The organism is Rhodococcus sp. IEGM 1354, assembly GCF_030056855.1.
Taxonomy (GTDB): domain Bacteria; phylum Actinomycetota; class Actinomycetes; order Mycobacteriales; family Mycobacteriaceae; genus Rhodococcoides.
On sequence record NZ_JASHKT010000009.1, the window covers coordinates 170,260 to 213,338 of the forward strand.

Consider the following 43,079-nt stretch of genomic DNA (forward strand, 5'->3'; position numbering starts at 1 on the left):
GCACGGCACCGACACCATGGAGGAGTCGGCGCTCTACGTCGACCTGTTCCACGACGACGCCCGTGCAGTGGTGTTCACCGGGGCTCAACGTACTGCCGATCATCCGGACCCGGACGGTCCGCGCAACATCGCAGCAGCGGTAGCGGCCGCGTGGTCCGAGCGGGGGGTGCTGATTGCGTTCGGCGGACGAGTACTGCCGGCCCGCGGGGCGATCAAGAAGCACACCTCCGAGCTCGACGCGTTCCGATCGGCCGCGTTGCCGCGACCGAAACCGTTGCTGTGGAGGCCCATTGCGGGGATCCGAGTGGACATCGTCGCGCTGTATCCCGGCGCGGACGGGGTACAGATCGACGCCTGCCGCGAAGCAGGGGCGTCGGGCATCGTGCTCGAGGCGCTGGGCTCGGGTAACACCAACGCCCTGGTGGTGCACGCGGTGAAAGAGGCTGTCGCCGCCGGGGTGCACGTGGTCGTCACGACGCGGGTGCCGTTCGGCGAGACCTCGCCGACGTACGGCGGCGGAGGCGGTGGCCACGATCTGCTCGACGCCGGTGCGGTGTTCTCGCGGGAACTGCGAGCGGGGCAGGCGCGCATCCAGCTGGCGGCGCTCGTTGCCACCGGAGCGAGTGACGTGGTGGTCCACAATTCGTTCGCCTAGGCGGGATCCCGACTGCGGAGCCGAATAGTGGACACTCAGCGCACCACACCCGCGCTATGCCGTTACTCTAGGTAACAATGGGCACCGTCGAGATCGAGTTCGCTCCGCATTGGGTGAATGCGTCGTTGGTGCGCACGCTGGCGCGGCCGTTCGTCACGATCGACGGCGTGGAGCATCGCCAGTCGTGGGCAGAGCCGTCGACCTACGAGCTGGCACCTGGCCGCCACGAGCTGACGGCCTTCATTCGGTACCGCGGCACGAACGCTGCGCTGGGAACCGGCCGGCGAACGGTGACTGTGCAAGCAGGAGAGCAGGTTTCGCTGCGCGCGCGTAACGGGTGGGCGAATCACATGCCGTTCGAGCTAGAGCTCCGACACTCCCCAACTCTCGACGCGTAGTTCGTCCCCGATCGAGACGGTTCCTTCCTCGACCACCGAGAACTTCGAGCCGAAGGCGACGCCCTTCTGTCGGGCCCGGCGGTAGGTGCCGAGAGTGCGCAGGGGTTCCGGTCCGGTGCGAACACCGGTTGTCTGCTCGACGGTGGTGACGGCGCAGCGGATCGCCAGCTTCGTGTACGCCAATCGTGCGTCGCCGATCGAGATGTCGCGTACCTCGTCCTCGACATGAGCGTCCCGCGAGCCGTCGACGACGATGTTGGGCCGAAATCGGTCTATCGGCAGCGGGGTGTCGAGGCGGGAATTGAGCCCGGCCAGCGTGGCGGTCGAGAGGATGTGCACGGCGGCGCTGTCGGCGAAGTGGGCTGAGCCGGGGCGGATTCCGTCGGTGATGCGGCCGTGATCGCGGGGCGCGGCGACGAGGCGTGAGGGCTCGCCGATGACGTCGGTGAGCCAGGCGGCGATGTCGTCGCCCTGGTCGATGCCGCGCAGCGGCTTGCCGAACATGGTGACCTCGCGGTCCGCGGATTCACGATCGACGACGGCGGTGACGCTTCCTGCGTTCTCGTGGCGCAGTGTCAGTGAACCGTCTTCCACCGAGCAGCGAACGACGGCCAGTACGGGATCGGTGCGTTGGCTGCGGAACGAGCCGTCCGAGTCGACGATCATGAACGCTCGGTCGTGTTCGAGACCGGCTGTACTCACCCGGGCCGAGTCCAGTGCCGTACCGGCACATCCTTTGACGGGATAGGTCACCAGAGACGACACGCGCACCTGTCGAGGATACTGGGACACATGACTCGTGCTCTGTTGGTAGTCGATGTTCAGAACGATTTCACCGAGGGCGGTGCCCTGGCCGTGGTCGGCGGTGGGGAGGTGGCGCGCCGGATCAGTGCGTACCTCGCCCGGAGCGGCGACGACTACGACCTCGTGGTGTCCTCACGCGACTGGCACGACGGTGACAGCGACAACGGTGGACATTTCGCCACCGACGCCGCTCCGGACTTCGTCACCACGTGGCCGGTGCACTGCGTCGCGGGCACGGTCGGCGCGGAGTATCACCCGGATTACCGAACCGGCAGCGTCGACGTGCATGTCTACAAGGGGCAGGGAAGACCGTCGTACTCGGCGTTCGAAGGCGTCACCGAGGACGGAACACCCCTGTCCGAGATCCTGACCGCCAACGAGGTGACGGCCGTCGACGTCGTCGGTCTCGCCACCGATTACTGCGTCCTGGCGTCGGCGAAAGATGCAGTGGCACAGCACCTGGACGTTCGGGTTCTCACCGATCTGGTGGCCGGGGTCGCTCCCGAGACCGCCGCAGCAGCTCTCGAGGAACTCCGCGAAGTCGGAGCAGCAGTGGTGTGAGAGCAGTGATGTGAAACAGCAGTGGTCTAAGAGTCGATCGTGGTGGTGATGGAGGTGACCGACGGTGCCGCGGGGGTGCTGCCGAAACCGAATGTCACCGGGGGAGTGACGGGCGTCAGCGAGCCGAGGTCCTCTCCCCGCCAGGACGCGACGACGTCGACGACGCGGTGCTGGTGCCTGGCTCCGTAGTATTCGCGCCGGCCTCCGCCTGCGCTGCCGCGAGTGCGCACTCCGCGCAGTATCACTCGGGCGATGGGGTCGCTGATCGTACAGAACCAGGGTGCGGTGGACACTGCGTCGGGGACGAGGCTCAGGGCACGGCCGAGAACCGTCGGTCCGGCGACTCGAATGCGTACCGACAGATCCCCGGCGACGACGGATCGCCACCCGTCGGGCTGTTCCGAGAAGGCGACCGGTACCAGCTCGGTGGAATCGAACGAGTATGTGGCCGTGACGAATTCACGTACCGCCTCGCTCGGTGCCACGAGTAGGCGTCGACCGTCCGCGAACTGGATCATCACATCGGTGAATTCGCCGAGGGGCGAACGCGTCCAGTGTCCGACGACGATGCGCACTCCCGACGTCGTACCTACCCCGTAGATCTCTCCGTGAAACCGTGATCTGGTCATCTTCGTGCACTCTCACCTAGGTAGCGCTATGCGGTGCATAGTGGAGGTCATGGCGTCCTCGCAACCCACTGTATTCGTCCTGTTCGGCGCGACCGGAGACCTCGCGAAGCGAATGGTTCTGCCGTCGTTCTACCAACTCCACGTCGAAGGCCTGCTGCCGGAGAAATGGATCCTGATCGGTAACGGTCGTAAGGATTCGTCCGACGACGAGTTCCGCGACCACGTGAAAGATGTGCTCGACGAGTTCGCCGAGAACGTCGCCGACGACGATTGGTCGGCGTTCTCGAAGCGAATCCGATTCGCGGGCAACGGCTTCACCGTCGACGATCCCGGCACCCTTCCCGACGTCGTCGCCGATGCCAAGAAAGAGATCGGTGACGACGCCCAGCTGGTGCACTACATTGCGCTGCCGCCGAGCACGTTCGTCGATTACACCGAGGCGTTGGGAGCGCACGATCTTGCCGAGGGTTCCCGCGTGGTCTACGAGAAGCCCTTCGGCACCTCACAGAGCAACTTCGAAGAACTCGACAAAGCCGTGCACAAGGTCGTCGACGAAGAGCAGGTCTATCGCATCGACCACTTCCTGGGCAAGGAGGCGACGCAGAACCTGCACGTGTTGCGCTTCGCGAACGGCATGATCAGCGGCATCTGGAATCGCGAGCACGTGGCCCAGGTACAGATCGACGTCCCCGAGACGCTCGACATCGACGACCGTGCCGAGTTCTACGACGAGACCGGTGCCGTGCTGGACATGCTCGTCACCCACTTGTTCCAGGTTGCCGCGGAGGTGGCGATGGAGCCGCCTGCGTCGTTGAAGGCCGAAGACCTGCAGTCGGCTCGCGAAACGGTGATCGGGCAGTTCCGTCCACTCGACACCGACGAGGTGGTTCTGGGGCAGTACGACGGTTACCGTGACGTCGACGGGGTGGCCGAGGATTCGACGGTCGACACGTTCGTCGCGGCCAAGTTGTGGGTGGACACCGACCGCTGGCGCGGAGTTCCGTTCCTGCTCCGCACCGGAAAGATGTTGGGGGTGAGCAACCAGCGCGTCTCGCTGGTGTTCCGCAAGCCCGCCGATAGTCCACTGTCGACGCTGCCCGAAGACGGCGCGGTGCTCTCGTTCGACCTGTCCGGTGACGGCAGCATCGATATCGCCATGACGGTCAAGGAACCGGGACCGGATTTCGACCTGTCCGTCGGACATCTGTCGTTGCCGCTGAAATCGGTGCCCGATGCGGAGCCGCTGAGCCCGTACTCCCGCCTGATCCTCGACGTACTGAACGGAGACCGATCGCTGTTCACCAGACCCGACGGCTTGGCCCACGTGTGGGAGGTGGCGGCGCCGCTGTTGAACGATCCCCCTGCCGTGAAGAACTACGCGCCGGGCTCGATGGGGCCGGCGGAAGCCGACGATCTGGCTGCGCCCTGCGGTTGGTTGATCACTGGGAAAACCGAGGACTGATCACCGGAAAAGCGAAGAACTGGGTCGGCTTTCGAGCCCCGAAACAGCCGGTGGGTCCTTTTTGTCCGAAACGATGGAATGGATCGCGTCGAGAACGTTATGTTCCTGTGGCCTGGTCACCCTCCGACTCGGGCCACGACGCGTCTTTCGAAAGGTCTACCCATGCTCCTCGATCTCCTCACCGGCCTCCTGCCCATCCTCGGCGGCGGCGAAGACGGTGGCATCACCGGACCCATCACCGGTGGCCTCACCGATGGTCTCGGTGAACTTCTCGACGGACTGCTCGGTGGAAGCACCGGCAGCTTCGGCTCCAGCTAGACCCCGAGCCGGCAACGCCGACGGCAAGGCCCCGCTCCTCCCACCGGCGAGGATGCGGGGCCTTCCTGCGGTCTCGGGAGATCACGGGCGGCGCGGCATCAGCATCAGTGCCGCCAGGTAGATCAGCACGACTGTGCCACCGCTCAGCACCGCACCGGCGACGGTGGCGACGCGAACGAGGTTGACGTCCCAACCGAAGTAGTCGGCTATACCGCCGCAGACGCCTCCGATCATCTTCTGCGAGTTGGACAGGGTGAATTCTCTGGGGGAATTGCTCTCGAAGGTCATGTGAGAAGTCTGCGTCGTCGACGCCTGTCTTCACATCGGGGCTTTCACCCATATCGACCCGGAGAATCGAACGTTCGAGAAACCGAGTTCGGTGACGTTTACGACGCAGACGCTCGACCTGTTGTCGGCGCAAGGATTACGGTCGGACGTGTCGGTCGCTTCCGGTCCGTCCCCCTTGCAGACCGGAAGTGTGTCCGATGTGTCCGAACGCGCGCGGTGTTCACCGAATCGCCATGGACCGGTCACCGATGAGCACTAACTTTCGGCGCATGACCGACTTCGATCTCCGCAACGGCGTGGCTGCACGCAAGAATCTCAGCGACGTGCTGGACATCACGACCGCCGTGGATCTTGCCGACACTTCGGGGTTCGTCGTCGACGACTCCGACGACGACGACCCGGTGCTGCTGACGGTCCCGGGCGGTCACGTCGTCGACACGTGGCGTGAGAACTACCCCTACGACGAACGTATGACCCGCGCCGAGTACGAACTCGAGAAGCGACTGCTGCAAATCGAACTGCTCAAGCTGCAGATGTGGTCGAAGGACACCGGACGACGCCACGTCATCATCTTCGAGGGGCGCGACGCCGCCGGTAAGGGCGGCACGATCAAGCGGTTCATGGAGCACCTCAACCCCCGCGGCGCACGTGTCGTCGCGTTGGAGAAGCCGTCGGTACGGGAGTCGACGGAGTGGTATTTCCAGCGGTACATCGGGCATCTGCCTGCGGCCGGCGAGATCGTGATGTTCGACAGGTCCTGGTACAACCGTGCCGGAGTCGAACGGGTCATGGGATTCTGCACCGAGGAGCAGCACGCCCAGTTCGTCCGGCAGGCACCGTTGTTCGAGCAGATGTTGGTGGACGAGGGCATCAGCTTGACCAAGTTCTGGTTCTCGGTGTCACAGCACGAGCAGCGCACTCGCTTCGCGATCCGGCAGGTGGATCCGGTACGGCAGTGGAAACTGTCGCCGATGGACCTTGCGTCACTGGACAAGTGGGATGCGTACACCGCTGCGAAGGAAGAGAACTTCCGTGCCACCGATACCGACGTAGCACCGTGGACCGTGGTGAAGAGCAACGACAAGAAGCGCGCGCGGATCAACGCGATGCGGTTCGTGCTCAACAAGTTCGACTATGCCAACAAGGACTCCGAGATCGTGGGCGAAACAGACCCGTTGCTCGTGGGTCGCGCGAAAGACGTCCTCGGAGAATAATTCTGGGCTACGAACCGGGGCCTGCTCGGTGAACGTCTTGCGTCACTTCGGCATCCGAGCCGCGAGTTCGTGCCGCGTTGTGCACCGCGCCGGTAGTTGCGGTAGGAAAGTGGTAGGCCGTATTACCTACGGCTGTACGAAGAGACGAGCATCAGGAGTTCTCATGGGTTCAGCTGCGCAGTTCATCACCGACATTGCAACCGGAGTCTACGACGGCATCGTCGACGCGATCGTCGAGCAGATCGTCGGCGTGCTGACGTCGGGTAGCGCCGCGTAATTCGTCGGTGTTCGAGTCGCGGTCGCTGTCGGGGGCGGCCGCGACTTTCGGCTTCGTGACCGTTTTGTGACAGCTCACCAAGATTTCTGACTTTTCGATGCAAATGCGTGTACGAAACGTTATCCGTTCGGGTAGAAATCTTCATGCAGAGGTAATCGAGTGACGACCGTCACGTTCGATCTGCACATCCCTCGAACAACAAGGAGTCTGTCGCATGTCCGCTGAACTCGGTGACCTCTTGGCAATCTTCATCCAGCTCTTCTCGGGTATCAGTTCTTCCTCCGACTGACATCCCTGGCTCCGCGCCGTAGGCCTCGGCCTGGACGGCCGACCGGAGCCGAATCGATGAACCGTAAGGCTCGCGACGCCGCGTCGGCGGCCAATCCCCCTCTCTCGAAGGAGTTTTGATGGAATTTCTCTCGCTGTTGCTGCAGTTGCTCGCTGTCGGCAGCTCCGAAGGAACAGGTTCGGTCGTCAACATCCCCGGTACGCTTCCCAGCTGAGCCGGTATCCGAAAGCCGGGCCCGACATACCGTCGGGCCCGGCTTTCGTGATTCGAAGGGTCATTCGTTCGGCCGAAATATCCTCCAGCGGTCGATGATTCGCCGCCGATCGGGTAGACCTGAGCCTCATCGTCGATGCGCTCGGTATCGACGGTATGTCGAGGGGGCACCATGCTCGAGTCCATAGTCGGGTTCATCAACAGTCAACTGTTCTGGTTCAGCTGGTCGACCGGTAGCTACCACCCGATCATCCTGTGAGGTAGTGCGCTCGGGGAGGCGCGGCCGCACCCGTCATAGGGTGGGCCGATGCAGACGGTTCCGATTCAGATGCCCGACGGTTCGACGGTGCCGGTGACGCTGTTCCCGGGCGAGGGCCGGGACGATGCGCCCGTCATCGTCGTTCTCCCGGGTCTCGGCATCCCCGGTGGCTACTATCGGCTGTTTGCCGAAGCGCTCGTCGCACGCGGATTCCATGCTGCGATCGGCGATCTTCGGGGTCAGGGGGACAGTAAGCCGAAGCCGAGTTCGTCGAGCAGGTACGGATATCAGGAACTGGTCTCGGTCGACTTTCCGGCGATCTTCGAGGTGGTACGCGAGCAGTTCCCCGCCGCAACCCCGTATCTGCTGGGCCACAGTATGGGCGGACAGCTGGGCGCGATGTACGCCGCCCGAATTCGCGGCAGGCTCGGTGGCTTGATCCTGGTGGCATCCGGATCGCCGTACCACCGCGGTTTCGGCACCACTCGCGGGGTCCCGCTCTACTTCGGTGCGGCGGCGATGGCGATCACCAGCAACATCGCCGGTTTCTGGCCGGGGGACCGCATCGGGATCGGCGGATTCGGCCGTCAGTCACGAGTGTTGATCGACGACTGGTCGAGGTTCGCCCGAACAGGCTCGATCGAGCCGGCCGGTGCCGACATCGACTACGAGGAACGGATGGGCCGGCTGACCCTACCGGTGCTGGCCGTGACCATCGAGGGCGACGATCTGGCACCCAAGGGTTCGATGGAGAATCTGACGGCCAAGCTTGCCCACGCCGACATCACCACCGAGCACATCGACGAGCCGCTGGGCCACAACGGGTGGATTCGCAATCCCACGGCGGTAGCGGACGTGGTCGAGCGGTGGATGCACCGATGACACAACCCCGTGCCGAACGATACGGTCGTTTGGATTAATTCATGCGATAAGTTCCAACTCCGCGCCCGTTCTGGTGTACAACGCTATTGACTCAACTTCTGTTCTGCCGAAGATAGCGAGCACGTATATGAACGGCCTGGGGGCTACAGCTCGTCGGATCGGTAGGGGTGTGCTCGTGGCCGCGTGTATCGCTGCGTCGGCCTCGCAGGGCGCGGCCCTCGCCGCGCCCGCCGCGGACACCGCGTCGACGTCGTACGTGGTGCGTACGGAGGAGACCGACGCCGTCGCCATGACGGCGTTCGTGCATTCGGCCGCGATGGATCGAACCATCCCGCTGAAGATTCTTCGCTCTCCGGACCGCGTGCAGCCGAGCCCCACCGTGTACCTGCTCAACGGCGCGGGCGGTGGGGTGGACGGTATGGACTGGTACACCCAGACCGATGTCGTGTCGTTCTTCGCGGACAAGAACGTCAATGTCGTCACTCCCGTCGGCGGTGCCTACTCCTACTACACGGACTGGCAGCACGGTGATCGCGTGCTCGGTCGAAACAAGTGGGAGACCTTCCTGACCCGCGAGCTGCCTCCCCTCATCGATCGGCTGCTGAAGACCAACGGACGCAACGTCATTGCCGGGATCTCGATGGCCGCGACGTCGGTGCTCAATCTGGCGGCGCACAACCCCGGTCTCTTCCGGGCGGTCGGTTCCTACAGCGGCTGCGCCTCGACCACCGATCCGTTGGGCCGCGCGTACGTCAAGACCGTCGTGTCGTTGGCGCTCGGAGCCGACGTGAAGAACATGTGGGGCCCGGACGACGACCCCGACTGGGTGCGCAACGACGCCGTCGTCAACGCCGACAAGTTGCGCGGCACCGCGCTCTACATCTCCAACGGCAGTGGCCTGGCGGGGGCATCGGACACCTTCGACGGAACCAACCCCAACGGCCCCGGTTTCGTGCTGCTGAACCAGATGGTGGTGGGCGGTGCCATCGAGGTCGCCACCGGCGACTGCACCCGTCGACTGAAGAGCGCGCTCGAAAAGCTGGATATTCCAGCCCATTTCGAGCTACGAGAGCGTGGGACGCACTCGTGGGGATACTGGCAGGACGATCTCCACAATTCCTGGCCGATGTTCGAGCAGGCTCTGGCCGACTGACATCACCGGCTCTCGAGGTGCCGCCACAGAAACTCGTACGTCAGTGCGGTCTTGAAGGCCAGCTGAGCATTGTCCGACGCGCCGCCGTGGCCGCCCTCGATGTTCTCGTAGTAGCTCACGTCCTGGCCGAGCTCGGCCAGGAGAGCAGCCATCTTGCGGGCGTGTCCGGGATGGACTCGATCGTCTCGGGTGGACGTGGCGATGAGTATCGGTGGGTACTTCCGCTCGGACGCGGCCACGACGTTCTGGTACGGGGAGTACTGCGAGATGAACTCCCATTCGGCGGGGTCGTCGGGGTTGCCGTACTCGGCCACCCAGGACGCTCCCGCGAGCAACAGGTGGTACCGCTTCATGTCCAGTAGCGGGACCTGACATACCAACGCCCCGAACAGTTCCGGGTACTTCGTGACCATGATGCCCATCAGCAGGCCACCGTTGCTGCCGCCCTGGGCGGCCAAGCGATCGGCGGTGGTGATCCCTCGGGCCACCAGATCGCGGGCGACCGCGGCGAAGTCCTCGTGCACGAGATGCCGGCCCGCCCGCAACACCTGGGTGTGCCAGGACGGTCCGTACTCGCCGCCGCCACGGACGTTGGCGACGACGTAGGTGCCTCCTCGCTCGAGCCAGGTTCGACCCATCGCGCCGCTGTAGCCGGGCGTCATCGAGATCTCGAAGCCGCCGTAGCCGTACAACAGAGTCGGGCCGGGTCCTGCGTCGCCGCGTCGGACGACGAAGTAGGGGATCGCGGTGCCGTCGTCCGACCGCGCGAAGAACTGCTGCACTGTCATGCCGTCCGCGTCGAAGAAAGCGGGAGCCTGCTTGAGTACCTCGAGCGCGCCGCCGACCGTGCCGACCAGCAGCGTCGCCGGGGTGAGGTAACCCGAGGAGGTGAGGAAGAATTCGTCCCCGTTCTCTTCGGCGTCCGTGCCGATGATCTCGGTCGAGGCCAACTCCGACAGCCCGTCGACGGTGGTCGTGTCCCACTCCGTCGTGCGCGTTTTGCGCCCCTCCAGGTACGCAGAACGCGCACGAGGGGTGAGCACACGCAGGCGAGTGCGGACATCCTGCAGCGTCACCAGCAGCAGGTGGTTCTCGGTCCAGGCGTACTGATGCAGGGATGTGTGCTCGTCGGGAGTGAACAGAACCGTCAGAGATGCTGTGCCGCTCATGAATTCGTCGAAGTCGGCCGCGAGCAGAGCGCCCGCCGGATGGGTGACACCGTCGAAGGTCCACTCGGTCATCGTCCGAACCAGCAGCCAGTTCTCGTGGACCGAGGTCGATGCGTCCGTCGGCGTCGGAATGCGGGTCACCGCCGTACCGTCGAGCACGTAGGTCTCGGAGTTGTAGAAGTCGGTGGACCGCTGCACGAAGTCACGCTCGAACCCGGGCGTGCGGTCGTGCCATGCGGAGATCGAGATGTCCTGGGATTCGCCCTCGTAGACGGTCTCCGCGTCGGCGAGCGCGGTGCCGCGTCGCCACCGCTTGGTGATCCGCGGGTAGCCGGACTGGGTCAGTGAACCGTCCCCGAAATCGGTGCCGACGAACACGGTGTCGGCGTCGATCCAGCCGATGTCGGTCTTGGCCTCGGGCAGCGCGAAACCGCCGTCCTCCGCAGCGCGGAACGTGCGGGAGTCGAGATCGAATTCGCGTACCACCGTCGCGTCGGCACCGCCGCGGGACAGTGTGACCAAGGCGCGCAGCTGGTCGGGGCGCAGCACCTGGGCACCGCCCCACACCCAGTTCTCGCCCTCGTCGGCGGCCAGGGCATCGAGATCGAGCAGAACGTCCCACGCGGGTTCGTCCTTGCGGTACTCGTCCATCGTGGTGCGTCGCCACACCCCGCGGATGTGCTCGGCGTCGCGCCAGAAGTTGTAGAGGAACTGCCCGCGCCTGCGTGCGTACGGGATCCGCGCATCGGTGTCGAGAATTTCGCGTACACCCGCCACGGTGGCGTCGAAACGCTCTCCTGCCAGCGCCTCGATCGTCACCTCGTTCTTCTCGCGCACCCACGCGAGTGCGTCGTCGCCGGTGACGTCTTCGAGCCAGAGGTACGGGTCGTCCGAGAAAGCCATGGCACAGTTCTAGCAGCACACGTGCGGTCGAGTGCACGACGCGTGCGAGGCTACCCGCTGGTAACGAAGACCAGGTCGAGACAGTGTCGGAGGGCACGACTACGCTGGGGACTCGTGACCTCACACTATGACGTCGTTGTCCTCGGAGCCGGTCCCGGTGGGTACGTCGCTGCTATCCGCGCGGCACAACTCGGACTCAGCACTGCCATCATCGAGAAGAAGTACTGGGGCGGTGTGTGCCTGAACGTCGGCTGCATCCCCTCCAAGGCCCTTCTCCGTAACGCCGAGCTGGCGCACCTCTTCACCAAAGAGGCGAAGCTGTTCGGTATCTCGGGTGAAGCGTCCTTCGACTTCGGCGCGGCGTTCGACCGCAGCCGCAAGGTTGCCGACGGACGCGTCAAGGGCATTCACTTCTTGATGAAGAAGAACAAGATCCCCGAGTACGACGGTCAGGGCACGTTCACCGATGCCAACACCATCGAGGTCGAACTGACCAAGGGTGGCACCGAGACGATCACGTTCGACAACGCGATCATTGCGACCGGCAGCACCACCAAGCTGCTCCCGGGAACCGAGCTCAGCGAGAACGTCGTCACGTACGAAGAGCAGATCATGACCAAGGATCTGCCGGGCTCGATCCTCATCGTCGGCGCGGGCGCCATCGGTATGGAATTCGGGTACGTCCTGAAGAACTACGGAGTCGACGTCACCATCGTCGAGTTCCTCGATCGCGCGCTCCCCAACGAGGACAAGGACGTCTCGAAGGAGATCGAGAAGCAGTACAAGAAGCTCGGCGTCAAGGTCATCACCGGCGCAGGTGTGCAGAGCATCGACGACGACGGCTCCAAGGTCACCGTCGAGATCAAGCACAACAAGTCCGGTGAGAGCGAGACCTTCACCGTCGACAAGGTGATGCAGTCCGTCGGATTCGCTCCCCGCGTCGAAGGATTCGGCCTCGAGAAGACCGGCGTCGAGCTCACCGATCGCGGTGCCATCGGCATCACGAACACGATGCAGACCAACGTTCCGCACATCTACGCCATCGGCGACGTCACCGCCAAGCTCCAGCTCGCCCACGTGGCGGAGGCGCAGGCAGTCGTCGCTGCCGAAACCATCGGCGGCGCAGAGACATTGCCGATCGACGATTACCGGATGATGCCGCGCGCGACGTTCTGCCAGCCGCAGGTCGCCAGCTTCGGTCTGACCGAGGACCAGGCCCGCGAAGAAGCGCAGGCCCGTGGATCCGACATCAAGGTCGCGAACTTCCCGTTCGCCGCCAATGGCAAGGCGCACGGCCTCGGCGACGCGACGGGCTTCGTCAAGCTCATCGCCGACACCGAGCACGGCGAGCTGCTCGGTGGCCACCTCATCGGACCGGATGTCTCGGAGCTGCTGCCGGAACTGACCCTGGCCCAGAAGTGGGACCTGACGGTCAACGAGCTGGCCCGCAACGTGCACACGCACCCGACACTGTCGGAGGCACTGCAGGAAGCGATCCACGGCCTCGCAGGCCACATGATCAACTTCTGATCTCAGCCGTAGAACGACGAACGGCGGCGACCACTTCGGTGGTCGCCGCCGTTCGTCGTCGTTGTGCAGGCTACGACTTCCGCCAGTGATCGAAGCGACCCTTGATATCCGACGCCACGTCGCCGATTCCGTTGCCGACGGCGTCCACAGCACCGGTGAAGCCGCTGCCGATGTCGCGGACCGTCTTGATCAGCGGGTCCTCCGACGTGTCGAAGTTGTTCTTGTACGTGCGGGCCGCGTTACGGAACTCCTCCGACACCTTGGCCTCGTGGTCGGTGGACCGGCGTGGGTAGTCGCCGCGAAGGACCGCCGCGTACTCGCCGGTGTCGACCCACTTCTTCAGCTCCGCAGCACGCAGCACCGAGAACGGGTGCGAGAGGAGTTCGAGATTGAGCAGCTTGAGCACGCCGTCGCGCAGATCTCCACTGGCCTCGTACTCGGCGGCCTGAGCGAGGAAGGCGTCGACGTCGATTTCGCTGATACGTGCGCCGCCCGCCAACTTGAGCTGCACGCTGATCGCGGTGTGTACGTCCTGTCCGCACAGCAAACCTGCTCTGTCGCCGGACAATTCGGATTTACGCTGCCACTCCATCAGTCCCGCGATGACCGCGCGCAAGGCCCAGCCGCCCACCGGAACCCAGCCGACCGTGCCGGCGAGGCGCATCAGGTGCATGAGAACGGTGCGGTACACCGCATGGCCGGACAGGGCGTGGCCCAGTTCGTGGCCGACGACGAATCGCTGTTCCTCGTAGGTCATGATGTCGAGCATGCCGGTGGTCAGGACGATGAACGGGCGATCCATTCCGATGGTGAACGCATTGACCATCGGCGACTGAACCACGAACAGCTCCGGAGTTTCCTCCGCGCCGAGAATCTGCACACAATCGGCTCGAAGATCGTTCAGATCCTTGAACTGGCGTTCGTCGACGCGCACCGCGGTGGCCAAGTACATCAGGCGATGCTGTCTCTCCCGCAACAGTCCGGACAGCGTTCGCAGCACCGTGTCGAAGCCCTTGAGGGTCCGAAGAGTGACCAAGGCTGCTCGGTCCGAAGGGTGTTCCCAAGTGCGAGAAGAGATATCGGGAAATTCGATACGAGTACGGTCCGGTGCGTGTGTCACTGTGTTGCTCCCAGTCTGATCGGTCTGTTTCTCAAAGTATCAGTAATGCTTTGCGCTGGTTCGATCTTCGTCACGGCGCGAGTTCGCCGATCTTGTGAAAACTCATATGCCCTCGACTGAGGAAAACGTCAACTCGGTTCGTTCGCAGCTGCTAATTTCCTCAGCGACGCACCGAGGGGTTCGGTGTGAGCGGCGAGTCAGCGGGGGCGTCTCGCATTCCAGGGGTGGGGGTGAGCGGCGTTGGCGACTCGTTCGGCTGTCCCCGGTGTACCGCGATCACGGGTGTCCACCGGGTTTCGCACGTTCGGACAGGCGCTCGAACTCGCGCTCGACGCGTTCACATATCTGTTCGGCGACATCGCGCGACTTCGTCATCCCTGGCGCGAGTCGATAGAACAAGCCTGGTTCGTCGTCACCGTCACGGCAGTTCCGGCGATTCTGGTGTCCGTTCCCTTCGGTGTGATCGTCTCCGTTCAGGTCGGCTCGCTCACCGACCAGGTCGGTGCAACCTCCATCGCCGGAGCCGCAGGCGGACTCGGCGTCATTCGGCAGGGCGCACCCATCGTTGCCGCGCTGCTCCTCGGCGGCGCAGCCGGTTCGGCCATCGCTGCTGACCTTGGAGCCCGCACCATTCGAGACGAGATCGACGCTCTGGAGACGATGGGCATAGATCCGGTGCGACGCCTGGTGGTGCCGCGACTGGCCGCGATTCTGTTCGTCGCACCGTTGCTGTGCATCCTCATCATCTTCATGGGAATCACCGCCGGCTATGTGATCGATGTCGGCTTCCAGGGTGGGACTCCGGGCAGTTACCTCTCGTCGTTCGGCTCCTTCGCGTCCGTCGGAGACCTCGTGGTGGCGCTGATCAAGGCCGAGATATTCGGGGTCATAGTCGTCGTGGTGGCCTGTCAGCGTGGCTTTTCCGCCGTCGACGGTCCGCGCGGAGTGGCAAACGCGGTCAACGCCACGGTCGTCATCGGCGTGATCGCGGCGTCGACGGTCAACGTGGTCATCACGCAGCTCGTCGTCATGTTCATGCCGCAGAGAATCGGATAGATCCGCCGATGACAACACCGTCCCGTCACAGTCCTCACGGCACCCGAACAGCGGTTCGCTACACACGACGTGTGGTTCGAGGTCCTGGTGTGTTGCTGCGCTCGCTCGGCCATCAACTGACCTTCTGCGTGCACGTGCTCGCCGCGATTCCGCACACCGTTCGCACCTACCGCCGGCAGATGCTGCTCATTCTCAGCGACATCACGTGGGGCAGTGGGGCTCTCGTTGTCGGCGGTGGCACTGTCTCGGTATTGATCGTGCTGGGCGTCGCGCTCGGTGCCTCGATCGGAATCGAAGGTTTCAACAGTCTCGGCATGGTCGGCATGGAGCCGCTCACCGGCTTCGTCTCCGCCTATGCCAGCACCAGGGAACTCGCTCCGATGGTGGCGGCCATCGGCTTTGCCGCGCAGGCCGGTTGCCGGATGACCGCCGAGATCGGGGCGATGCGGATCTCCGAGGAGATCGACGCTCTCGAGGCTCAGGGCATTCGGTCGATCCCGTTCGTCGTCACCACTCGCGTGATCGCCGGCATCGTCACCATCGTGCCGCTGTATCTGTTGACGTTGATTCTCAGTTATCTCTCGTGCCAAGTGATCGTCAACGTGTTCAACGGCCAGTCCGCCGGCACGTACGACCACTATTTCAGTGCGTTTCTCCAGCCGGTGGACGTGCTGTGGTCGCTGCTCAAGGCGACGATCTTCGTCATCACCGTCATCGTGATCCACGGCTACCAGGGCTACTACGCCTCCGGTGGCCCCGAAGGTGTCGGTCGTGCGTCGGGGCGGGCGATTCGGGCGAGTCTGATCGCGGTGGTGGTACTGGACATGATCCTGACGATCGTGCTGTGGGGATTCGATTCCGGCATAAGGATTTCGGGGTAGTGATGGCAGTTTTCGAGGACTTGTCGGGCAGGTCGGCCGGCCCTGCGACCCTGCGGGCGAGGGGAATTGCGGTGGTGGCGCTCATCGCCGTAGTCGCTGTGCTGCTCACTGCCTACGCCCGCGGCTACTTCGACTCCACCTTCGCTCTGACCGTCGATGCGGCCACCGTCGGTGACGGCCTCACCGCCGGTGCGGAAGTGAAATTCCGCGGATTGGCGATCGGCTCGGTGGAGCAGGTCGAGACTCTCGGCTTCGGCCGTCAGCGACTCGAACTGTCCATCGACACAGCGCAATCGACCGATTTGACAGACACCACCGAGGCGCGGTTCACGTCCTCGAACATCTTCGGCTCGACCGCCATCGAACTGCTGTCCGACGGCACCGGCTCGGCGCTGCCGGAGAACTCGACCCTCGTCATCGCTCCCGATTCTGCCAATGTGACTGTCACCAGCGTGTTCAGGCGCGTAGCAGCGCTCACCGAGGTGCTCGACTCCGATCAGGTCGACCGGTTGCGAGATCTCCTCGCCCGCGTGTCCTCGGACGTATCGGGAAACCTGAAGCCCTACTTCGATACTGCTCGACTGCTCGCCGAGAATCAGATCGATCCACTGTCACTGAAACTGCATCGCGGCGGTGAACTGGGCCAGGGACTCGACGACCTGATTCCTCCACTGCTGGATCTGGTGGTGGGCGTGGTGGACAACAGCGCCTACTACGAGCCCCTGGACAACCGTCGACGCACACTCGACGCGATCGACGGTCTGAGCAACGAACTCCTCTACCCGCTCGGAGCGATGCTCGAGACGAACAATCCGAATCTGACGACGCTGTTGTCCACCGTCCTGGACCTGCTGGTACCTGTCACCGCGTCACTGGGCACTCTGGCTCCGGCGTACGACCGCATTCCTGTTGTGCTCGACGGCATCTCCGATGCGTTTCCTCTGGTCGACGGAGCCCCACAGCTCCAGCTGGACGTCATCCTCTCGACCATGCCGAATCTCGCCGGCTCGGTGGCGGCCTATCGAAACGAGGCCGGACAGTGACGAAGGTCGGTGGAACCGCCGTCAAACTGCTGGCGTTCACGGTGGCGATCATGGTGTGCGGCTATGTCGTGGTGACGGCGCTCCGAACCCCGGTCTCCGGACCGATATCGACATACGCAGCCACGTTCGACGACGTGTCGGGCCTGTACGAGGGCGACGACGTCCGGATGTCCGGTGTGCAGATCGGCAAGGTGGATTCGGTCGAACTCGACGGCACCACAGCGAGGGTCACGTTCGGTGTCGAGAGCAATCGTGCTGTCTACGACACGACGCACGCAGCGGTCCGCTACCAGAACCTGCTCGGCCAGCGTTACGTCGAGTTGATGCAGGACGGTTCCGAACCAGGAGACGTCATGCCTGCAGGATCGACCATTCCCCTCGACAACACCGTGCCCTCCTTCGACATCACCGAATTGTTCGACGGGTTCCGGCCGATCTTCGACACCCTCGACACAGATCAGCTGAACCTGTTCGCGGAGAACATACTTCGTATGGTGCAGGGCGACGGCAGCGGTATCGCGCCCGTTCTGAGGGACATCGACTCGATCACCACCTTCGCCGAGCAGCGTGAGGCGATCATCGCGCTGCTCATCGACAACCTCGGCCGGATCTCGCAGACCATCGGCGGCAAGTCCGCGTCGGTGGCCGACCTCGTGGAGCAATTGACGTCGCTGGTCTCGCGGCTCAGCACCGAGATGGAGCACGTGTTGTCGTCCCTCGACCAGGCCAACTACGGCCTGACCCCACTCGTCGGTCTGGCCGAGCAACTTCGAGACGCCTACGACGGCGGTTACGCACCGGTCGACGGCGCACTTCGCCGGTTGATCCCCCAGACCGACCAGGTGACCGAGTTGCTGGCGCTCGCGCCGTCACTGCTCACATCGCTGAATCAACGAATACCGGGACCCGGTCAGAACTACACGTGTAGCCGAGGGCAACAGGACATTCCGGGGATCGGACAGATCGTTCTCGGCAATCAGAAGCTGGTGGTGTGCCGATGACGAGCAAACAGGTCCGGCGTCGTACTCCGGTACGCAAGGGCGTGCGCGACGAGCAATCGGAGAACCGCCGTCATCTGTTGTGGGGTGTGGTCGGCGTGGCCGTCACCGGAGCATCGTTGCTCACGGCCGGTGCCGTGTACGCGGTGCCGCTGGGCGAGAAGACGTACACGGCGCATTTCGGTACGTCCGGGGGCCTGACGTCCGGCGACGAGATCAGAGTCGCCGGAATAGGCGTCGGGAGCGTCCGGACGGTCGCTCTGGCCGGCGACCACGTGGATGTGACGTTCGGAGTCGACCGGGACGTCTTCGTCGGCGATACCTCCAGCGTCTCGGTGCACCTGCTGACGCCCATCGGCGGCAAGTATGTCGAGCTCGATCCCACCGGTGATCGGCCGTTGGGTGGGACGGCGATTCCGGTGGAGCGCACCGAGACTCCGTTCGATCTGTCCAACACTCTCGAACGAGCGACACCGTTGATCAGGGACGTCGACGGTGCCACGCTCCGCGCGACCGTCGCGGAGGTCGACAAGGCCCTCACGGTGCAACCCGAGTCGACGCGTCGAGTGGTCGACAACCTCACCCAGCTGACCGACCTGATCGCGCAACGCTCCGAACAACTCGAGCGCGGCCTGGCTGTGTCCGACGAGTACACCGCGGCACTCTCGTCCGATCAGCTGATGCTGGACGAGCTGGTACACCAGCTCGGAACGCTGACGAAAGGCTTCGGCGACAAGCGAACCGATGTGGTGAGCGCGTTCGATCTGTTGAAGCGGTTGTTCGAGCTGTTCCACCGTCCGTTGACGGCATACGAGGACGGAGTGGAACCGGCGGTGGTACAACTCGAGGAGATAGTGCAGAAGGCGTTTGCGCAGTTCGGCAACTTCGATTCCGCACTGACGCAGCTCGAGACGGCATCGGACCAGATTTCGACATTGGTGGCGAACGGAAACCAGGACGGTCCCGTGATCGATCGGTCGCAGAGCGTCGTGCGCGGTGCCGCCGTGTGTATTCCACTTCCGGGCACGGCATGCTGATGCGCAGAAAATTCTCGCGGTCGGTCGTCGTCGGTAGCTCGCTCGTAGCGATCGTCGCGCTGGCCGCCACGCTCGCATCGGCCAGTGGGGTCGTGGACGTTGCCACCCGAACCTCCGGTGTCTGTGCCGAATTCACCGACACTGTCGGCCTCTACGAGGGCAACTCGGTGAAGATGCTCGGCGTCGACGTGGGAACCGTGACGTCCATTTCCAGCGACAACAGCGTGCCCGACGGAGTGCTGGTGACGATGGACGTCGACGAGAACGTGGAGTTGCCTGCCGACATCGGGGCGGTGACGATGTCCTCGTCCATCGTCACCGATCGACACGTCGAGTTCACCGAGCCGTACGTCGACGGGCCGACCTTCGATCGGGGTGAGTGCATCCCCCTCGAACGCACCAGAACCCCGTTAGGGGTGAGCGAGACGTTCGATGCGGTGTCCGCGCTCGCAACCGATCTGCTCGGGCCGGCCGACGAGAACGGCAACCGCAAGGAGATCCTGGGTAACGCGCTACGTTCGATCGACGTTTCCGTGAACGGGTCCGGTCCACAGATCAATTCGGCAATCGCACAGTTGTCGGTTCTGGCCGGGGAGCCGAACGACCGCGACGCCACCGTGCGTCGACTGATCGACAACATCGACAAGCTCGTCGATGTGTTCGCCGTGAACTGGCCCGCTGTGGCGAAGCTGCTCGACAATCTGAAGGCGGGCATGATCACGCTGACGGAATTCACGACAGAATTCACGGGTGCCGTGGGATTGGCAGTCGAGCTCATACCCGTGCTCGCCCGCCAGCTCGACAAGTACGGCGACAAGATCTACGGATTCCTCGATCAGTTGATTCCCATCGTCGATGTCGGGCTCGGCCGCGTCGGGGACATCAAGGACATCCTGGAACAAGTTCCCGCCGTCAGCGACGCACTCGTCACGATGTACGACGAGGACTTGCGGGCCGGCCGATTGACCTACCACCCACCGCAATTCGAGATCGCGACAGCGTCACCGAACGAGATCTGCGCGTTGATCAACAAGTATCGGCCCACCTGCTCCGCGGATCAGCAGCGCGGCGACGTCATCGAAGTCGGCCTGGTGCAATTGATTCTGGGATCGGCGGGATGGCGATGAGCAGGACGACGAGAGCCGCGGCGTTGATGCTCGTATCGGTGGTGTCGATCGCCGGATGCAGTGCGGGATGCAGTGCGAACCCTGCCGATCTCCCCATCCCCGGCAGCTACGTCGAGGGGGACGAATACACCGTCGACATCGAATTCGCCAGCGTGCTGAATCTGCCCACGAAAGCGAAGGTCATCGTCGACGGTGTGCAAGCCGGAGTGCTCGACCACGTCACGCTCGTCGACGACAGAGCCATCGCCACAGTGGATCTCGCAGCCAACGTTTCGCTACCCCGAGACACCGTTGCAGAACTGCGACAGAGCACGATCCTGGGTGAGATCTACATTTCGCTGCAACCACCGACGGACCCGTCGAGCAACGCGGTGCTGAGCGACGGAGATGTCATTCCGCTCGACCACACCGTTCCCGCAGACAACGTCGAAGACGTCCTGCGCGGGTTGTCGAATGTGGTCACCGGTGGTCATGTCGTCGAACTGCAGGAGGCAGTGAACAACGTCAACGCCGCAGTGCCGCAGGATCCGCTGGTGTTCGACCGCGTCAACACTGCGGCACGGGCGGCCATCTCCGATCTCGGAGCCAACACCGCAGACATCGATCGCATTCTGGCTGCGGCAGAGGGGGTCTCGAACACCCTCGTCGCCCAGGAGTCGGGACTGACCCGCGTGCTCGATCTCGGTCCGTCGCGAGCGGAGGGATTGTCGGAGGTGTTGTTCTCCGTCGTGAACCTGATCTTCGCGTTGGGGTACATGTCTCAGCACGTGGGTGATGTGCTCGGCCCGCCTTACGAGGAACTCGGCGGAGCCATCGGCATCATCCTGCCGGCGATCATGACGGTGTCCCGAGCCGACACCACCGTGCCGATGAACGTCGCGAAAGTCGATGCGCTGTTGCGTGACCGACTCGTTCCGTTCTTCTCCGCAACTCCGAACATTCGGATCGCGTCGGTATCGGGACCGAACGATCCAGGTGCGCGTGCGGACGAGATGATCGGCGTGCTGCGATCGATAGGCATCGTGCGATGACCAGATCGACCGTGTTCTCACTCGTGGGTCTGCTGCTGTTGACCGTCACAGGAGTCGGATACATGACCATCGGTGTTCTCGACCTGGACCCACGACGCGAATACAACACCGTCACAGTGCGACTCGCCTCCTCGGGTGGGTTGATGGACACTTCGCAGGTGACCTCGCGCGGCATGCAGGTGGGCAAGGTCGAGAACATCGCTGTCACCTCCGACGGTCTGGACGTCACCGTGGCGCTCGACGCGGTCCACGACATCCCGGCCGACTCCGACGTCGTGGTGGCCAATCTCTCGGCGGCGGGGGAGCAGTACCTCGACATCCGTCCACGACACCCCGGCGGTCCGTACCTGCACGACGGTTCGGTGATCGACATCGATCGTACGAACGTGTCGGCGACGGTCAGTGACACTCTCGAGAAAGTCGATGCTCTTGTTGCACAGCTCGATACCGCCGCGCTCGGTGGTCTGGCCGATACTGCATCGCGCGCCGTCGAGGAGCGAGATCCCGACATCGACACTCTCGTCTCGACGTTCCGGCTCCTGGCGCTGACGCTGCACGACAAACGCGCCGAAATTCAGCACCTGTACGACAACGCTCAACAGCTCGGCCGGAAGGCCTACGGATACGGGCCGGTGCTCAGCGACGCGGGGCCGTGGGTCGGATCGACCGGTGAGGGCGTCTCGGGCCTGCTCCAGGCCTTCGAGCAGTACTCCTACGTCGCCTCGGACGTGTGGCAGGACCCGATCGGTCCGCTCATCACCAAGATCGACAGTTACCTCACTCCGACGTCTCCTGATCTCGCTCTGATCGCAACTCTGTTGAAGCCGTACACCGCTCCGATAAAGCCGCTTCGCGTGGATGCGGGAAAGATCATCGACTTGCTCGGTGGCACCTTCCCGCAGGGCGGGCCAGCACGCGTCGTCGTGACGATCCCCAATTGAGCTCTTCCCCTGACCATTTCTCCCGACCATTTCCGACCGACCCTTCCCGACCGACCCTTCCCGACCGACATTGGAGACACCCGATGACCGACACCGCACCCGCCCAAGTTTCGGAGGCCACTGCAGTTTCGGAGGCCACTGCAGTTTCGGAGGCCACTGCAGTTCCGGAGGTCGCCGACAGTCCTGCCCCGCCTGCATCCGGACGGTCGAGAGCCACGGTGGCGGCGGTCGTCGTGGCGGCACTCGCGGTCGTCGTCTCGGCGGTGTTCGGCTACCTCTGGTACTCCGCTGCCGCTGAGCTGAACTCCCAGCGTCAGCTCGAGACCGATCGTCGGATCGCATCGAACACGGCCATGGACTACACGAGCCGCTCGCTGACCTACGACTACAACGACCTCGACGCATTCTTCGCCGGTGTCAAGGACGGAGCGGCGCAACCTCTGCAGGACCGCTACGACGGGGTGAGGGACGCGTTGACCGCCATCATGAGCGAATCACAGGTGGTCGCCACCGGTGAAGCGCTGTCGGCTGCGGTCGATTCCGAGTCCGACGGGGTCTACAAGATCTCGGTGTATGCCGAGCAGCAGACCCGAAATGTGCAGACTCCCGACGGCGGTTCGGTGGCCAACATCCTGTCGGTGACCGTGTCGGAGCACGACGGGCGTTGGATCGTCGACGACTACGGTCCGAAGAGCTGATCGGTGCCTAAGTCTTGGTGGCGCTGACGAATTGGGCGAGACCGCGGACATCCTGCTCGATGTCGGTCATGCCCGCAGCAGCGAACATCTCGGTGAACTGGCCTTTCGGGAACATGCGTACACCGACGGCGGCAGATCCCAGGCCTACGACGGTACGCAGCGGTGCCAGGCCCAGTTCACAGCTGGTCATGATGGCGATGCGTCCACCCGGGCGAAGCACGCGGATGAGCTCGTCGACCACCTGCAGTGGGTGGGGCACGAGATACAGTGCGGCATAGCAGCATACGGCGTCGAATGTCTCGTCGGCGTACGGGAGTTCGGCCGCATCGCCGCGAACGTACGCCGCACGCGGTCCCCGATTGTCGCGGACTGCGCGAGCGATCATGGCCTCGGAGATGTCGAAGCCGACGGCGATACCGTCTCCGGTCAGCTGCTCGGACAGGAACTCGGTGAAGTTGCCAGGGCCGCAGGCCACGTCGAGAATCCGCTGTGGTCCGCGCAATCGCAGGTCGGCGACGGCCTTGGCTCGCTCGACCGACATGGGCAGGCCACCGATTCCCATCATCGACACTCCGAACGGACGCCAGATGTTCTCGTAGATCGCCGCGACACCGCGGTTGTTCATCGCTCGGCTGGCCATTGTGGGATTGGGTGCTTTGACGTCGCCCATGAGTTCGACGTAGCCGCCGTCGATCCGGGCGCTCGTGCGGACCGACTCCGGTTCGATCATCGCCAGAGCGCGGCGCAGTGCAGTCTCGGGTGTCTCGTTCATCGTCGTGGCGGCCGGTCGCCGTAGTCGCGTTCGACGCGGAGGGTGCCCAATGTGGTTGCCAAACCATCGTATTGGGTGACCAGCAAGACGAATTCGATGAGGCGGCGTTCGTCGAACTGGGTCGCGAGTTCGGACCACGTGGCGTCGGTGAGCGTCTTGGTCTCGATCAGCTCGTCGACTGCAGTGAGGATGGTGCGGTAGCGAGTCGACAGCCCAGGGGCGTCCGGGCCGGTCATGATCAGCTCGAGTAGGTCTCGGTCGATGCCGGCTCGACGGCCCAGCCGGATGTGGTGGTCCATCTCGTATGCCGATTCGCGCAGGTGCGCCACTCGGAGAATCACCATCTCCGATTCTTTGCGGGAGATCTTTCCGCCCGGCATCAGGTGGCCGCTGTAGAACAGCCACGCCCGGTACAGGCCACCGGTTCGACCGAGAGTGGTGAACAGGTGGGGATCGGGGACTCCCGCGCCCTTGGCGATGACCTTGCAGATGAGCCAGTTGACGGGGCCGAGCGTGCGGGCGGTACCGGACGGAATGCGTGGAGTGGTCACGATCACACCTTACCGGCCGGTAGCTCCACCGTCCCGGGACGCGGTGCGGGACCATCTGGAGGCTAGGCTAACCTGCCTTGTGTCCCGCATTGTTCTACCCGGAGGTTCGATCACGTGACGAAGTTCAGGCACCGCGTCACCGCGCTGGCCATCACCGCGCTCGCGGTGACTGCAGGAGCGACGGCATGTTCGTCGGGAGATACCTCCGACGGTTCCGCCGGCGAAGCGACCCGAACGGTCGAGACCGTTCGGGGCTCGATCGACGTTCCCGACAATCCTCTGCGCGTCGTCACCCTCGAACCGGTGGAACTCGACACCACGGTCGCGCTCGGCATCGTGCCCGTCGGCACGGCGGTGCTCAGCGAAACCGCTGGCGTACCGGCCTATCTCGGTACGGAAGCGGCCGACATCGCGACCGTGGGCACGGTCGCCGAGCCGACGATCGAGGACATCGCGGCCGCGCAACCCGACCTCATTCTCGGGACGGAGACTCGGCACGCGCAATACTACGACCAACTCTCCGCCATCGCGCCGACAGTGTTCATCGCCTCTCAGTCCGATCCGTGGCGCGAGAGTGTTCGGTTCGTCGGACGCGTTCTCGGCAAAGAAGCGAAGGCGGAGGAACTGCTCACCGCATACGACGACCGGTGCGCCGACATTGCCGAAAAGCACGACACCGCCGGGAAGACAGCGCAACTGATCAGGCCGCGCAGTGGTGAGCTGACCCTGTACGGGCCGTCGTCGTTCGCCGGAAGCACGCTCGAATGCGCGGGATTCACCACCCCGCCGCGGCCGGAATGGGCCGACGAGATCTCGGTCGACCTCTCGCCCGAGCTCGCGGCTCAGGCGGCAGCGGACCTGATCGTCGTCACCGCCGACAACCCGTCGGACCCCGCCGCAATCCCGGCGTCGATCACCGCCAACGCTGCGGCACTGCCCAACCCGCATGCGGTGGACCTGTCCTACTGGATCACCGGAGTGGGCCCGAAGGGCGGGCAGACCGTGCTCGACGACATCGATCGTATTCTGTCGGCTGGCTAGTTGGGTCGTTCCGCAGGCTCCACTCCTGTCGGACTAGTTTGGTCGTTCCGCAGGCTCCACTCCTGTCGGATGCCAACTGACGCGTCAGAGTCGGACGGCACCCGCCAGTGCTGTGGCCTGCCGTGCGCGATCGACCACTCGGTCGCGCGACGAATCGATATGAGCGACAAGTATTTCCAGCGCCGCGTTCAGTTGCCCGGCCAGCAGGTGCTCGACGATCGCGAGATGCTGATCGATTGCCGAGACCACGGCCGAGGCGTCGAGACCACCGAGAATGCGCACGGGGCGCACCTTGGCGTTGACGGCGCACAGGGCCTCGGTCAGAGCTGCATTGCCCGACGCGGCCGACAGTGCGACATGGAACTGCTCGTCCATGGCGACCATGTCGTCGGTGGTCTCCGGTGGATGTGCACGCAACCCGGCCCACGTCACCGCCAACGCCGACAAGGCAGCCCGATCGAAGGACTGCGGTGTCGAGCGAGTGATCCCGCGGGATTCGAGAGTCGACCGCAGCTCGTACAGATCCGGTAGGTCCCCGAGCCGGGGACGATAGGGATGCAGACCGGCCTCGTCGCGCACGACCAGACCGTCGGCTTGCAGACGTGCCAGCGCCTCCCGCACAGGAGTGCGCGAGACGCCGTACAGCTCGGCGAGACGCTCCTCGCCGAGCCGTTCCGTGGAGCCGATCGCACCGGAGATCAGATCCCGGCGCAGTGACGAATAGACCTTCTCTCGAAGGTCCTTGCGCGGCACGATGTATCCGTTCAGATCGCCATGGCTGCGCGCACGTCGGCCTCGGAATCGGATCCGCCCACACCGGTGGACGTGATCCGGCCGGCCTCGAGGATGTAATACCTCTGGGCAGATTCCAATGCGAAGCCGATGTGCTGTTCCACCAACAGCACTCCGAGACCGCCGCGGCGAGTGAGCTCGAGGATGGTGCGTTCGATCTCGGCGACGACCGACGGCTGAATGCCCTCGGTCGGCTCGTCGAGAATCAGCATCCGCGGTTCGGTTATCAAGGCTCTTGCGATGGCGAGCTGTTGGCGCTGGCCGCCGGACAGTAGCCCGGCTCTGCGATTCAGCAGTTCCTTCAGCGCCGGAAAGAGGTCGAGTGCCTCGTCGATCAGTGCCTTGCCGCGCTTGCGCCCGTCGGCCACCACCTGCAGGTTCTCCGCTGTCGTCAACTGACCGAACGACTGCTGGCCCTGTGGCACGTAGGCGAGGCCCCGGGCGACGCGGGCGCTGGGACGCAACGCGCTGACGTCCTCACCGTCGAACATGACCTTGCCCGAGTTCACTTTCAACAGCCCGACCGCCGCGCGCAGCAGCGTCGTCTTGCCCGCACCGTTGTGGCCCATCACCGCCGCGACACCGTCGACCGGAACCGTCAGCGACGCACCGTGAACGACCTCGCTGCGGCCGTAACCTGTTCTGACGTCGACCAGTTCAAGCATGATCGGCTCCCTCTTCTGCGATGTGCTCGAGTTCCTCGCCCGCCGCGGCGGTGCCGAGATAGACCTGCTGAACCTTCGGATCGGCCTGCACCTCGGCCACGGTGCCCTCGGCCAGAACGCGTCCGGCCGCCAGCACTGTCACCGAGGTCGCGAACATCCGCATGAAGTCCATGTCGTGCTCCACCACCACCACGGTCCGTTCACCGCCGATGCGTTGCAGCAGCTGGCCCGTCTCCTCACGTTCCTCGTGGCTCATGCCGGCGACCGGCTCGTCGAGCAGAAGCACATCGGCGTTCTGCACCAACAACATTCCGATCTCGAGCCACTGCTTCTGGCCGTGCGCCAGAATTCCTGCGGCCTTGTCTCTCTGGGCCGTCAGACCGATCGTCTCGAGGGCCTCCTCGATCTGCGGCAGAACCGATGCCCGACGGCGCAACATCGTCAGCACGGATCGTCCGGATCCGGCGGCGATGTCCAGGTTCTGCAGCACCGTCAGATTCTCGAAGATGCTGGCGGTCTGGAAGGTTCGACCGATCCCGAGCCTGGCGATCTGATGCACCTTCTTGCCCAGCAGTTCCACTCCCGACTTGGTGACCGAGCCGGTGGCCGGAACGAGGCCGGTGATGGCGTCGATCAGCGTGGTCTTGCCGGCTCCATTCGGGCCGATGAGGAAGCGAAGATCGCCCTGCATCAGCGTCAGATCGACGTTGGTGTTGGCCTTGAAGCCGTCGAAACTGACTGTCAGAGCACGGACTTCGAGGTACTGACTGGACATGCCGGCGTTGCCGCCGAACGTGGGTTGCGGGCCTTCGACGTGGATCATCGTGCGAGCTCTTTCTCTGGTTCCGCGCTGGCCTCCGGGACCGATTCGGGCTCTTTCTTTCGCTTGCGCAGTGCGAAGAGTCCGGCGATGCCGGCGGGGAAGAATCCGACGACCACGACGAACAGCAGACCCTGCGCGTACGTCCAACCGGACGGGAACTGCTCGGACAGCGTGGTCTGCGCCCACGCGACTCCGAGCGCGCCGAGAACCGGGCCGAGCAGAGTGGTGCGGCCGCCGATGGCGACCCCGATGAGAAACGCGATGGACGGAACGATGCCGACGTCGTTGGGGGAGATGATGCCGACGATCGGGACGAACAGCGCACCGGCGAGACCGGCGAAGAACGCTGCGGCGACGTACGCGACGATCTTCACATTCGCAGGGTCGTAGCCGAGGAAGCGCACTCGCTCTTCCTGATCGCGGACGGCCACCAGTAGTTCGCCGTAGCGCGAGTACATCAGCTGGCGCGTGATGGCGACGACGACGAGTAGTACGCCGGCAGCGATGAAGAACAGCATCTGCTTGTTGGCGGGGTCGTTGAGGTTGAACCCGAAGAACGTGCGGAACCTGTTGAGCCCGTTGGATCCACCGGTGGTCTGCTGTCCGATGAGCAGGATCGCGAAGGCGGCGGCCAGTGCCTGACTGAGGATCGCGAAGTACGCGCCCTTGACGCGACGCTTGAACACGCCGAGGCCGAGCACCAGCGCCACCAGCGCCGGCACGAACAGGATGCCCAGAATCGTCGTGATGGGCGAGGTGAACGGTAGCCAGTACGAGGGCAATTCACGGATTCCGGCGATGGACATGAAGTCCGGTACCGCGTCGCCCCGCAGATCGGCGTCGGAGATCTTCAGATGCATGGCCATGATGTAGGCACCGATGCCGAAGAAGACGCCCTGGCCGAGGGTGAGCATTCCGCCTCGGCCCCAGGCCAATCCGATACCGACAGCCACAATTGCGTAGCAGATGAACTTGCCCAGCAGATTCAACCGGAAGTCGCTGAGGACGGCGGGCGCCACAGCGAACAACAGGATTGCGGCGAGCGCGAAACCCAGCAGAGCGCCGCGCTTGGCGATGAACTCGCTCATACCAGGCTCCTTGTCTTGACGGCGAACAAGCCCTGCGGGCGGGCCTGCAGGAAGATCACGATGAGTACGAACACGATGACCTTGGCGATCGAGGCCGTGGTGCTGTATTCGATGAACGAGTTGAGGATTCCGAGGGCGAAGGCGGCGATCACCGCGCCCTTGATCTGGCCGAGTCCACCGACGACGACCACCAGGAAGGCGTCGATCAGATAGCTCTGTCCCACAGTGGAACTCGTGGATCCGATCAGAGTCAGTGCCACGCCCGCGACACCCGCCAAACCGGATCCGAGGAAGAACGTCGAGATGTCGGTCCTGCGGCTCGAGATGCCCGAGGTCTCCGCGAGATCGCGGTTCTGCACCACCGCGCGGATGCGTCGACCCATTGCGGTCTTCTTCAATGCGATCGACAGTGCGACAACGGCGACGACCGCCAGCACCAGGATGAAGATTCGGGTCTTCGGCACCACCGCACCGAGGATGTCGACGCCGCCGCTCAGCCATTCCGGGGAGACGACGTTGACCGCCGGGGCACCGAAGATGTCGCGAGCGAGCTGCTGCAGGATGAGCCCGACGCCGAACGTGACGAGCAGGGTGTCCAGTGGGCGGTGGTACATGCGCTGGATCAGCGTCACCTCGAGCAGCACACCCATTGCGCCGCCGACGAGGAATCCGACGATCAGCGAGATGAACAGTGAGGCACCGCCGGTCGAGACGATCTGTTGCACAACGTAGGCCGTGTACGAGCCGGCCATGATGAACTCGCCGTGTGCCATGTTGATGACGCCCATCTGACCGAACGTCAGTGAGAGCCCGAGGGCGGCGAGCAAGAGAATGGATCCGATCGACAGGCCGGTGAACAACTGTCCGATCACGACGTCCATGGGGGAGCTCCTTCGGAGCATGTGAGTGGAACTTCGTAGCAGGCTACGAAGTTCCACTCACATGGGTGGTGGTCAGTTGAGGTCGGAGGCCCAGTCGTAGGTCTCGAGGAACGGGTCGGGAGCAATGGCCTCGGGGGACTCCCACACCGTGTAGATCAGGCCGTCGGGCCGGATCTCACCGATGCGGGCGGTCTTGGAGATGTGGTGGTTGTCGCCGTCGATGACGACCTCGCCCTCGGGAGCGGCGAAGCTGACACCGTCGGCTGCGGCCTGAATGTCGGCCACCGCGAACGAATTTGCCTTCTCGACGGTGTTCTTCCACAGGTAGACCGAGGTGTACGCGGCTTCCATCGGGTCCGAGGTGGGCTTGTCTGCGCCGTACTTCGCCTTGTAGTCGGCGACGAACTTGGTGTTCTCCGGGCTGTCGACGGTCTGGTAGTAGTTCCAGGCAGTCAGCTGGCCCGCGATGTTCGCGGCTCCGATGCCCGCCACTTCTTCCTCGGCAATGGACACCGAGATGACCGGCATGTCAGCAGCTTTGAGGCCGGCGTTGGTGTACTCGCGGAAGAATGCGACGTTGGAATCACCGTTGAGCGTGTTGAACACGGCATCGGCGTCGGCGGAGCGCACCTTGTTGACGATGGTGGAGAAGTCCGTCGAACCGAGCGGGGTGTAATCCTCGCCTTTGATCTCGATACCGTTGGCGGCCGCATACGCCTTGATCTCGCGGTTGGCCGTCTGCGGGAACACGTAGTCGCTGCCCACCAGGTAGAGGGACTTGACGCCCTTCTCCTTCAGATAGTCCAGGGCCGGGATGATCTGCTGGTTGGTGGTGGCTCCGGTGTAGAAGATGTTCTTCGACGCCTCGAGGCCCTCGTACTGCACGGGGTAGTAGAGGAGCGCGTCGTTGTCCTCGAACACCGGCAGCATCGCCTTACGTGACGATGACGTCCAGCCACCGAAAACGGCTGCGACACAATCGCTGCTGATCAGCTTCTCGGCCTTCTCGGCGAACACGGTCGGCTCGGATGCGCCGTCCTCTGCGACGACCTCGATCTGCTTTCCGTTGACGCCGCCTGCCGCATTGATCTGCTCGACGGCCAGTGCGATCGAATCACGCACTGTCACTTCGCTGATCGCCATCGTGCCGGACAGGGAGTTGAGCGAGCCGACCTTGATGGTGTCACCGGAGGTGTCCACACACGAGGTGGACGAGCCTCCGCCGCCCTCGGCGGTGGTGGTGTCGCTCGCCTTGCTACCGCATGCAGTGGCAACCAGGCTCAATGCAGCCAGTGCTGCGGGAACGACCATGACGCGCTTGACGGACATGCGCTTCGAGACAGCAGGCATCTACGGCCCTTTCGGAAAGTGTGTATACGGAGATGTATTCGCGATTGCGAACAGTAAAGGCAACTTATTGCGTTGGTATTTTCTGCGGTGACGAGTCTGTTTCTCGCGTTACGAGTAGGTAAAGGCGAGCCGATGACAAGACTGCTTGACATTTTATGACAAGCAGAGTTGACTTTTTGCCATGCCCGGATCCAACAACGTTCGCGCGCATCGCAAGCAGGCACGCATCACGCAGGCCGAACTCGGCACCATCTGCGGAGTCAGCCGGCAGAGCATCGTCTCCGTCGAGGGCGGCGACTACGCACCGAGCGTGTACCTGGCACTGCGACTGGCCCGAGCACTCGACACGACAGTCGAAACACTGTTCGGCGACGACGAAGGGAAACGAACATGAGCGCATTCACCAAAGCTGCCCGCTTCGTGGGAGACCTGGACGACGACTTCTACGCCGACGAACTACAACGCGACATCTGGAACGAGGCCTCGGCCGTCGGATTTCAATCCCTGCTGTGGATCGGGATGATCGCCGGCGCGGTACTGCCCTTCGCGGCGGGGGTCACCGGGGCCTGGGTGGCATTGGGAATCTTCGTGGCTCTCCTCACGGTGGCCAACGTAGTTGTGGGGTACGCCCGAGCGCGGGGGATCGACATGTACACCTCGCAGAAGCTTCGCCGGTCGCGGATCGGGGTGTTGGTGGTTCTCTATCTCGTGGGCGCCGGTGGTGCCGGCCTGCGCCTGCTGCTCCATTACGGACACGGGAGGCTCGCACCGATCCTGTTCGGTGCCGGCATCGGCCTTGTCGGAGGTCTTGCCGGTGTCGTGGTGGGCATCAGGGGTAGGCGGCGGCAGGCCCGCCAGGCCGAGCATGCCGCCGAGCTGGCCGAGCAGCGGGCTTTCGATACGGACGAATGAATTGGGTCTCGAATATGTCGCACGATCTGTTACAGGGTGCAAGGATGCGTAAAGGCTTCGGTTGGACGGTCTCCGTTTCGCAGATTTGCAGGCCGGAGGGTATGTTCTGACCGATGACATCGCGATTTCCCGGTGTCGCGGCTGTACGGGTGCTGTTCTTCGGCGGTTTCGGTAACGCGGACGGATACGCGTTCGATGTAAAGGGAGGCTCGGGTGGACGCCGATGACGACGTGTAATACCAATCCGTCCTCCGTTGCGCCACGAAGTACCAACGAGACCGTGTCGGGCGTCCACCTTCCGGTGGAGCATGCAAACAGGGAAGTCGAGACCGTGCGCAGAGAAAAGAGCTACCTCAGACTCGTCGGGTCGAGCACTCCCACGATCGAGGTTCTGGGCGGCCCCAGAAACATCACCGTCGAAGTGGACAACGTTTTTCCGGGTCAGGTATGCGAGGTCCTGCACAACGGCATGCTGTCGCTGAGCCCGCGTGTCGTCGTGGAAGACAATGCGACGAGCATCACCATCACCACGTTCGCGCTCAAGCCGGGTGAATACAACGTCTCGCTGCGTCTGGACGGACGCCTGGATTGCGTCACCGAACCGCAGACCGCTGTCGTCGGCGAGCAGTTCGAGGTCCGACGTAGCTCTTAGGCCGGACGACGGACCGGTCATTCCAAGACAGCGAAGCGGCGCGTAGCTCAGGTGAGCTACGCGCCGCTTCGCTTCGTTGTCGGTCCTCGCTGCCGGCAGGCCGCGCCAGTCAATGGCAGGTGCTGCCGGGATCGGTGTGGCAATGCTTCGGCTCCGATGGTGCGACGTCGAGTGAGGGGTTGCGATCGAAGAAGCCGAAAGGCTTGAGCCAGAACGAGACGGTGTCGGATGGCATCACCGGCCAGTCCTCGGGCCTGGTGATGTGATGGATGCCGAAGGTGTACCAGACCACCACATCGGTGTTCTCGATCGACCGGTTCTTCTCGGTCCACTCGGGCAGGCCGTGGTCGACGCCGCTCTGGTTGACGAATTCGCCACTGGGCCAACGCTCGTCGGGTGAATTGGGGGTGACCCACACGGTGTGACCGATCACCTGGGAACGCTGGAAGATCGGCGAGGCCGGATCGAACATCGCCGGAATCGCCGAGCCGGGCACCAACTTGTACGCCGGCCGGGTGCCGAGACCATTGGTGACGTTGTCGTTGACCACCTTCCACGCCTTCTGCGTGTTCCAGTCGTAATCCTGCTTGCCCTCGGACTCGGTGGTGAGCGGGGTGTTCACTTGTGTCAGGGCAAGGCCGTACGGATTGTCGGGACCCATCGGCACCATCTGGGTCTGGCTGGAATAGACGGTGTTCTCGGTGCCGTCGATGTCCAGATCGAGCCGGGCGACCAGGAAGTGCTGGTGGTAGGGCGCATACGTGCGATTGTCGATCAGCGTGCCCGACGGATGGGCACCGCCCTCGTCGAAGTGGGTGACGACCATGATGCCCGTCGCGCGAACCTCGCACTCGATGTTGCCGTCCTGGTAGAACCGCCAGTAGACGAGGTACTCGTAGTTGGCGACCGTGGCGTGGAAGCTGACCGTGAGTCGCCGCATGCGCCGTACTTCGGCTCCGGCGTCGTGATCGACGTGCTTCCACAGCACGGCATTGTCTTCCTCGTGGATACAGATCGCATTGGTGATCGTGTACGGCTCACCCTTGCTGTTGTGCAGCACCGCGTCGAGGTAGCGGATCTCGCCCAGGCAGTCGCACCCGAGCTCGAGCGAGGTGGTCATGAAACCCAGGCCCCACTCGCCGATGTCGAATGCGGTGCGCCGATAGTGATCCTCGGTGTGGTCGCGATACGGAACGATCATCTCTGCGAACGACATTCGATTCGCGACGGACCGCACGTTCCCGTTGTCGTTGTAGCTGACGGCGTGCAGCGTCATACCCTCGCGGTAGTTGAATCCCACCCGCAGCGACCAGTTCTGCCACGTCAGCTTGTTTCCGTCCAGCTCGAACGACGGGCCGTCCGGCTGGGTGATCTCGAGCGGCTTCAGCGGCGGACGGCTGCTGGCGTTGCGGATACGCTCCGGAATGTGGCGAGGCACGTACTCGCCCATGATCTCCGGGCGCTCGACGCGGTACGTGTCCTCGATCTCGAGCAGTTCCATCGTGTTGGCGTCGATGACGCAGTGGAAGCCGCCCACCGGCCCCGCGTACGGATTGGCACCCTCTGCGGCTTTGACCCACGTGTCGGACCAGCCCAGGCGTCGACCCTTGTATTTCTCGGGCGTCACCGCCTCGCCGTACGTCCAGGTGTCCATGAACACCAGATCGAGATCGGTGATCCCGCGATCGGCAAGTGCGGCAATCACATCGGGGTGCGCGCGCAGCGCCGCGTCGGCCTCTTCCCACTCGTCGACAGTGAAGTTGGGCTGCACGTCGGGGATGTGGGTCCAGGATTCGGTGCTCCTGTTGTCCAGCGACACCACGGCTTTGAACGTGCTGTTCTCGGCTCGGTTCAACACCACCGAGACTGCGCGACGGGCAGGGGCGGTACCGTCCGCATCGAATGCGGCCACCTCGGACTTGGACGGTTCGATCATCTCGATCGAGGCGAATCGCCACCCGTCGCCGACGCCGTGTTCCCGGCCCAGAACCTCGGCGACGGTAGAGAACTCGTCGCTCGAGAGTGGGTCCAGGGGATGGAATGTCATCGAAGAGTCTCCGTCGAGCTCATCACGTGCTTGATACGGGTGTAATCGTCCACGCCGTAGGCCGAGAGGTCCTTGCCGTAACCGGAGTACTTGAAGCCGCCGTGCGGCATCTCGGCCACCAACGGGATGTGGCAGTTGACCCAGACTGCGCCGAAGTCCAGAGCCGCCGAAATGCGAAGCGTGCGAGCATGATCGGACGTCCAGACGCTCGACGCGAGACCGAAGTCCACGTCGTTGGCCAGCTCGATCGCCTCTGCCTCGTCGGAGAACTTCTGCACCGTCAGCACCGGGCCGAACGTCTCCTCCTGCACGATGGGATCGGACTGCTGCACGCCCGTGATGATCGTGGGCTCGTAGAAGAATCCCCTGTCGCCCATGCGCTTTCCGCCGGTGACGATGGTGGCGTGCGCGCCGATGCCGTCGACCTTGGAGCTGACCTGACCGAAGTGGTTGACGTTGTTCAGCGGGCCGAGGAAGGTGTCGGGGTCGTCGGGCAATCCGACCTTCAGTGTCTTCGCCTTGGCGACGAGTGCGTCGACGAGCGAGTCGTGTACCGACTCGTGAACCAACACGCGAGTGACCGCCGTGCAGTCCTGGCCGGCGTTGAAGAACGCGGCCTCGGCGATGCCGTCGGCGGCCTTGGCGATGTCGACGTCGTCGAACACGATGGCCGGTGCCTTGCCGCCCAGTTCGAGGTGTGCGCGCTTGAGTTGCTTGGCAGCGGCGACGGCGACGGCGATTCCTGCCCGCACCGAACCGGTGATCGAGACCAGGCCGGGCGTTTTGTGTTCGACGATGGCTGCGCCGGTGCCGCCGTTGCCGAGAACGATGTTCAGCACCCCGTCGGGGACGATGCCCTTGGACAGCTTTGCCAGCACCAGGGTGCTCTCGGGGGTGGTGTCGCTCGGCTTGAGAACGACGGTGTTGCCGGCTGCCAGCGCAGGCCCGATCTTCCAGATCGCCATCATGAACGGGTAGTTCCACGGCGTCACCTGCCCCACGACGCCGATCGGCTCGCGGCGTACGTACGAGGTGAACCCGTCCATGTACTCGCCGGCCGACTTGCCTTCGAGCATCCGCGCAGCCCCGGCGAAGAACCGAATCTGATCTGCTCCGACGGTGACTTCCTCGGCGGCGATGGTGGCCTTCGGCTGACCGGTGTTACGACTCTGCGCCTCGACGATCTCGTCGCTGTGGGCCTCGATGGCATCGGCGAGCTTCAGCAGGACCTTCTGGCGCTCACTCGGAGTCGTCTTGCCCCAGGTCTCGAAAGCTCTGGCGGCCGCCGACATTGCGGCGTCGACATCGGCAGCATCGGAAATCGGAGCGCGAGCGACCACCGACTCGTCCACCGGACTGACGACATCGAGCATCTCGGTACCCGAGGGCGTCACGAATGCCCCGTCGATGTAGTTCTGCAGGACAGGCACCGTCATCACAACCCCTAGCGTCGACTATTTCGGTTCTGCAAAGCCTGCACCCGCGGGCGAGACTTTGCCACCCGACAAGATGTACACGACGACGCGAGCAGTCAGGACGAAACGTCGGTCTTCTCGGCCAGAGCCCTGACACCGGCGATGTAAGTGTCCAGACCGAGCCTCTCGAACGCTGCCCGTGCACTGACGTCGCTCAGATACGAGGCTGCGGCGAGGATGTTGGGAAACTCGTCGGGATCGAGGGAGTTCATCGTTTCCGCCACTTCGTGCTCGACGTGTGCCCGACGCTCCGGCTCGACATCCACACCGGTGAACAGGGGCTCCGTGATCAACGAGATAGCGACTCGAACGCCGTGACGGGCCAGCTGGGTGGCGTCGGACAGGGAGAAGCCTGCCTTGCCCAGAAGTCTCAGGCTGAGCTCCATTGCCGCTCTGCTGTTGGGCGAGAACAGCATTCGTGGAACGACGATGGTCGCTGCTCCGGGATGTGCGCGCAAAGCGCGCATGAAGTCCTCGAGCACGGTGCGGAGTTGCTCCCACCACGATGCCGTGGGATCGACGGTGATCTCGAGATCCTGGCAGACGCGGTCGCCCATGGCGTCGAGCAGTTCGTCTTTGTTCTTCACATGCCAGTAGATCGCCATGGGAGAGACGCCGAGTTCGGTGGCGATCTTGCGGATGGTGAGCGAGTCCAGTCCGCGTCGGTACGCGACTTCGAGCGCGGCGTCGACGACGGCAGTCCTGGTCAAGCGAGGCACCGGCAGAACTATACAGGCGTACGAGTCGGTGTTAGCGTGACTTGTACTTAGTACGAGAAAGGGGTGCACGATGGACGACGTCATCCTCGTCGGCGGTGGGGTGATGAGCGCGACGCTCGGCACGCTGCTGCAACGAGTGGAGCCGACCTGGTCGATTCGGGTCCTCGAACGATTGCCCAAGGTAGCGATGGAAGCCTCCGACGGGTGGAACAATGCCGGGACCGGCCACGCCGGCCTGTGCGAAACCAACTACACGACGGAGAGATTCGACGGCTCCGTCGATATCGACCGGGCCGTCGCGATCGCCGAGCAGTTCGCCGTGACGCGACGCTTCTGGTCGACGCTGGCCGACACCAGCTTCGTACGTTCGGTGCCGCACATGACACTGGTGCAGGGGGCGGAGAACGTCCGATCGCTGCAGGCCAGGCATCGAGCGTTGACCGCGCATCCGCTGTTTCGAGCCATGGAGTACACCGAAGACGCTGCGGTACTGGACGAGTGGGCACCGCTGGTGTCGGCGGGACGAACAGGCGACTGGGCAGCCACCCGAGATGCGACCGGAACCGACGTCGACTTCGGTGCACTGACGCGGCAGTTGCTGGGGGACATGAGTGGACGTGGTGCGCGTGTGGAGACCGGGCGGGAGGTGACCGGGATGAGTCAGGAACGGGACGGATCCTGGTCCCTGCGAGTGCGCGGTGGCCGATCGATCGAGCGCGCGCGATTCGTGTTCGTCGGTGCCGGCGGCTGGGCTCTGAAGCTGTTGCGCAAAGCAGGGATTCTAGAGGCCCGCGGTTACGGACTACTACCGATCAGCGGGCAGTTCTTGCGTTGTGATCGGCCCGAGGTGGTCGACAGACACGACGCGAAGGTCTACGGAACTCCGCCCATCGGAGCGCCCCCGATGTCCGTTCCCCATCTCGACACCCGCATCGTCGACGGGCGGCGGTCGATACTCTTCGGACCGTACGCGGGCGCGAATCCTCGGTTTCTGAAACACGGATCGTGGCTCGACTTCCCGACGTCGATCGACCGGCACAACATCGGGTCACTCCTGTCGATGGCAGGCAACAACACGCCGTTGATAGGTCTGCTGCTGTCGGAATTGACGGCCACCCGGGCCAAGAAGATCGCTGCGTTGCGCCAATTCGTACCGAACGCCGATCCGTCGGACTGGTCCGTGGTCCCCGCCGGACAGCGCGCCCAGATCGTCGTGGACGGGCAATTGCGTTTCGGTACGGAGGTGATCGCGTCGCGGGACGGCTCCATCGCCGCCGTGCTCGGCGCTTCGCCCGGCGCCTCCACCGCTGTTCCCATCATGTTGGAGGTATTGGGTCGATGTTTTCCGGAGCGCCAGTGGAATGGTCGACTTCAGGAGATGCTCAGCGGATAGCCTGTGGCAGTGCGAAACACCGAGGTCGGATACCAGCAGATCGCCGACGACACCTGGGCCTTCATGCGTCCACCGGGCAGTTGGGGGCAGACCAACACCGGGCTCGTCGTCGCACCCGGTTCGGCGTCGATGCTGATCGACACCGTCTGGGACGTGAACTGGGCCGAGAGGGTCGCCGCCGACACCGCCGAGTTGGTTGCCGCCGCACCCATCACCGAGGTCCTCAACACGCATTCGGACGGTGATCACTGGTGGGGAAACGACAGCGTGCCCGCCTCCGCACGCATCACCACCAGTGCGGCGTCGCTGCACGCGATGAAGGAGGAGACACCACCGAAGGGTGTATCCACGTTCGCGTCCTTCGGCAAGGCAGTCGGCTGGGTGCCGGGGCCGATCGGTGCGATGGGCTCCTACATGAACCGTGTTCGCGGCGATGCGCTGTTTCCGTCGGCGCTGCCCCGCCTGCCTGATCACACATTCGAAACCACCGAAACCATCGACCTAGCAGGACGATCGGTACACCTGCGCTACCTCGGTCCGGCGCACACCGCGGGCGATCTCATCGCTCACCTCCCGGACGCGGGGGTCGTGTTCGCGGGCGACCTGCTCTTCATCGACGCCACCCCGGTGCTCTGGCACGGCCCTCTGCAGAACTGGATCGACGCCCTCGACCACCTCCTCGAACTCGACGCCGACGTGTACGTTCCCGGGCACGGACCCCTGTGCGGCACCGACGAAATACGCGCCGTGCGCAGCTACTGGACCTGGGTGGCCGAGGCCGGACGAGCGTGCTTCGACGCGGGACTCGGTTCCACCGAGGCCGCCCTGAACCTGCTCAAATCACCCGAATTCGGGCACTACGCGCACTGGGATTCGCCCGAGCGACTCATCCTCAGCATGAGCACGCTCTACCGCCTGTGGCGAGGCGAACCCGCTGCGCCACCCACGCTGACGCGTCGAGCACGCGCGTTCGCGGACGCGGGGCGCTATCTCCGGGAGCGCTAGTGTCAGCCTTCCGGTGAGAATGCCGGTTACCGGGCTCCGAACTCTTTCGTCAAGGACGCGGCGTGCGCGAACAGTGGGGTCGGATCCGGTTGTTCTGCAGACGGTTCGAGTACGAGGGTGGTAGCGCCGGCATCGATCCAGCGCTGCAGGTTGTTCTTGGAGGCATCGGAATCGGATCCAACGGCGACATAGACGACGATGTCGTGACCCGGCCCCGCGGCGATATGTCCGACGGCAGTCCTCAGCTGATCCGGGTCCGTCTCGCTCGTGAGAATGGTGCCCACACTCCTGCGGCCGCTGAGAGCAAGAGTTTTCGGGCCTGTCGCCCCGACGAGCAGCGGAGGTGCCTGCAGCGGAGGCCAATCGAGCTGCACATTGTCGAGCGAGACGTACCGACCCTGCACCGTGACGCTCTCGCCCGCCAGCAGCGCGGTGAGCGCTGTCATCTGCTCGTCGAGCAACGTCAGCGGAGACTGCACTCGCGCGCCGATCTGGCCCATCCACGACTGGACGCCATGGCCGAGTCCCACGCGGAACCGACCCGGATGGACCCGGGCGACGGTCGCGATCTCCATGGCCGCCGACGCCACGTTCCGCATCGGAGTGGGCAACACCCCGATGCCGACGTTCACGCGATCGGTGCTCGCGAGAATCAGTGCAGCAGTGGATATTCCGCCGGAGAAGAAGCAGTCTTCCCACAGCCACACCTCGTCGACGCCCGCGGCATCGGCTGTGCGCGCCGCATCGACCAGTGCCTCCGGGGCGATCTCGGGTCTGAGTACAACGCCGATTCGGGTCATGGGAATTCTCTCTCTTTCAACGAACGAGGTACGGGGACACCGAGCTTCGGTGCTCGTCTATGTCGAGATCCTTGCCCAGCGGCGGGAACGCACGTTGCGGGCAGTTCGAGCGTTCGCAGACCCGGCAACCGGCTCCGATCGGAGTCGCGACCGCCGAGCCCTGCACGTCCAGTCCATCGGCATAGACGAGCCGTCCTGCATGGCGCAGTTCGCAACCGAGACCGATGGCAAACGTCTTGCCGGGCTGACCGTATCGAGCGGCACGGCGTTCCACCGTCCGCGCGATCCACAGGTAGTTTCGGCCGTCGGGCATCTCGGCGATCTGCGTCATGATCTTGCCGGGATACGCGAACGTCTCGTACACGTTCCACAGCGGGCACGTGCCGCCGCTGGAGGAGAAGTGAAAGCCAGTGGCGGACTGACGTTTCGACATGTTTCCGGCGCGATCGACCCGAACGAACGAGAACGGAACACCGCGCATCTCGGGGCGCTGCAGCGTGGAGAGTCGGTGGCAGATGGTCTCGTAACTCACCGAGAAGAAGGCCGAGAGCCGCTCGATGTCGTATCGGAAGTCCTCGGCGACATCGTGGAACTGGTGATACGGCAGCACCGTCGCGGCCGCGAAATAGTTGGCGAACCCGAGCACGGCCAATTTCTTCGATGCCTCGCTCGTGAAGTTTCCCTCGTCGGCCATCTTGTTCAACAGATCACCGCATTCGAGATACGCGAGCTCGGCGGCGAACTTGAACACCTTCTGCCCGCCGGAGAGGTGGGGAGAAATCTCCAACACCCGCGTCTGCGGATCGAACCGATGCAGCACATTCTCACCGAGGTCGATGCGATTGACGATCTGCACGTCGTGCACCGTGCGCAACCGCTTCGCGATCTCGCCGCCCACGTCCGCGCGATGGAACCGGATTCTCGACGTCAATGCCTCTGCGGCGGTATCCAATTCGTGCAGATAGTTCTGTCGTTGATAGAAGTAGTCGCGCACCTCCTCGTGCGGCTTGCTGATGGAGCCGCTGCCACTGCCGTCGGAGAATCGTTCCTCGGTCGCTGCCAACAGCTGAGCCGTCGTATTGCGGTATCGGCGATGCATATTGACCATGGCCCGAGCCAGCTGAGGGTGCGAGCTGACCATCTGCGCGATCTCGTGCGGATCGGCGTCGATGCCCATGTCCTGATCGAGTGCGACCTCGCGTAACTCGGCAACCAACCTGGTGTCGTCCTCGGAGGAGAAGAACGAGGTGTCGACGCCGAAGACCTCCGAGATGCGCAGCAGTACCGGAACCGTCAACGGACGCACGTCGTGCTCGATCTGGTTGAGATAGCTGGCCGAGATTCCCAGCTTCTGCGCCAGAGATACCTGGCTCATGCTGCGTTCGCTGCGGAGCTGCCGAAGGCGAACGCCGACGAAAGTCTTGGACACGGTTGCCAGGCTACGCCTGCGAAGATTCGGCTTAACACCGTTCGCAACTAGCTGTTGGGTCACGATTCGGTGACCGTCGGGAACATTAGCCGAAGTAAAGGCGTATACCGATATACGAGCTATTCATCACGCACCTCGAGGAGCGGTCATGTCCAATCGTCAGCGCACATCGGAAATCGTCAGGGACGTCGTCGTCTTCATCACCGGAGCCGTTCTGGTCGCCTCCACCGTCTGGCTCCCCGTCCAAGGAGACCAAGAAGTCACCGGAGCCATCCTGGTGCTCGGTATCCTCGCGGCATCGTCGGCGCTCTGGGCCATCGGATCCGCCTCGAGGCAGAGCCACTGGACCCACGTCGGTCTCGGTGTTTTGCTCGCCGTCTCACCCGCGCTGATGGTCTTCCCCTCCGGATTGCTGGCCGCGGACCTGTTCGCCATCGTCGGCGGACTCGTGATCGCTGCCATGGGTGCGCTGGGAGTGGTTGCGTCGCGCCGGGCGCCGGTCACCTCGCGAGTAGTGGCCTCCAGCGACGAGCACACCGGCGTTCGCATCTGAGCCTTCTCTGCAACTGATGCTCCACTCGCCGGGACTGGCGCGATGAATCCCGTGCGCGGCCCAGCGAGTGGAGCATTGTGTGCAGTCATCGCCGTGTCGGACACTGCGACCGGCCTGATGCAACTGGTGCTCCACTCCCCGGGACTGGCGCGATGAATCCCGTGCACGGCCCAGCGAGTGGAGCATTGTGTGCAGTCATCGCCGCGATGCCCGTCGTCGTCGAATCACCGCTGCGATCTCGCCCGCAACGCGATCGGGTGCAGTGAGCACATCGAACGCCGAGTAGCGCAGCACCAACCAGCCATCGAGGACCAGCGTGTTCTGTCGTCGACGATCCTTGCTGAATACGGCTGCCGCACTGTGGAATTCGCGACCGTCGACTTCGATGATCGTTCGGCTGCGGCGGTCGACGAAATCACACACGAACGGTCCAACTGCAGCGTTCATCTCCAGGCGCAGGCCGAGCCGATGCATTGCGCGGCCCAGGGCGCGCTCGGGCTCCGACGCAAATCTCGATACCGCGAGCCGCACCTGACGAGCCAGCTCGACGTTCCCGTGCCGACCCGGGAATCGGTCGAGTAGGCAGAGCAGCGAAGCCGGGTCCATTCCGAACTTCAGGCGCTCGTCGATCAGCAACTCGGCATCGGGGCGGGGGAGTAGCGCCAGGCAGTCGAGCATCGTCTGCGCAGAGATGGTGCAGGGCAACGTCGCGACCTCGTCGACGAGCGTGGAGTCCATGTCGCGACGGTGCAGCCGAAGCCAAGACGGAGGTCGCAGCCGCGCAGTTCGGGGGACGGTGGCGTCGAGCATTGTCGGTTCGGTGGTCCAGCCGCGCAGGTACGCGGCCGATGGATGACTGAGGACGGCGTCGGGTCGCCACAGCGTGATCGCCCGGCATCGGTCCATCGTCGACGGCTCCCCGCGCATATGGACCGTCGGCAGGACGCGCGTGAAGCGACGCGAGATGGTGCTGGGGTGAAGCCCTGCGGCGACGAGGTCCCTCCAAGTGGTGGGAGTGGAGCCTGCGGAATGACCTGTGGGGGTGGGAGTGGAGCCTGCGGAATGACCTGTGGGGGTGGGAGTGGAGCCTGCGGAATGACCTGTGGGGGTGGGAGTGGAGCCTGCGGAATGACCTGTGGGGGTGGGAGTGGAGCCTGCGGAATGACCTGTGGGGGTGGGAGTGGAGCCTGCGGAA

44 protein-coding genes (1 of these 44 running past the window's edge) are annotated in these 43,079 nt (G+C 63.9%); 25 read left to right on the forward strand and 19 right to left on the reverse strand.

Annotated features, from left to right (window positions below):
* Positions 1 to 655, forward strand: partial view of an asparaginase gene (locus tag QM588_RS19735; protein WP_283315833.1) — the 3' portion only. It extends 266 nt beyond the left edge of the window; only the last 655 of its 921 coding nucleotides appear in the window; the start codon falls outside the window, past its left edge; the stop codon is at positions 653 to 655.
* A gap of 77 nt (positions 656 to 732) precedes the next feature.
* Positions 733 to 1,053, forward strand: a complete 321-nt coding sequence (locus tag QM588_RS19740) for a hypothetical protein (protein ID WP_283315835.1) — start codon at positions 733 to 735, stop codon at positions 1,051 to 1,053.
* Here the strand turns inward: QM588_RS19740 and QM588_RS19745 are convergent.
* Positions 1,018 to 1,824, reverse strand: coding sequence for an MOSC domain-containing protein (locus QM588_RS19745; protein ID WP_283315837.1), 807 nt, complete (start codon positions 1,822 to 1,824; stop codon positions 1,018 to 1,020). The two genes, QM588_RS19740 and QM588_RS19745, sit on opposite strands and share 36 nt — an antisense overlap.
* A gap of 21 nt (positions 1,825 to 1,845) precedes the next feature.
* On the opposite strand from QM588_RS19745, the gene QM588_RS19750 reads away from it, so the two are divergent.
* Positions 1,846 to 2,418, forward strand: a complete 573-nt coding sequence (locus QM588_RS19750) for an isochorismatase family protein (protein ID WP_283315839.1) — start codon at positions 1,846 to 1,848, stop codon at positions 2,416 to 2,418.
* Between the two features lie 26 nt (positions 2,419 to 2,444).
* Here QM588_RS19750 and QM588_RS19755 read toward each other — a convergent pair whose 3' ends face one another.
* Positions 2,445 to 3,047 carry a hypothetical protein gene (locus QM588_RS19755; protein ID WP_283315840.1) on the reverse strand — a complete coding sequence of 201 codons (603 nt, stop codon included), beginning with the start codon at positions 3,045 to 3,047 and terminating at the stop codon, positions 2,445 to 2,447.
* A 49-nt stretch (positions 3,048 to 3,096) separates the two neighbouring features.
* Here QM588_RS19755 and QM588_RS19760 point away from each other — a divergent pair, with 49 nt between their 5' ends.
* Both QM588_RS19760 and QM588_RS19765 read left to right on the forward strand, forming a co-directional pair.
* A complete protein-coding gene (locus tag QM588_RS19760; protein WP_283315841.1) occupies positions 3,097 to 4,509 on the forward strand; it encodes a glucose-6-phosphate dehydrogenase in 1,413 nt (470 codons plus the stop codon).
* A gap of 162 nt (positions 4,510 to 4,671) precedes the next feature.
* Entirely contained in the window at positions 4,672 to 4,827 is a 156-nt protein-coding gene (locus QM588_RS19765; protein WP_155288427.1) for a hypothetical protein, read from the forward strand.
* Positions 4,828 to 4,908: 81 nt separating this feature from the next.
* Here QM588_RS19765 and QM588_RS19770 read toward each other — a convergent pair whose 3' ends face one another.
* The gene (locus QM588_RS19770) at positions 4,909 to 5,115 is read right to left on the reverse strand and encodes a PspC domain-containing protein (protein ID WP_027498428.1); all 207 of its coding nucleotides are present in this window, start codon (positions 5,113 to 5,115) and stop codon (positions 4,909 to 4,911) included.
* A gap of 269 nt (positions 5,116 to 5,384) precedes the next feature.
* On the opposite strand from QM588_RS19770, the gene ppk2 reads away from it, so the two are divergent.
* The 3 genes from ppk2 (at position 5,385) to QM588_RS19785 (ending at position 9,402) form a co-directional block, all read left to right on the forward strand.
* Entirely contained in the window at positions 5,385 to 6,329 is a 945-nt protein-coding gene (ppk2, locus tag QM588_RS19775; RefSeq protein WP_283315843.1) for a polyphosphate kinase 2, read from the forward strand.
* A gap of 1,086 nt (positions 6,330 to 7,415) precedes the next feature.
* Complete coding sequence (locus tag QM588_RS19780) at positions 7,416 to 8,249, forward strand: alpha/beta hydrolase family protein (RefSeq protein ID WP_283315844.1); 834 nt, start codon at positions 7,416 to 7,418, stop codon at positions 8,247 to 8,249.
* A 127-nt stretch (positions 8,250 to 8,376) separates the two neighbouring features.
* Entirely contained in the window at positions 8,377 to 9,402 is a 1,026-nt protein-coding gene (locus QM588_RS19785; protein WP_442972950.1) for an alpha/beta hydrolase, read from the forward strand.
* Between the two features lie 2 nt (positions 9,403 to 9,404).
* Here the strand turns inward: QM588_RS19785 and QM588_RS19790 are convergent, their stop codons facing one another.
* Positions 9,405 to 11,474, reverse strand: coding sequence for a prolyl oligopeptidase family serine peptidase (locus QM588_RS19790; protein WP_283315849.1), 2,070 nt, complete (start codon positions 11,472 to 11,474; stop codon positions 9,405 to 9,407).
* Between the two features lie 114 nt (positions 11,475 to 11,588).
* On the opposite strand from QM588_RS19790, the gene lpdA reads away from it, so the two are divergent.
* The gene (gene lpdA, locus QM588_RS19795; protein ID WP_283315852.1) at positions 11,589 to 13,004 is read left to right on the forward strand and encodes a dihydrolipoyl dehydrogenase; all 1,416 of its coding nucleotides are present in this window, start codon (positions 11,589 to 11,591) and stop codon (positions 13,002 to 13,004) included.
* A 70-nt stretch (positions 13,005 to 13,074) separates the two neighbouring features.
* Here lpdA and QM588_RS19800 read toward each other — a convergent pair whose 3' ends face one another.
* On the reverse strand, positions 13,075 to 14,124 hold the full coding sequence (locus QM588_RS19800; RefSeq protein ID WP_032365161.1) for a M48 family metallopeptidase: 1,050 nt from the start codon (positions 14,122 to 14,124) through the stop codon (positions 13,075 to 13,077).
* Between the two features lie 345 nt (positions 14,125 to 14,469).
* On the opposite strand from QM588_RS19800, the gene QM588_RS19805 reads away from it, so the two are divergent.
* From QM588_RS19805 to QM588_RS19845, 9 genes are all read left to right on the forward strand, one after another.
* Positions 14,470 to 15,180: an ABC transporter permease gene (locus tag QM588_RS19805; RefSeq protein WP_442972952.1), complete on the forward strand. Its 711-nt coding sequence runs from the start codon at positions 14,470 to 14,472 to the stop codon at positions 15,178 to 15,180.
* 8 nt (positions 15,181 to 15,188) lie between these two features.
* Entirely contained in the window at positions 15,189 to 16,061 is an 873-nt protein-coding gene (locus tag QM588_RS19810) for an MlaE family ABC transporter permease (protein ID WP_283315854.1), read from the forward strand.
* A gap of 2 nt (positions 16,062 to 16,063) precedes the next feature.
* Entirely contained in the window at positions 16,064 to 17,104 is a 1,041-nt protein-coding gene (locus QM588_RS19815) for an MlaD family protein (protein ID WP_283315855.1), read from the forward strand.
* Positions 17,101 to 18,105, forward strand: a complete 1,005-nt coding sequence (locus QM588_RS19820; protein ID WP_283315856.1) for an MCE family protein — start codon at positions 17,101 to 17,103, stop codon at positions 18,103 to 18,105. The genes QM588_RS19815 and QM588_RS19820 overlap by 4 nt, the downstream gene beginning before the upstream one ends.
* Positions 18,102 to 19,139, forward strand: coding sequence for an MCE family protein (locus QM588_RS19825; protein WP_283315857.1), 1,038 nt, complete (start codon positions 18,102 to 18,104; stop codon positions 19,137 to 19,139). Before QM588_RS19820 ends, QM588_RS19825 begins: the two co-directional genes overlap by 4 nt.
* On the forward strand, positions 19,109 to 20,266 hold the full coding sequence (locus QM588_RS19830) for an MCE family protein (RefSeq protein WP_283315860.1): 1,158 nt from the start codon (positions 19,109 to 19,111) through the stop codon (positions 20,264 to 20,266). Before QM588_RS19825 ends, QM588_RS19830 begins: the two co-directional genes overlap by 31 nt.
* A complete protein-coding gene (locus QM588_RS19835) occupies positions 20,263 to 21,297 on the forward strand; it encodes an MlaD family protein (protein WP_283315862.1) in 1,035 nt (344 codons plus the stop codon). Before QM588_RS19830 ends, QM588_RS19835 begins: the two co-directional genes overlap by 4 nt.
* Positions 21,294 to 22,238, forward strand: a complete 945-nt coding sequence (locus tag QM588_RS19840; RefSeq protein ID WP_283315865.1) for an MlaD family protein — start codon at positions 21,294 to 21,296, stop codon at positions 22,236 to 22,238. The genes QM588_RS19835 and QM588_RS19840 overlap by 4 nt, the downstream gene beginning before the upstream one ends.
* Positions 22,239 to 22,321: 83 nt before the next feature.
* Positions 22,322 to 22,936: a hypothetical protein gene (locus tag QM588_RS19845; RefSeq protein ID WP_283315867.1), complete on the forward strand. Its 615-nt coding sequence runs from the start codon at positions 22,322 to 22,324 to the stop codon at positions 22,934 to 22,936.
* 7 nt (positions 22,937 to 22,943) lie between these two features.
* Here the strand turns inward: QM588_RS19845 and QM588_RS19850 are convergent, their stop codons facing one another.
* Together QM588_RS19850 and QM588_RS19855 are read right to left on the reverse strand one after the other, a co-directional pair.
* Complete coding sequence (locus tag QM588_RS19850) at positions 22,944 to 23,708, reverse strand: class I SAM-dependent methyltransferase (protein ID WP_283315868.1); 765 nt, start codon at positions 23,706 to 23,708, stop codon at positions 22,944 to 22,946.
* The gene (locus tag QM588_RS19855) at positions 23,705 to 24,265 is read right to left on the reverse strand and encodes a carboxymuconolactone decarboxylase family protein (RefSeq protein WP_283315870.1); all 561 of its coding nucleotides are present in this window, start codon (positions 24,263 to 24,265) and stop codon (positions 23,705 to 23,707) included. Before QM588_RS19855 ends, QM588_RS19850 begins: the two co-directional genes overlap by 4 nt.
* 108 nt (positions 24,266 to 24,373) lie before the next feature.
* Here QM588_RS19855 and QM588_RS19860 point away from each other — a divergent pair, with 108 nt between their 5' ends.
* Positions 24,374 to 25,300: an ABC transporter substrate-binding protein gene (locus QM588_RS19860; RefSeq protein ID WP_283315872.1), complete on the forward strand. Its 927-nt coding sequence runs from the start codon at positions 24,374 to 24,376 to the stop codon at positions 25,298 to 25,300.
* 84 nt (positions 25,301 to 25,384) lie between these two features.
* On the opposite strand, the gene QM588_RS19865 is transcribed toward QM588_RS19860, so the two are convergent.
* The 6 genes from QM588_RS19865 to urtA all read right to left on the reverse strand — a co-directional run bounded on the left by QM588_RS19865 (position 25,385) and on the right by urtA (position 30,899).
* Positions 25,385 to 26,053 carry a GntR family transcriptional regulator gene (locus QM588_RS19865; RefSeq protein ID WP_283315874.1) on the reverse strand — a complete coding sequence of 223 codons (669 nt, stop codon included), beginning with the start codon at positions 26,051 to 26,053 and terminating at the stop codon, positions 25,385 to 25,387.
* Between the two features lie 11 nt (positions 26,054 to 26,064).
* On the reverse strand, positions 26,065 to 26,757 hold the full coding sequence (urtE, locus tag QM588_RS19870) for an urea ABC transporter ATP-binding subunit UrtE (protein ID WP_283315876.1): 693 nt from the start codon (positions 26,755 to 26,757) through the stop codon (positions 26,065 to 26,067).
* On the reverse strand, positions 26,750 to 27,580 hold the full coding sequence (gene urtD / locus QM588_RS19875) for an urea ABC transporter ATP-binding protein UrtD (RefSeq protein WP_283315879.1): 831 nt from the start codon (positions 27,578 to 27,580) through the stop codon (positions 26,750 to 26,752). The genes urtE and urtD overlap by 8 nt, the downstream gene beginning before the upstream one ends.
* Positions 27,577 to 28,668: an urea ABC transporter permease subunit UrtC gene (urtC, locus tag QM588_RS19880; protein ID WP_027498415.1), complete on the reverse strand. Its 1,092-nt coding sequence runs from the start codon at positions 28,666 to 28,668 to the stop codon at positions 27,577 to 27,579. Before urtC ends, urtD begins: the two co-directional genes overlap by 4 nt.
* Positions 28,665 to 29,549, reverse strand: coding sequence for an urea ABC transporter permease subunit UrtB (gene urtB / locus QM588_RS19885; protein ID WP_027498414.1), 885 nt, complete (start codon positions 29,547 to 29,549; stop codon positions 28,665 to 28,667). Before urtB ends, urtC begins: the two co-directional genes overlap by 4 nt.
* Positions 29,550 to 29,621: 72 nt before the next feature.
* Positions 29,622 to 30,899 carry an urea ABC transporter substrate-binding protein gene (urtA, locus tag QM588_RS19890; RefSeq protein ID WP_032369802.1) on the reverse strand — a complete coding sequence of 426 codons (1,278 nt, stop codon included), beginning with the start codon at positions 30,897 to 30,899 and terminating at the stop codon, positions 29,622 to 29,624.
* Between the two features lie 181 nt (positions 30,900 to 31,080).
* On the opposite strand from urtA, the gene QM588_RS19895 reads away from it, so the two are divergent.
* The 3 genes from QM588_RS19895 to QM588_RS19905 all read left to right on the forward strand — a co-directional run bounded on the left by QM588_RS19895 (position 31,081) and on the right by QM588_RS19905 (position 32,463).
* Positions 31,081 to 31,293, forward strand: coding sequence for a helix-turn-helix transcriptional regulator (locus tag QM588_RS19895; RefSeq protein ID WP_027498412.1), 213 nt, complete (start codon positions 31,081 to 31,083; stop codon positions 31,291 to 31,293).
* Entirely contained in the window at positions 31,290 to 31,811 is a 522-nt protein-coding gene (locus tag QM588_RS19900; protein WP_283315881.1) for a hypothetical protein, read from the forward strand. Before QM588_RS19895 ends, QM588_RS19900 begins: the two co-directional genes overlap by 4 nt.
* Positions 31,812 to 32,034: 223 nt before the next feature.
* Positions 32,035 to 32,463 carry a hypothetical protein gene (locus tag QM588_RS19905; RefSeq protein WP_283315882.1) on the forward strand — a complete coding sequence of 143 codons (429 nt, stop codon included), beginning with the start codon at positions 32,035 to 32,037 and terminating at the stop codon, positions 32,461 to 32,463.
* 109 nt (positions 32,464 to 32,572) lie between these two features.
* On the opposite strand, the gene QM588_RS19910 is transcribed toward QM588_RS19905, so the two are convergent.
* The 3 genes from QM588_RS19910 to QM588_RS19920 form a co-directional block, all read right to left on the reverse strand.
* Complete coding sequence (locus QM588_RS19910) at positions 32,573 to 34,510, reverse strand: primary-amine oxidase (RefSeq protein WP_283315883.1); 1,938 nt, start codon at positions 34,508 to 34,510, stop codon at positions 32,573 to 32,575.
* Positions 34,507 to 35,946, reverse strand: a complete 1,440-nt coding sequence (locus tag QM588_RS19915; protein WP_283315885.1) for a gamma-aminobutyraldehyde dehydrogenase — start codon at positions 35,944 to 35,946, stop codon at positions 34,507 to 34,509. Before QM588_RS19915 ends, QM588_RS19910 begins: the two co-directional genes overlap by 4 nt.
* Positions 35,947 to 36,041: 95 nt before the next feature.
* Positions 36,042 to 36,704 (reverse strand): TetR family transcriptional regulator, encoded by a 663-nt coding sequence (locus QM588_RS19920; RefSeq protein WP_283315887.1) that lies wholly within the window; start codon positions 36,702 to 36,704, stop codon positions 36,042 to 36,044.
* 70 nt (positions 36,705 to 36,774) lie between these two features.
* Between QM588_RS19920 and mqo the strand changes: the two genes are divergently transcribed.
* Positions 36,775 to 38,097 (forward strand): malate dehydrogenase (quinone), encoded by a 1,323-nt coding sequence (gene mqo / locus QM588_RS19925; protein ID WP_283315888.1) that lies wholly within the window; start codon positions 36,775 to 36,777, stop codon positions 38,095 to 38,097.
* 9 nt (positions 38,098 to 38,106) lie between these two features.
* Positions 38,107 to 39,102 (forward strand): MBL fold metallo-hydrolase, encoded by a 996-nt coding sequence (locus QM588_RS19930; protein WP_283315889.1) that lies wholly within the window; start codon positions 38,107 to 38,109, stop codon positions 39,100 to 39,102.
* Between the two features lie 26 nt (positions 39,103 to 39,128).
* On the opposite strand, the gene QM588_RS19935 is transcribed toward QM588_RS19930, so the two are convergent.
* Together QM588_RS19935 and ramB are read right to left on the reverse strand one after the other, a co-directional pair.
* Positions 39,129 to 39,902, reverse strand: coding sequence for an LLM class flavin-dependent oxidoreductase (locus tag QM588_RS19935; protein ID WP_283315891.1), 774 nt, complete (start codon positions 39,900 to 39,902; stop codon positions 39,129 to 39,131).
* A 16-nt stretch (positions 39,903 to 39,918) separates the two neighbouring features.
* Positions 39,919 to 41,331 (reverse strand): acetate metabolism transcriptional regulator RamB, encoded by a 1,413-nt coding sequence (gene ramB, locus QM588_RS19940; protein ID WP_027498407.1) that lies wholly within the window; start codon positions 41,329 to 41,331, stop codon positions 39,919 to 39,921.
* Positions 41,332 to 41,479: 148 nt separating this feature from the next.
* Here ramB and QM588_RS19945 point away from each other — a divergent pair, with 148 nt between their 5' ends.
* The gene (locus QM588_RS19945; RefSeq protein ID WP_283315894.1) at positions 41,480 to 41,884 is read left to right on the forward strand and encodes an SPW repeat domain-containing protein; all 405 of its coding nucleotides are present in this window, start codon (positions 41,480 to 41,482) and stop codon (positions 41,882 to 41,884) included.
* 195 nt (positions 41,885 to 42,079) lie between these two features.
* On the opposite strand, the gene QM588_RS19950 is transcribed toward QM588_RS19945, so the two are convergent.
* Positions 42,080 to 43,079: DUF559 domain-containing protein (locus tag QM588_RS19950; protein ID WP_283315896.1), on the reverse strand; the 1,000-nt coding region annotated here is incomplete at its 5' end.

Coding starts and splice junctions, on each gene's coding strand:
- QM588_RS19740 (WP_283315835.1), top strand. CDS start 733: ATGGGCACCGTCGAGATCGAGTTCGCTCCGCATTGGGTGAATGCGTCG.
- QM588_RS19750 (WP_283315839.1), top strand. CDS start 1,846: ATGACTCGTGCTCTGTTGGTAGTCGATGTTCAGAACGATTTCACCGAG.
- QM588_RS19755 (WP_283315840.1), bottom strand. CDS start 3,047: ATGACCAGATCACGGTTTCACGGAGAGATCTACGGGGTAGGTACGACG.
- QM588_RS19760 (WP_283315841.1), top strand. CDS start 3,097: ATGGCGTCCTCGCAACCCACTGTATTCGTCCTGTTCGGCGCGACCGGA.
- QM588_RS19765 (WP_155288427.1), top strand. CDS start 4,672: ATGCTCCTCGATCTCCTCACCGGCCTCCTGCCCATCCTCGGCGGCGGC.
- QM588_RS19770 (WP_027498428.1), bottom strand. CDS start 5,115: ATGACCTTCGAGAGCAATTCCCCCAGAGAATTCACCCTGTCCAACTCG.
- ppk2 (WP_283315843.1), top strand. CDS start 5,385: ATGACCGACTTCGATCTCCGCAACGGCGTGGCTGCACGCAAGAATCTC.
- QM588_RS19780 (WP_283315844.1), top strand. CDS start 7,416: ATGCAGACGGTTCCGATTCAGATGCCCGACGGTTCGACGGTGCCGGTG.
- QM588_RS19785 (WP_442972950.1), top strand. CDS start 8,377: ATGAACGGCCTGGGGGCTACAGCTCGTCGGATCGGTAGGGGTGTGCTC.
- QM588_RS19790 (WP_283315849.1), bottom strand. CDS start 11,474: ATGGCTTTCTCGGACGACCCGTACCTCTGGCTCGAAGACGTCACCGGC.
- QM588_RS19810 (WP_283315854.1), top strand. CDS start 15,189: ATGACAACACCGTCCCGTCACAGTCCTCACGGCACCCGAACAGCGGTT.
- QM588_RS19815 (WP_283315855.1), top strand. CDS start 16,064: ATGGCAGTTTTCGAGGACTTGTCGGGCAGGTCGGCCGGCCCTGCGACC.
- QM588_RS19825 (WP_283315857.1), top strand. CDS start 18,102: ATGACGAGCAAACAGGTCCGGCGTCGTACTCCGGTACGCAAGGGCGTG.
- QM588_RS19835 (WP_283315862.1), top strand. CDS start 20,263: ATGAGCAGGACGACGAGAGCCGCGGCGTTGATGCTCGTATCGGTGGTG.
- QM588_RS19840 (WP_283315865.1), top strand. CDS start 21,294: ATGACCAGATCGACCGTGTTCTCACTCGTGGGTCTGCTGCTGTTGACC.
- QM588_RS19845 (WP_283315867.1), top strand. CDS start 22,322: ATGACCGACACCGCACCCGCCCAAGTTTCGGAGGCCACTGCAGTTTCG.
- QM588_RS19850 (WP_283315868.1), bottom strand. CDS start 23,708: ATGAACGAGACACCCGAGACTGCACTGCGCCGCGCTCTGGCGATGATC.
- urtE (WP_283315876.1), bottom strand. CDS start 26,757: ATGCTTGAACTGGTCGACGTCAGAACAGGTTACGGCCGCAGCGAGGTC.
- urtD (WP_283315879.1), bottom strand. CDS start 27,580: ATGATCCACGTCGAAGGCCCGCAACCCACGTTCGGCGGCAACGCCGGC.
- urtC (WP_027498415.1), bottom strand. CDS start 28,668: ATGAGCGAGTTCATCGCCAAGCGCGGCGCTCTGCTGGGTTTCGCGCTC.
- urtB (WP_027498414.1), bottom strand. CDS start 29,549: ATGGACGTCGTGATCGGACAGTTGTTCACCGGCCTGTCGATCGGATCC.
- urtA (WP_032369802.1), bottom strand. CDS start 30,899: ATGCCTGCTGTCTCGAAGCGCATGTCCGTCAAGCGCGTCATGGTCGTT.
- QM588_RS19895 (WP_027498412.1), top strand. CDS start 31,081: ATGCCCGGATCCAACAACGTTCGCGCGCATCGCAAGCAGGCACGCATC.
- QM588_RS19900 (WP_283315881.1), top strand. CDS start 31,290: ATGAGCGCATTCACCAAAGCTGCCCGCTTCGTGGGAGACCTGGACGAC.
- QM588_RS19905 (WP_283315882.1), top strand. CDS start 32,035: ATGACGACGTGTAATACCAATCCGTCCTCCGTTGCGCCACGAAGTACC.
- QM588_RS19910 (WP_283315883.1), bottom strand. CDS start 34,510: ATGACATTCCATCCCCTGGACCCACTCTCGAGCGACGAGTTCTCTACC.
- QM588_RS19915 (WP_283315885.1), bottom strand. CDS start 35,946: ATGACGGTGCCTGTCCTGCAGAACTACATCGACGGGGCATTCGTGACG.
- mqo (WP_283315888.1), top strand. CDS start 36,775: ATGGACGACGTCATCCTCGTCGGCGGTGGGGTGATGAGCGCGACGCTC.
- QM588_RS19935 (WP_283315891.1), bottom strand. CDS start 39,902: ATGACCCGAATCGGCGTTGTACTCAGACCCGAGATCGCCCCGGAGGCA.
- QM588_RS19945 (WP_283315894.1), top strand. CDS start 41,480: ATGTCCAATCGTCAGCGCACATCGGAAATCGTCAGGGACGTCGTCGTC.